Origin of the sequence: Levilactobacillus lanxiensis (assembly GCF_016861655.1) — a bacterium.
In the GTDB taxonomy this organism is placed as follows: domain Bacteria; phylum Bacillota; class Bacilli; order Lactobacillales; family Lactobacillaceae; genus Levilactobacillus; species Levilactobacillus lanxiensis.
In genome coordinates this window covers 230,686-288,356 of the sequence record NZ_BOLN01000001.1, presented here as the reverse complement: position 1 = coordinate 288,356, position 57,671 = coordinate 230,686, and the positions used below count along the sequence as shown (strand labels likewise).

Annotated in this window: 48 protein-coding genes and 1 riboswitch (2 of these 49 only partly in view); of the genes, 33 read left to right on the top strand and 15 right to left on the bottom strand. The window is 52.8% G+C overall.

The genetic code is table 11. The annotated features are described in order from the left end of the window. The 4 genes from JUF22_RS01170 to JUF22_RS01155 form a co-directional block, all read left to right on the top strand. On the top strand, positions 1-370 hold the 3' portion of the coding sequence (locus JUF22_RS01170; RefSeq protein WP_203642545.1) for a hypothetical protein. The gene continues 293 nt to the left of window position 1, outside the view; 370 of the gene's 663 nt are visible here — the last part of the coding sequence; its start codon lies beyond the left edge, outside the window; its stop codon occupies positions 368-370. A gap of 634 nt (positions 371-1,004) precedes the next feature. Next, positions 1,005-1,652 (top strand): WxL domain-containing protein, encoded by a 648-nt coding sequence (locus JUF22_RS01165; RefSeq protein ID WP_203642543.1) that lies wholly within the window; start codon positions 1,005-1,007, stop codon positions 1,650-1,652. 46 nt (positions 1,653-1,698) lie between these two features. Then, positions 1,699-2,724 (top strand): WxLIP family cell surface protein, encoded by a 1,026-nt coding sequence (locus JUF22_RS01160; RefSeq protein WP_236000676.1) that lies wholly within the window; start codon positions 1,699-1,701, stop codon positions 2,722-2,724. 12 nt (positions 2,725-2,736) lie between these two features. Beyond that, positions 2,737-4,884, top strand: a complete 2,148-nt coding sequence (locus JUF22_RS01155; RefSeq protein ID WP_203642541.1) for a WxL domain-containing protein — start codon at positions 2,737-2,739, stop codon at positions 4,882-4,884. Between the two features lie 813 nt (positions 4,885-5,697). Here the strand turns inward: JUF22_RS01155 and JUF22_RS01150 are convergent. Both JUF22_RS01150 and JUF22_RS01145 read right to left on the bottom strand, forming a co-directional pair. After that, positions 5,698-6,933, bottom strand: coding sequence for an ArgE/DapE family deacylase (locus tag JUF22_RS01150; RefSeq protein ID WP_203642540.1), 1,236 nt, complete (start codon positions 6,931-6,933; stop codon positions 5,698-5,700). A gap of 360 nt (positions 6,934-7,293) precedes the next feature. Continuing rightward, on the bottom strand, positions 7,294-7,758 hold the full coding sequence (locus JUF22_RS01145) for an Lrp/AsnC family transcriptional regulator (protein ID WP_236000675.1): 465 nt from the start codon (positions 7,756-7,758) through the stop codon (positions 7,294-7,296). 721 nt (positions 7,759-8,479) lie between these two features. On the opposite strand from JUF22_RS01145, the gene JUF22_RS01140 reads away from it, so the two are divergent. The 8 genes from JUF22_RS01140 (at position 8,480) to JUF22_RS01105 (ending at position 17,972) form a co-directional block, all read left to right on the top strand. Beyond that, on the top strand, positions 8,480-9,412 hold the full coding sequence (locus JUF22_RS01140; RefSeq protein WP_203642539.1) for an ABC transporter ATP-binding protein: 933 nt from the start codon (positions 8,480-8,482) through the stop codon (positions 9,410-9,412). After that, positions 9,413-10,933, top strand: a complete 1,521-nt coding sequence (locus JUF22_RS01135) for an ABC transporter permease/substrate-binding protein (RefSeq protein ID WP_308439778.1) — start codon at positions 9,413-9,415, stop codon at positions 10,931-10,933. It abuts the gene before it with no gap. A 469-nt stretch (positions 10,934-11,402) separates the two neighbouring features. Then, on the top strand, positions 11,403-12,533 hold the full coding sequence (locus JUF22_RS01130) for a vitamin B12 independent methionine synthase (protein WP_203642538.1): 1,131 nt from the start codon (positions 11,403-11,405) through the stop codon (positions 12,531-12,533). 498 nt (positions 12,534-13,031) lie between these two features. Then, positions 13,032-14,141: an ABC transporter ATP-binding protein gene (locus JUF22_RS01125; protein WP_203642537.1), complete on the top strand. Its 1,110-nt coding sequence runs from the start codon at positions 13,032-13,034 to the stop codon at positions 14,139-14,141. Next, the gene (locus tag JUF22_RS01120; protein WP_125764276.1) at positions 14,107-15,057 is read left to right on the top strand and encodes a carbohydrate ABC transporter permease; all 951 of its coding nucleotides are present in this window, start codon (positions 14,107-14,109) and stop codon (positions 15,055-15,057) included. Before JUF22_RS01125 ends, JUF22_RS01120 begins: the two co-directional genes overlap by 35 nt. After that, positions 15,057-15,875, top strand: a complete 819-nt coding sequence (locus tag JUF22_RS01115; RefSeq protein ID WP_203637670.1) for a carbohydrate ABC transporter permease — start codon at positions 15,057-15,059, stop codon at positions 15,873-15,875. Before JUF22_RS01120 ends, JUF22_RS01115 begins: the two co-directional genes overlap by 1 nt. Beyond that, positions 15,872-17,239, top strand: a complete 1,368-nt coding sequence (locus JUF22_RS01110) for an ABC transporter substrate-binding protein (protein WP_203642536.1) — start codon at positions 15,872-15,874, stop codon at positions 17,237-17,239. The genes JUF22_RS01115 and JUF22_RS01110 overlap by 4 nt, the downstream gene beginning before the upstream one ends. 37 nt (positions 17,240-17,276) lie before the next feature. After that, a complete protein-coding gene (locus tag JUF22_RS01105) occupies positions 17,277-17,972 on the top strand; it encodes a glycerophosphodiester phosphodiesterase (protein ID WP_203642535.1) in 696 nt (231 codons plus the stop codon). 308 nt (positions 17,973-18,280) lie between these two features. Here JUF22_RS01105 and JUF22_RS01100 read toward each other — a convergent pair whose 3' ends face one another. Further along, the gene (locus JUF22_RS01100; RefSeq protein WP_203642534.1) at positions 18,281-18,727 is read right to left on the bottom strand and encodes a MerR family transcriptional regulator; all 447 of its coding nucleotides are present in this window, start codon (positions 18,725-18,727) and stop codon (positions 18,281-18,283) included. 89 nt (positions 18,728-18,816) lie between these two features. On the opposite strand from JUF22_RS01100, the gene JUF22_RS01095 reads away from it, so the two are divergent. Then, complete coding sequence (locus JUF22_RS01095) at positions 18,817-19,836, top strand: NAD-dependent epimerase/dehydratase family protein (protein ID WP_203642532.1); 1,020 nt, start codon at positions 18,817-18,819, stop codon at positions 19,834-19,836. Between the two features lie 53 nt (positions 19,837-19,889). Here the strand turns inward: JUF22_RS01095 and JUF22_RS01090 are convergent, their stop codons facing one another. Continuing rightward, positions 19,890-20,444 (bottom strand): NADPH-dependent FMN reductase, encoded by a 555-nt coding sequence (locus JUF22_RS01090; RefSeq protein WP_203642530.1) that lies wholly within the window; start codon positions 20,442-20,444, stop codon positions 19,890-19,892. A 20-nt stretch (positions 20,445-20,464) separates the two neighbouring features. Here JUF22_RS01090 and JUF22_RS01085 point away from each other — a divergent pair, with 20 nt between their 5' ends. From JUF22_RS01085 to JUF22_RS01055, 7 genes are all read left to right on the top strand, one after another. Beyond that, positions 20,465-20,956, top strand: a complete 492-nt coding sequence (locus JUF22_RS01085; RefSeq protein ID WP_236000674.1) for a MarR family winged helix-turn-helix transcriptional regulator — start codon at positions 20,465-20,467, stop codon at positions 20,954-20,956. A gap of 22 nt (positions 20,957-20,978) precedes the next feature. Continuing rightward, complete coding sequence (locus JUF22_RS01080; RefSeq protein WP_203642528.1) at positions 20,979-21,644, top strand: hypothetical protein; 666 nt, start codon at positions 20,979-20,981, stop codon at positions 21,642-21,644. 643 nt (positions 21,645-22,287) lie between these two features. Further along, positions 22,288-23,238: a phosphate/phosphite/phosphonate ABC transporter substrate-binding protein gene (locus JUF22_RS01075; protein WP_203642526.1), complete on the top strand. Its 951-nt coding sequence runs from the start codon at positions 22,288-22,290 to the stop codon at positions 23,236-23,238. A 107-nt stretch (positions 23,239-23,345) separates the two neighbouring features. Next, positions 23,346-24,110 (top strand): phosphonate ABC transporter ATP-binding protein, encoded by a 765-nt coding sequence (gene phnC / locus JUF22_RS01070; RefSeq protein ID WP_203642524.1) that lies wholly within the window; start codon positions 23,346-23,348, stop codon positions 24,108-24,110. Next, positions 24,107-24,901: a phosphonate ABC transporter, permease protein PhnE gene (gene phnE, locus JUF22_RS01065; RefSeq protein ID WP_203642522.1), complete on the top strand. Its 795-nt coding sequence runs from the start codon at positions 24,107-24,109 to the stop codon at positions 24,899-24,901. Before phnC ends, phnE (JUF22_RS01065) begins: the two co-directional genes overlap by 4 nt. Further along, entirely contained in the window at positions 24,901-25,710 is an 810-nt protein-coding gene (gene phnE / locus JUF22_RS01060) for a phosphonate ABC transporter, permease protein PhnE (protein ID WP_203642520.1), read from the top strand. The genes phnE (JUF22_RS01065) and phnE (JUF22_RS01060) overlap by 1 nt, the downstream gene beginning before the upstream one ends. Further along, positions 25,711-27,276: a bifunctional metallophosphatase/5'-nucleotidase gene (locus JUF22_RS01055; RefSeq protein ID WP_203642519.1), complete on the top strand. Its 1,566-nt coding sequence runs from the start codon at positions 25,711-25,713 to the stop codon at positions 27,274-27,276. It begins immediately after the preceding gene. A 59-nt stretch (positions 27,277-27,335) separates the two neighbouring features. On the opposite strand, the gene JUF22_RS01050 is transcribed toward JUF22_RS01055, so the two are convergent. Next, positions 27,336-28,313 (bottom strand): zinc-binding dehydrogenase, encoded by a 978-nt coding sequence (locus JUF22_RS01050; RefSeq protein WP_203642517.1) that lies wholly within the window; start codon positions 28,311-28,313, stop codon positions 27,336-27,338. Positions 28,314-28,653: 340 nt separating this feature from the next. Between JUF22_RS01050 and JUF22_RS01045 the strand changes: the two genes are divergently transcribed. The 5 genes from JUF22_RS01045 (at position 28,654) to JUF22_RS01025 (ending at position 35,315) form a co-directional block, all read left to right on the top strand. After that, a complete protein-coding gene (locus JUF22_RS01045) occupies positions 28,654-31,404 on the top strand; it encodes an HAD-IC family P-type ATPase (RefSeq protein ID WP_203642515.1) in 2,751 nt (916 codons plus the stop codon). Positions 31,405-31,425: 21 nt separating this feature from the next. After that, positions 31,426-31,593 carry a hypothetical protein gene (locus JUF22_RS01040; RefSeq protein WP_203642513.1) on the top strand — a complete coding sequence of 56 codons (168 nt, stop codon included), beginning with the start codon at positions 31,426-31,428 and terminating at the stop codon, positions 31,591-31,593. 434 nt (positions 31,594-32,027) lie between these two features. Next, positions 32,028-33,449, top strand: a complete 1,422-nt coding sequence (locus JUF22_RS01035) for a C69 family dipeptidase (RefSeq protein ID WP_203642511.1) — start codon at positions 32,028-32,030, stop codon at positions 33,447-33,449. A 174-nt stretch (positions 33,450-33,623) separates the two neighbouring features. Further along, positions 33,624-34,625 (top strand): GW dipeptide domain-containing protein, encoded by a 1,002-nt coding sequence (locus JUF22_RS01030; protein WP_203642509.1) that lies wholly within the window; start codon positions 33,624-33,626, stop codon positions 34,623-34,625. A 132-nt stretch (positions 34,626-34,757) separates the two neighbouring features. Further along, the gene (locus JUF22_RS01025) at positions 34,758-35,315 is read left to right on the top strand and encodes a sugar O-acetyltransferase (RefSeq protein ID WP_203642507.1); all 558 of its coding nucleotides are present in this window, start codon (positions 34,758-34,760) and stop codon (positions 35,313-35,315) included. 81 nt (positions 35,316-35,396) lie between these two features. On the opposite strand, the gene JUF22_RS01020 is transcribed toward JUF22_RS01025, so the two are convergent. Genes JUF22_RS01020 through JUF22_RS01010 form a run of 3 tightly spaced genes read right to left on the bottom strand, consistent with a single transcriptional unit; the run spans position 35,397 to position 37,902 of the window. Next, positions 35,397-36,146, bottom strand: coding sequence for an ABC transporter ATP-binding protein (locus JUF22_RS01020; protein ID WP_203642505.1), 750 nt, complete (start codon positions 36,144-36,146; stop codon positions 35,397-35,399). Between the two features lie 2 nt (positions 36,147-36,148). Further along, on the bottom strand, positions 36,149-37,153 hold the full coding sequence (locus JUF22_RS01015) for an ABC transporter substrate-binding protein (protein ID WP_203642502.1): 1,005 nt from the start codon (positions 37,151-37,153) through the stop codon (positions 36,149-36,151). Further along, on the bottom strand, positions 37,150-37,902 hold the full coding sequence (locus JUF22_RS01010) for an ABC transporter permease (protein ID WP_203642501.1): 753 nt from the start codon (positions 37,900-37,902) through the stop codon (positions 37,150-37,152). Before JUF22_RS01010 ends, JUF22_RS01015 begins: the two co-directional genes overlap by 4 nt. Positions 37,903-37,961: 59 nt before the next feature. Next, positions 37,962-38,067, bottom strand: a riboswitch (TPP riboswitch). Between the two features lie 1,281 nt (positions 38,068-39,348). Here JUF22_RS01010 and JUF22_RS01005 point away from each other — a divergent pair. Next, entirely contained in the window at positions 39,349-40,284 is a 936-nt protein-coding gene (locus JUF22_RS01005) for a DMT family transporter (RefSeq protein WP_203642499.1), read from the top strand. Positions 40,285-40,773: 489 nt separating this feature from the next. On the opposite strand, the gene JUF22_RS01000 is transcribed toward JUF22_RS01005, so the two are convergent. Both JUF22_RS01000 and JUF22_RS00995 read right to left on the bottom strand, forming a co-directional pair. Further along, positions 40,774-42,795 carry a heavy metal translocating P-type ATPase gene (locus JUF22_RS01000; protein WP_236000685.1) on the bottom strand — a complete coding sequence of 674 codons (2,022 nt, stop codon included), beginning with the start codon at positions 42,793-42,795 and terminating at the stop codon, positions 40,774-40,776. A 131-nt stretch (positions 42,796-42,926) separates the two neighbouring features. Further along, positions 42,927-43,373: a CopY/TcrY family copper transport repressor gene (locus JUF22_RS00995; RefSeq protein WP_125764310.1), complete on the bottom strand. Its 447-nt coding sequence runs from the start codon at positions 43,371-43,373 to the stop codon at positions 42,927-42,929. A gap of 479 nt (positions 43,374-43,852) precedes the next feature. Between JUF22_RS00995 and JUF22_RS00990 the strand changes: the two genes are divergently transcribed. Then, positions 43,853-45,121 carry a D-alanyl-D-alanine carboxypeptidase family protein gene (locus tag JUF22_RS00990; RefSeq protein WP_203642497.1) on the top strand — a complete coding sequence of 423 codons (1,269 nt, stop codon included), beginning with the start codon at positions 43,853-43,855 and terminating at the stop codon, positions 45,119-45,121. 108 nt (positions 45,122-45,229) lie between these two features. On the opposite strand, the gene JUF22_RS00985 is transcribed toward JUF22_RS00990, so the two are convergent. The 3 genes from JUF22_RS00985 to JUF22_RS00975 form a co-directional block, all read right to left on the bottom strand. Next, entirely contained in the window at positions 45,230-47,803 is a 2,574-nt protein-coding gene (locus tag JUF22_RS00985) for an ABC transporter permease (protein WP_203642495.1), read from the bottom strand. 9 nt (positions 47,804-47,812) lie between these two features. Continuing rightward, positions 47,813-48,514 (bottom strand): ABC transporter ATP-binding protein, encoded by a 702-nt coding sequence (locus tag JUF22_RS00980; protein WP_203642494.1) that lies wholly within the window; start codon positions 48,512-48,514, stop codon positions 47,813-47,815. Positions 48,515-49,299: 785 nt separating this feature from the next. Then, positions 49,300-49,689, bottom strand: a complete 390-nt coding sequence (locus JUF22_RS00975; protein ID WP_203642493.1) for a DUF2255 family protein — start codon at positions 49,687-49,689, stop codon at positions 49,300-49,302. Between the two features lie 675 nt (positions 49,690-50,364). Here JUF22_RS00975 and JUF22_RS00970 point away from each other — a divergent pair. Further along, a complete protein-coding gene (locus JUF22_RS00970) occupies positions 50,365-51,210 on the top strand; it encodes an aldo/keto reductase (protein WP_203642492.1) in 846 nt (281 codons plus the stop codon). Positions 51,211-51,767: 557 nt separating this feature from the next. After that, positions 51,768-52,775, top strand: a complete 1,008-nt coding sequence (locus tag JUF22_RS00965) for an aldo/keto reductase (protein ID WP_203642491.1) — start codon at positions 51,768-51,770, stop codon at positions 52,773-52,775. A gap of 345 nt (positions 52,776-53,120) precedes the next feature. On the opposite strand, the gene JUF22_RS00960 is transcribed toward JUF22_RS00965, so the two are convergent. Continuing rightward, positions 53,121-54,281 (bottom strand): low temperature requirement protein A, encoded by a 1,161-nt coding sequence (locus JUF22_RS00960; protein WP_203642490.1) that lies wholly within the window; start codon positions 54,279-54,281, stop codon positions 53,121-53,123. Between the two features lie 214 nt (positions 54,282-54,495). Between JUF22_RS00960 and JUF22_RS00955 the strand changes: the two genes are divergently transcribed. Continuing rightward, the gene (locus JUF22_RS00955) at positions 54,496-55,077 is read left to right on the top strand and encodes a sugar O-acetyltransferase (protein ID WP_203642489.1); all 582 of its coding nucleotides are present in this window, start codon (positions 54,496-54,498) and stop codon (positions 55,075-55,077) included. A 422-nt stretch (positions 55,078-55,499) separates the two neighbouring features. Here the strand turns inward: JUF22_RS00955 and JUF22_RS00950 are convergent, their stop codons facing one another. Next, positions 55,500-56,381, bottom strand: a complete 882-nt coding sequence (locus tag JUF22_RS00950; RefSeq protein WP_203642488.1) for a LysR family transcriptional regulator — start codon at positions 56,379-56,381, stop codon at positions 55,500-55,502. 160 nt (positions 56,382-56,541) lie between these two features. On the opposite strand from JUF22_RS00950, the gene JUF22_RS00945 reads away from it, so the two are divergent. The 3 genes in view from JUF22_RS00945 to JUF22_RS00935 are tightly spaced (at most 48 nt apart) and all read left to right on the top strand, a layout consistent with a single transcriptional unit that may run on beyond the window. Then, on the top strand, positions 56,542-56,952 hold the full coding sequence (locus tag JUF22_RS00945; protein ID WP_203642487.1) for a DUF2255 family protein: 411 nt from the start codon (positions 56,542-56,544) through the stop codon (positions 56,950-56,952). Positions 56,953-56,972: 20 nt separating this feature from the next. Further along, positions 56,973-57,332, top strand: coding sequence for a MerR family transcriptional regulator (locus JUF22_RS00940; RefSeq protein ID WP_203642486.1), 360 nt, complete (start codon positions 56,973-56,975; stop codon positions 57,330-57,332). 48 nt (positions 57,333-57,380) lie between these two features. Continuing rightward, a protein-coding gene (locus JUF22_RS00935; RefSeq protein WP_203642485.1) for an aldo/keto reductase crosses the window boundary here: on the top strand, positions 57,381-57,671 show its beginning. It continues 657 nt past the right edge of the window; only the first 291 of its 948 coding nucleotides appear in the window; the start codon lies at positions 57,381-57,383; its stop codon lies beyond the right edge, outside the window.

Here is a 57,671-nt window from a genome sequence, read left to right as displayed (position 1 = left end):
GCCCTGGCAGTTCTACGGCGTCCTGCTGGGACAGGTCATGAATTGGCAAAAGTTTCTGTTGCGGGAGGGGCCAGCCGTACCACTGACCACGCGCCGGCAAATCGTGAAACCTCTGACGGCCACGGCATATGCGGCCTTAGTGGCCGACCAACTGGCCGTGAACTTACTAACCGTCATGGCGACACCCATCACGCCCGAGCAACGGGAGCGGTTAACGCAGAGTTTCTTCCACGATGGCCAGGTCCATTGGCCCGCGGTGGATGCCCTGTTTAGTCCGTTAGGCTATCAGATTCAGGGAACTCCAGATGACGCTACTCGTGAATGGTTAAACGGGTTGTTGGCCTTAACCGTGGCCGACTTCCATCATTAAATGACTAGGTACGAAAGGCCGGCTTAAAGCTGGTCTTTTTATTTGGAACCGGTTATCATCATTAGTGAATCAAGCAATTGGCTACTAAAGGAATTATTTAGTAAGACCGTCGGCGGACCAAGTGGCCGGCACGGAACAAGTTAGGTAATCAACTTACGGGTGGCTCAGCCATTACCGGGGCTATTCGTTTACTCTAAAACTGGTAATCATGAGACTATGATTGATGGGTAATGGGTTTAAATTCAGTTCATCAGCAGGTCCCCCTTAACGATAGCAACAGTCGGTGAGGGGCACGGCAACAGGCCTAACTGATTGACGGGATAGTAACCCACGGCAATCCAAACGAATGCGGATTACTGCTGGAAAATAACTGCAAATGTCAGTGACCAGAGGCGGGCCAAACCGCCCAGTTGTGTCGCTGGTCTTAGCTGAGGTTTTTACTCAGCTTAGAGCAGGGGACGACCTTTGAGACCGTCCCTCAGGCTCAAAGTCGAGGTGGAAGCCCGTACCACAGGCTGGAACCGGCCCCACAACAGGGCGGTTTAATCCCGCCGCCGGGAACGAACCATTTGCCATCAGTTATTTTCAAAGCAGCCCGGAGATCGTAGGACTAACTTTTAGAGGAGTGAGTATGATGACTCGCAGATTAAAGGTTTCGCTGCTGAGTAGCCTAGCCATTCTAGGCCTCGGGATTGGCTTTGCCGGTGCGCTTCCAGCTGCAGCGGCAACTACCGATACCAGCAGTAGCAGCGGCAGTAGTAGCAGTTCATCTGCCACTACCACGGAAAACACGACAACGTCTGCAGACTTTACCATGGATCCAAACGCAGCTGTTTCGCTGGATAGTGCCCCAAACATTAGCTTTGGGAGCAACCCAGCACCTAACGGCAAGGTCAACGGTAATTACTTCTCAACGACCGTTGATAATCCACTTGAGGTTTCTAACCCTGGGGTAGCTACTGGGTGGAGTGTTCAATTAAAGAACACGCCGTTCACGGATACCGCGGGCGATACCTTGAGCGGCGCCGTCCTGAGCTTAGGTGACGCGAGCGTAGATGCAGCCAACGAGGGCAACCCTTCGGCTACACCAATCGCGACGATTTCGCCGCTTGAGGGTGGCAGCATCAATCAGCTAGTCTTCGCCGCTGAAGCCAAGGGTGGCTTAGGTGTGTGGGACGCAAGCTATGCCCCAGCCAAAGTTAACTTGACGGTTCCCGCTGGGCAACTTCCTGGGGACTACACCTCAACACTGACGTGGCAGCTGAGTGAGACGCCACAATGATGATGGCTGACCGGTAGTTAATTTGGTGACTGAGGGGGAGTCAGTGATGAATCGGGGACTAAAGATTTTGTTTGCCATGGGACTGGCCATGTTGACGTTAGCCGGTCACGTACCGACGGCTGCCGCGGATTCCGTGGGGTATACCGTTAAAGCGTCGTTACCCAGTAATCAGTTGAACAAGCAAGCCGGCTACTTTGACCTGCTGACGCAACCCCGGGCGCAACAACACCTGACGATTTATATTTCAAACACCAGTAACCGCCAGCAATCATTCAATGTCAGTGTGACCCAAGCCATCACCAACGATAACGGGGTGATCGACTACAGTCAGCTCAAGCCACAGTTGGATCAATCGCTGAAGGTCGGCATCAAAGACATTTTCAGTCGGGCGTCCAACCAGAAGGTCACGGTCCCAGCTAATGCCCGGAAACAAGTGACGCTCACCTATACGATGCCCGCCAAACGGCTCCGGGGAATGATTCTCGGTGGCGTGTATGTGGAACAGATTCCCGGCAAAACCAAGAAGCCAACGGCCCACTTTACCATCAAAAATGCCTTTGCCTACGCAATCGGCATCGAGTTGCAAGAGAGTCGGCAGCCGGTAGCGCCGAACCTGTTACTACATCAGATTCAAGCGACACAGATCAACCGCCGCAATTTTGTGACGGCCAATCTGCAAAACCCTGAGCCAGGCATTATGCAAAAGCTGAAGATCAATGCGCGAGTTACCAAGGTTGGCGCGACCCAGACACTCATCCGGCAACAGCAGAGTGGGCTGGGGATGGCGCCCAACAGTAACTTTAACTTTGGGATTCCGTGGGGGACCCAGAACTTACCGGCGGGGCAGTACACCCTGCATCTAACGGCCCAAGCTGGCAAACGAGATTGGCAGTTTACCCGTAATTTCACCATTGCGAACCGCACCGTCAAGCGGATGAACAAGACCGTCTTGACGCCAACACAGCAGCCTAACTACTGGTTGTACGCTTTATTAGGCCTGTTGATTGCTTTACTGTTAGCAATCATCGGCTACCTGTGGTATCGCAATCGGCACCAAAAATCAGCGAAATAGGAGGGATTGGCGTTGTTGAAATGGTGGCTGAGCGCTAGCTTGATTCTACTAGTCGTTTGCCTTGGCAGCGTGGTCGCCCGCGCTGACGCGGACTACACTAAGGCGCTACAAAAAGTGCCTCAGGGCATTCGTCTCAATCGGCCAGATCCGTTTGTCACGACGAAAACAACCAGTAAGAGCTCGGCAGCCGTGGTTGATGGCACCAATCCACAGTCTCCCGGTACCGAAGCGGCCAAGTTGACCACGGGCCCCAACCAGTTTGGGACGTTGTGGTCAACGACCGTGGGGGCGCTGAACCTGACGCAGAACCAAACGCTTCGGATGTGGCTGTACCTGGGTGATCAGGACGCCCAAGCCGGCGAGGGTTTAGCGTTTGTCTTGCAAAATGATGAAGCTAAATTAGCCGCTATGCCCGGTGGGGTGGTTAGTGGTCAGATTCCCGGTGAAACGCTGGGGGTCTGGGCCAAAGACACCGACGCCACCGAGGCCTCGGCAGTCAACTTGGCTAAGTCTGCCATTCAGAACAGCTGGGCGCTGGAGTTCGACACGTACTTCAACGACCAACCGGACAATCGACCGGCGGGCAAGGCAAATGCCTTTGATACCAATTATCCGGCGGTACACATCGCATCCAATTATCCCGCCCAACCGACGACTTACGTGCAACACTTTTTACCGGCAACGAACTTCTTTGGGGCGCTTCTCGGACAGAAAGATTATTTTTACAGCATGACGCACAATGGTCTGATTGCCAATGTTAATGAGCCCGATTTCTTGTCGAACGGTCAATGGCACCACCTCACCTTGAAGTGGGCGGCTAAGACCGAAACCATGACGTATACCTTCGACGACCGGGATCCGCTGACCAATGAACGGCAACCAGGCGTCAGCCAATCGGCGCGTATCATGCCGTCTAAAATTGATCCGGGTAAAACCGGCACAGTCCGCTGGGGATTTACGTCTGCGAGTAGTCGGCATTTTGAAAATAACCTCGTTGTTTTGGAAAATATTCCCAGCTTGATTGATGCGACGAGCCAAGCCACGTTAACGAACTTAACGCGGCAGCGAGTGATTCAAGCGGGGGATCAAGTTCTGAGTAACGACCGGTTATCGCTGGAATACCAACTGACCTACCACGGTGGCAACCAACCATGGTCAAATGTTCGCACCGATTTAAAAATCCCCGAGAAGGTTGACGTGACGGGTGGTCAAATAATTTACGCCGACGGAACGGCCCAGCCACTAGACTTAGCGGTCATTCAGGCGGGCCGGTTACCGGTTCAACTGACGAAACAGCTGAATGCGGCAAACCCGACGGCGACAATCAGGTTGACTGGGCACGCAGCCAACGCCACCCAAACACACAAGGTTCCGGCAACGACCAGTACGTTTACCTCTCCGGATCTGGTTATTGCCGCGGACACACCGGACTTTATCATCAACCCGAGAACCGACCTTGAGTTACGCGTGACGAGCGAAAATCCCGTAGCGCTGAAGGTTGGTCAGGATACCACGGTCAGGGGACACGTGGCGATTCTGACGTCAGAAGCCCAGCAGCCTGGGGTGGTCGTCACGCCAGTGCTCAACGGGCAGACGCTCAAAGAACAAGTTGTCGGCCAAGATGGCACGTTTCAGGTACCGCTGACTGCCGCGCAACTCCAAGGCGGGACCAACCGCCTGAAGTTGGTGGCACGCACGGAACAAGGCGATGCTTCACGCCCAGTCACCCTCGTTTTAACGGTGGCGGGTAACTTAACATTTGCGAGTATCTCCCCGAGTGAGAGCTTTCAAGCCGCCCGATTAACTGGCCGAGCACAGCGGGTCAAACGCGCCGGAGAATGGCGTTTAGCGGTTCGCGATACCCGGGGGACGAGCGAACGCTGGACGCTATCAGCGCAGGCCTCAACGTTTACCGCCCAGGATGGTCGGGCCATGGCAGGTTACCCAGTGTACGTGACGCCCTACCAAACAATTCGACTTGGTCCAACGCCGACGCCCGTTCTGTCACACGTGACGGACGACAGCGTCAACGATGGACTGGTCGATGTGGCCGGCAGCTGGACGTCGCAAACGGGTGTCTTCTTAGACATCCAGAGCAGCTCCAGCCAAGGTCGCTACCAGGGAACGCTCACGTGGTCACTGGCCAATGCACCAAGCTAGAGGAACCGGATGCCACGTTAAAACCAAACAGTCAACACGGAATGTCGCGGGTACGCTTTGACACCGTAAAGGCAGCCACAGACGACTACCGGTTAACTACGCAATAAGCAGCTAACTGCTAACGTGACCGGGTGCCCGTCTGGAAGTGGCAAGTCCAATAGTTTATGTTCCAAAAGCAGTCGTCCGTAAAAGGGCGGCTGTTTTTGGTGGGGGGATAAAAAATAAGTCGGAGACGGTCATCGTGGTGATGGGCTGTCTTCGGCTTGTTTTAGGTTAAATGGTTAATTTTAAGGAATCATTTTAGTGAAAGAGTTGTTAGTACCTGGCTGGACTATCATGCCAATTGGTTCAGGCAATCAAGCTATGGCGGTTTAGTGGAATAGCCGATTGTACTAACCGAGTAATAAATGAACCACCTAGAAATAGGTTAAGTAAGCTTCAGTCGTGGGAACTACCGTTGTCCATTCACTCAGTGTTGCATAGACTGAATGCTAAATGGAGGTGGCAGAGACCCGACCCTAAATAAGTTAAACAAGTGTGAGCCGCAGGGCTGGTGAAAATGGGCTAGTCGTGGGAGTGACCAGAGGTGAGCCAAGGCGACCAGCTGTGTCGGTGGTCTTGGCTGAAGTCTTTTTTCAGCCTAGTCCACGGGACAACCTTTGCGACCGATTTCCAGGCGCAAAGTTGAGGTGGAAGCCCGTACTTTGGCTGGAACCGGCCCCACAGCAGGGCCCCTTGAGCTCACCGTCGGGAACGGACGCGACGAAGCCCATTTTCACCAGCCCGAAGGCGCGAAACAACGACCAGTTTAACCTATTTCAGCAAGGAAGTGATTAGGCGCTCGTAGATGGTGATAAACCGGTGGTACATGTCCAAATCCACGTACTCATTAACCTGGTGCGCGGTAATGTTACCAGGCCCAAAGACAATCACGTCGATGTCCGGATTGAACGCCAGGAAGGAAGAGGCGTCGGTGCCGCCGGGAACACCGATCAATGGCAGCTTCTGTTGCAGCACGTCTTCGGCAATTTGCTTGGCCGTTGAGACGAGTTCAGTGTCTTCCATGGTGTGCATTGGCCGTAAGTCACTGAGAATGTCCAAGCTAAGGTCGGCACCCTGCGCGTTGATGTCAGCAATGATCTGCTTGATAGCGGCAGTGATGTCGGCGTTTGGCAGTTCGGGGATGGTCCGAATCTTTACGGATAAGTCGGCACTAGCGGGCACCGTGTTGATCTGCTCGCCACCCTTGATGACCGTCACAACGGGCGTGATGGCACCCAGAACGGGGTTGCGGTAATCCTTGATGCTGTCAAAGTAAGCTTCTTCTTTTTGGTAGAAGGTCATCAGTGGAGTGATGGCGTTCTTGCCGATTTCAGGCATGGAGCTGTGAGCAGCGACCCCTTTAGAATGAACGGTGTAGGTCAGTGAGCCCTTGTGTGCCAGTTCAATGAAGTGTTGTTCATTAGTCTGGTTGGCGGCTAACAGCGCCTTAGCGCCGGCCTCGTCGCTTTGCAGCATGTATTGAATCTGTTTTTGCAGTAAGAGTTGTTTGTGGACCCCACTAGGTTCGCCGACAATCAACGTGTCGAGGTCATTGGCGTAACCGGCCTCGCCAAGTTGTTGGGCACCGTATTGGCCGTATTCTTCGCCAACCGTGGCCATGAAACGCAGCGTACCGTGTAGTGGGACATTTTGTTCTTTCAAATTGATCATGGCAAAGACACCGGCCATCAAGCCGGACTTCATGTCGGAGGTGCCTCGGCCAATCATGTTATTGTCTTTGATGGTAGCGGAAAGGGCTTCTACCTGCCATTTAGCAGCGTCACCGAGGGCAACGATGTCTTCGTGACCATCAAAACCAACAACAGGGCCGTTACCGTCACCGATTTCGGCGACCAGACTGACCCGGTCAGGTTCGTAGGCAATCAATTTACTGTCGATGCCGTGCTTCTTCAGCAGGTCGGCTAGGTAGTCGGCAACCAACTTTTCGTGGCCGTTGACCGTGTTTAATTTAATAACGTCGCTTAGTGCTTGGACGACTTCATCCATAATATATTCCACCTTAGATTTTGTTTTTTGAGTTAGATTGGTCAGTCATCAGACCAGCGATTGACACGAATCTAGCTCGTCGTTATTCGGTTTATTTATTGAAAACGGTTCTGTGAAAATACTTAGCAGCGTGTCTTTATTTCCCAGTTGAAAGGGTTGACCCTGATTAATTTAGGGGCAACCTGAAAACAATAGTTGGCAGCTAATTGGAGATAGCATCCCGGTTGAAGTGGCCATATTTTCAGGTGCAACCAAATTGACCACCCCAAGCATCAGATACTATGACTCATTAAGGAAAAGAACTATTGTACTCAACTTGATTACAGCACTTTTTGAAGGAGGGGTCAAGAATGTCCGCAATTAAATATCGTCGATGACGTCAATGACCTCGTACGTGGCGAATTTTCCAAGCTCGAGGAGAAAATCGGTGAGGACGTGGCGGGTAGGAAACGCACCTTCCAGGAGGTAGTCAAACTTGCCCGTTGTGCGGTAGTGGTGGCGAAAAGTGTTGTGGTGCCGTTTAACAAACGCCAAATAAGCCGCTTGTTGGCGGGCTTGCACGGCCACCTGAATGAAGACCTGCCGCGGCAACCCTAGTTTATCCAAATCGACTTCAATCGTATATTTAGAAATGATCTTGGCGTCTTCCAACCGTTGAATCCGCGCGGCAACGGCGGGAGCGGTGAGGTGGACGATTTGCGCCAGATGGCTGACCTTGACGCGGCTGTCCTGGTTGAGTGCTTTAATAATGGCAATATCAATTTCGTCTGGCATGGTGAACACCTTGTTTTCTAAGTTTTTCGGGCTAAAAGCCTTTCGTTTCAATATTAACAGTCACCGCTTTGACGTGTAAAGTAGACGTTATCGCATTTGGAAATTTGTAAGCCGTTTGCTTCGGTAATCCCCGAAACATTAGTATAATTGGATTTACGTTAGTCCGCCTTACCGGGCAATGAAAATGGATTGGAACGCGGTGGGGAGGACGCCAAAAGCCTGAGGGGCGGTCTTCTGACTTGCTTTGAGCCGAAGGGCGCGTCTCAAAGACACCATTTACTGCGCTGCGCTTCGTAAATCCCACGGCTGAATCCATTTTCATTGCCCTCACGGCTACACAGCAATTCCCATTAAACTAATTATGGAACTGGTTGCTAGTTGGCATTTAACTGCGGGTAATCGCGACAGTTTGTTAGGTAAGATTTTAAAAGCGAGCCGTGTTTAATTAGGCTAAGTAGCAGTGCTATTAGGTGGCTAAACTGCTTAAACAGGAATGAATGAAACAATCGCTGGTGAGAGTGAGTGATCAATGTCAGTGACCAGAGGCGGGCCAAAGTGACCAGCTGTGTCGGTGGTCTTGGCTGGAGTATTTGCCCAGCCTAGTCCACGGGACGACCTTTGTGACCGCTTCTGAGGCACAAAGTCGAGGTGGAAGCCCGTTTCTCAGGCTGGAACCGGCCCCACAGCAGGGCGCTTTGAGCCCGCCGCCGGGAACGACAAATTGATCAGTTTCACCAGCATGAGATGAGTAGAAGAGGTTGGAGGGGTACTATTGATTGAATTTAAGAACGTTACCAAGCGTTACGCCAAGAACCAAGCCCTGGACGACTTGAACTTGACGATACCGACGGGCGATTTTTTTGTGCTCGTTGGCCCCAGCGGGAGTGGAAAGACCACGACGCTGAAAATGTTGAACCGGTTGATCGAACCGACTGGTGGCGACATTTACTTTAATGATAAACGGATTATTGATTACGACATCAAACAATTACGTCAACAAATGGGCTACGTGCTACAAAATATTGCGCTCTTTCCCAATTTAAATATTCAAGAAAACATTGCGATTCAGGCGGAGTCGTTGGGCTGGCCACGGAAGGAACGAATTGAACGGGCGCGGGCACTACTGAAACAGGTCGACCTGGACCCCGACAAGTACGCCACGCGGATGCCCAGCGAGCTTTCCGGTGGGGAACAACAACGGGTCGGCATCATCCGGGCGTTGGCCATCAAACCCAAGGTCGTCTTGATGGACGAACCGTTTAGTGCGCTCGACCCCATTTCCCGCAAACAGTTGCAGGACCTGGTCTTACAGCTACATCAGGAACTCAACATGACCTTCGTTTTCGTCACCCACGACATGCACGAGGCCCTCAGATTGGGCCAACACATTGCGGTGATGCGACTGGGGCACATTCAGCAGATTGGGACGGGCGAAGCTATCATGCAGCATCCGGCCAATGATTTTGTGCGCGGCTTTTTTGAAAATGAACACACGCCGCGTCCAGCTACCATCCAGGATTTAGTCATCAAGGGTTATGGTCAAACAACCACGGCACCGGCCACGCTAAAGAGCACGGCGACGGTGAGTGAATTGGCGGCGGCTTTACAGACGGCGGCCACGGTGGTCGTGGCAACGGACCAGGGTGCCCGTCAGCTGACGACCGCTGATGTCATTGACTATTTAGCAACGAAGGAGGCGGACTAGTTGGCTCAAATTATGCATATTTTGCAAACGCAGGGTGGCGACATCCTCCACGCGATTGGCCAACACATTGGTCTGTCACTGATCTCACTGCTGATTGCGGCCTTGATTGCGATTCCGCTGGCCATCGTCTTGATGCACCACGAACGGTGGGCCAAGGTGATGCTCCAGATTACCAGTGTGCTCCAGACGATTCCCAGCCTGGCGCTGTTGGGAATTCTGATTCCTATCGTGGGGATTGGGACGGTGCCGTCCATCATTGCCTTAGTGATTTACGCGGTGATGCCGATCTTTCAAAACACCTATTCCGGTCTGACCACCATCGACCCCAACTTGGAAGAGGCGGCGACGGCGTTTGGCTTGTCGCGGCGGATGAAACTCTTTCGGATTGAGTTGCCCTTAGCGTTGCCGATGATTATTTCCGGGATTCGCATTGCCACGGTCATGATCATTGGGACCGCCACGCTGGCCGCTTTGATTGGTGCCGGTGGGTTGGGGACCTACATTCTGTTGGGAATCGAAACCAACAACAACGCGCTCCTGATTATCGGGGCCGTGCTGTCGGCGGCGTTGGCACTGATTTTTGGTGCCGGCATCGACTGGCTGGGCAAGCTATCCTTTAAGAAGGCCGGCATTGTCCTGCTGACACTGGTCGTGCTGATTGGCGGCTTTGCGGGCTACCGAAAGCTGGCCAATCCCCAAACGCAGATCACGATTGCTGGGAAGATGGGCAGCGAGCCGGAAATTTTAATCAATATGTATAAGGATTTAATTGAACACGACCATCCCAACATGCAAGTAGCTACCAAGGCGAACTTTGGCGGGACCTCGTTCCTGTTTAAGGCATTGAAGTCGGGATCTATCGACATTTACCCCGAATTCACTGGGACCGTGTTGGAGTCACTGATCAAGGGCGACAAGCTGGCGAGTCATAATCCAGCAAAGACCTATCAGGTGGCGAAGAACGGCTTGAAGTCGCAGTACCAAATGGCTTACCTCAAGCCGATGAGCTATCAAAATGGCTACGACTTGGCCGTGACGAAGCAATTTGCCAAGAAATACAACCTGAAGACGGTGTCGGATTTGGTCGCTGTTGAGGGCAAGATTCACGCGGGCTTTGACCCCGATTTCTATCAACTCAAGGATGGCTATCCGGGCTTGCGCAAGGCCTATGGGTTGAACTTTGCTAGCGCCAAGACCATGGAGCCCTCGATTCGCTACAAGGCCATCGCCAACGGCAAGGTCAACTTGGTCGACGGCTATACCACCGACCCCGAGATTCGCGAATATCATCTGGTCGTACTAAAGGATAACAAGCACTTCTTCCCACCGTACCAGGGCGCGCCGTTGATGACGGAAAAATTATTGACGGCCCATCCCGAGCTACGGACCACGCTGAATAAATTAGCGGGGAAGGTTTCCACGACGGACATGCAGCAGATGAACTACAAGGTGACGGTCAAGCACGAAAAGGCCGCCACGGTGGCGCGAGATTACTTGCGGAGCCACGGGCTGTTGGACTAGTAGGGGGAGACTGAAAGCGATTCTCCCTTGACAGAAATGACCGCTAGCCGTAAGATTATCATTAATTTCTAATAAGTCTGTCATAAATAAAGCTAGGAGAAGAGTAGTGGCGTTGCCGTTGCGCAGTGAGCCCGAGTCAGTGCAAACGGGTCTGCGACAAACCATGAACATGAGCTCCCAATAGCTATCAAGCGGTTCACGCTGCTTGGTCGGTAGGAACCGTTAACTTTCCGGGTATCAATCGGTACCGGTGAGGCAAAGTCTGTGAGGGCTTTGTGAATTAGGGTGGTAAAACGACGCGGTCGTCCCTTGAACTAAGCAATTAGTTCGGGGGATGAGCGCGTTTTTTGTTACCGTGATGGACGTTAGAAAATTGGTGAGGACTAACTTGCTGGACTGGCAATGGGCGTCAAGTCACGGGGCCAGTCGAACGCGTTAGTCGGTGGTTAAATTTAGGAGGAAAAAAGTTATGACAACAACGACTAAAACGAACTTTCCGTACCGCTACGATGTTGTAGGCAGCCTGTTACGGCCAGCCAAGTTGAAACAAGCGCGCGCTGAATTTGCCCAGGGGGCCATTGATGCAGCACAATTACAGACGATTCGACACGCGGAGACCAAGCGGGTCGTGCAAAAGCAGATTGATCTGGGGTTGAAGGCCGTGACCGATGGCGAATTTAACCGTAGTTGGTGGCACCTGGACTTTCTCTGGGGACTGACGGGGGTCGGTCACTACGATTACAAGCAAAGTTATAAATTCCATGGCAGCAAGACCCGGACCGACAACGCCGATTTGGTCGGCAAGATTGCCTTTAATCCGGACCACCCCTTCTTTGAAAGCTTCCAGTACCTGCAAAGTTTAGTGCCAGATGATGTGCTGGTTAAGCAGACCATCCCATCCCCAACCATGTTGTTCCGGGATAACCGCAGTGACAACTGGCATGAATTTTATGAAACCTGGGATGCCTACCTGGATGACCTCGCCAAGGCGTACCATGAAACGATTTTGCATTTCTATGAACTCGGTTGCCGGTACATTCAACTCGACGACACAACTTGGGCATTTTTAATTAGCAAGCTCAACGCGACGACCGACGACGTGACGGCGCACCAGACCTACGTGAACCTGGCCCAGGATGCCGTTCACGTCATCAACACGTTGTTGGAAGGCTTACCAGCTGACCTGACGGTGACGACCCACATTTGCCGGGGGAATTTCAAATCAACGTATCTCTTCTCTGGCAGTTACGACGACGTGGCCGATTACTTGGCGCAGTTGCACTACGACGGCTTGTTCCTGGAATACGACAGCGAACGGGCAGGGAGCTTTACGCCGCTAGCGAAGATCTGGAATCACGACGCTAACAAGCGCCTGGTCCTTGGCCTGATCACGTCCAAGTTCCCCGAACTAGAGGATAAAGCGGCGGTCAAGGCCCGTATCGCAGACGCTGCCAAACAGGTACCACTAGACAATTTGGCCATCTCCACGCAGTGTGGGTTTGCCTCCACGGAAGAGGGCAATGCGTTAACGGAAGACCAACAATGGGCCAAGTTAAACTTGGTTAAGGAAATCGCCGAAGACGTCTGGCCGGAAGCCTAAATTCGATAGGTTAATTGATTAAGTGAGCGAAGAAATTACTGATTTCTCGCTCCTTTTTTATGCGGAAAATTATGGAAACGGGAGGATTAAGTCGTTGTGGTTGGAAAGTAAGGAGGTCAATAGAAAACTAGCAAATCTGAGTAAAGTCGGCCCACGGCATGATTGCCATAACGCCCAATTAGAGCCGGAGGAAGCCAGGACGGAGCCAGCTGTGTCGAGGGTGTTGGCCGGCGTCCTTGGCCGGCTTACAGCCTGGGACGACTTTGAAAACTCGCGAACTTCAGCGAGGTTTCAAAGCGAGGTGGAGGACCGCTCCTCAGGCCGGAACCGGGCCCCACAGCAGGCGCAGTCCTGGAAGCCGCAGGCGGCAAATCACATCTAGTATAACTATTTTAATGGCAAACCTTGGGGGACTTTACACAGGATTTACAGGGTCAACATCTTACCGTTACACAGGCCGCGTACACTGAATCCAGACTCACAAAGGGGAGTGGCAAAATGTCAATTGAGTTAAAAGCATTAGGGAAAGAGTATACGGCCGGCAATTGGGTACTAGAGGATGTGAGTGCCCACATTGAAAGCGGCGAGTTCTTTGCCATCGTCGGGCCTTCGGGCTGTGGCAAAAGTACGTTACTACGGATGATTGCGGGTTTGATTCCGATTTCTGCTGGTGAATTACAAATTGACGACCAGGTCGCAACGAACCTGCCGCCCAAGGACCGCAAGCTCACCATGGTTTTTCAAAGCTATGCGTTGTTCCCATTTTTATCGGTCACTGACAACGTGGCCTTTGGGCTGAAGGCGCGGAAGTTTCCAGCCGATGAGATCAAAAAACGGGTCGACAAGGCCATTGATCTGGTCAACTTAAATGAGTTTAAGGACCGCAAGCCACGTGATTTGTCTGGTGGGCAACGCCAACGAGTCGCCTTGGCCCGGGCGATTGCCAGTGACGTCAAGATTTGTTTAATGGACGAACCCTTATCTAACTTGGACGCTCAACTGCGAATTAAGATGCGAACGGAACTGCGGAACCTTCAGCGGGAGTTGGGGCTGACCGTCATCTACGTCACCCATGATCAGGTGGAGGCGATGACCATGGCCGACCACATCATGGTGTTGCACAACCATGAGATTCAACAGATCGGCACGCCCCTCGACATTTACAATCGGCCTGCTAACACCTTTGTGGCCAGTTTCTTTGGCACGCCGCGGATGAACTTATTACCCGCCCGCGTCGAAGCTGACAAGGAACTTTTGTTAGCGAATACGTTGAAATTAAGTGTCCCCGAACCGTTACCCGTGGCGGATTACGTGGTCGGTATCCGGCCCAACGCCTTGCGCCTTTTACCACAAGGTGCCGGTGAACCCAACGCGCAGGTGAAGACCGTGGAGTATCTGGGATCTGAAATCATTTTGGAGGCCGAACTCGCAGACGGCACGCCACTGGAACTGGTCGCTGCGGCCAAGGACCAGTACAACGTTGGCGATTGGCTAAGCGTGGCGATTGATGGGCAGGCCTACGTGTTCGACCATGACGGTCAGGCTCAATTCATGGTGGAAGGGGGAACGCGTCATGCAACAGGAAATCACGCCAGCGTCCAAGCCTAGTCTAAAGCCGAAAACGCTGAATCAAGCGAACGCGAAGGGCTTTAACCTTCACGTCAACGATAAATGGTATGCGCTAGCCTTTCTAGGACCGTCCGTCTTGATCCTGGGCGTCTTCGTCTTTTACCCGATGTTACGAACGCTTTATCTTAGCCTCTTCCTGACCAATAACGTTGGACGGCCGACCGTGTTTATCGGTCTGAAAAATTACGTGAACTTATTGACCTCAAGCGCCTACCAGGCCAGCCTACAAGCCACTGCTGTCTATGTGATTGGCGTCGTGGCCTTCACCCTGATCCTCGGGTTATTGCTGGCCCAAATGGCCGTCCGCAAATTAGCCGGCATTCAGTGGTTCCGGACGATTTTCTCCGCCACCATGGGGGTTTCCGTCTCCGTCGCCGCTATCTTCTGGTTGTTTATTTTCAGCCCGTCGATTGGCCTATTTGACCAGATTGGGACCCTGTTACATTTGCCACTGGTGCAATGGTTGACGACGCCCGGTCCAGCCATGATTGCCGTCATCATTTCAACCGTCTGGATGAACCTGGGCTTCACCTTTCTGATTCTCTTCGGGGCCCTGCAAATGGTGCCACAACCGCTGTATGAGGCGGCGGCCATCGAAGGCGCATCGCCAAGTTATCAGTTTTTCCACGTGACCTTGCCCATGATTTCACCCACGCTCTTCTTTACGTCCACGGTCACGCTGATCGGCGCGTTCAAGAGCTTCGGGTTGATCGACCTGATGACGGCTGGGGGCCCCAACAACGCAACCAACCTGATGGTCTATCAAGTCTACCGCGATGCCTTTTTAAACGGCAACTACGGTCTCGCCAGTGCTGAATCGGTTATCTTAGCCGTCATCATTGCGTTGTTTACGTTGCTGCAATTCAAATTCTTAGAGAAACGGGTGACCTACTAATGATTCAGACGAAAACCCGTAAACCATTACGTTATTTGGTGTTGATTCTCTTGGCCGTCATCATTCTGGGGCCCTTTATCCTCGGCTTCTGGACCAGTTTATTACCAACGGCGGATATTGCCAAAGGGGCGTTGTGGAGTACCCATATTTCCTTTGCCAACTACGCCGAGGCGGTTAAGCAAACGGCCATCTTACGCTATTTACTCAACAGTTTTGTCATTTCCACGTTGACTATGGCGGCGCAACTCTTGTTCTGTTCGCTGGGCGCCTATGCCTTCGTTTTTCTGAAATTTAAGGGTCGCGACCTGTTGTTCTACCTGATTTTAGCAACGATGATGTTGCCATTTGAAGCGGAGGTCATTCCCAACTTCGCCACGGTCCGGCAGCTGAACCTGCTGAACCATTACGCCGTCATGGTCATTCCATTTCTGACCTCAGCGTTTGGGATCTTCATGTTACGGCAAGCCTTCCGACAGATTCCACCAGAATTGAAGGAAGCCGCGGACGTCGAGGGCCTGAACCACTGGCAATTTTACTGGCGGGTCACCCTACCTTACGCGCGCATCAGCCTGTTTACACTGGCCGCTTACAGCTTCTTGGAGAGCTGGAACCAATACCTCTGGCCAATGTTGACCACGTTTAGCGATAAATTCCGACCCGTGCAAGACGGCTTGCGGCAACTGCAGTCGCAGGAAACGTTTAACAACTGGGGCATGATTCAAGCCAGTGCCGTAATCGTTGTTGTGCCCACGCTGATTGTGCTGTTCGTGGGCCAACACTACTTCAAGAATGGGCTCAATGAGGGGGCCACGAAATGACAACCAAAAATGGATCACATCAACGTTTGTTGATTCTGGGAGCTATCTTGGTCGCCGTGATTGCCGCCTTTGCTGGGTGGTCGGTCATGAGTAAACCTGCCGCGCAGGCACAGGGCGCTAAACGCACCAAGGTGGTCTTCTGGAACGAAATGACCGGGCCCGCCCAACAACAGCTGAACACCTTTGTGAAGGATTTCAACCAGTCGCAGAGCAAGTACGAGGTGGTGTCGGAGTTTGAAGGAAACTACAACGAGGCCGTGCAGAAGATTATCAACACGCATGGCACCGATGCCTCTCCAGCAGTCTTTCAGTCAATGGACATCTCGACCAGTCAGATTCACCACACGGGCTACACCACGCCCGTCCAGAAGTTCATTGACGAAGACCATTACGACGTGAACCAGATTGCCGCCGGGGCGCGGGCATTTTACGCCAACAAAGGGACCCAACTTTCCATGCCGTTCAACACCTCACAACCGGTGCTGTACTATAACGCGACGTTGCTTAAGAAATATAAGATCACGCCACCGCCAGTTAATCCGTCATACAGTGACATTACGCGGGTGGCTAAGCAATTGACGGACCGGTCTCACAAGAAGGTTCAAGGCATGACGGTTGAAATTTACGGCTGGCTATTTGAACAGTTCATGGCTAATGCCGGCGTCTCTTTGGCCAACCAGGAGGATGGTCACGCGGGGACACCAACGGCCGTTAACTTCACGAACGCTGCCACCGTCAAGACCATGAAATGGATTCAAGATAACCTGAAGGCCGGTGACTTTGTGAACTACGGCGCGGGTGCCAACGCGCAGAACAACGAAACGGCCAGCTTCCTGTCCGGTCGTTTGGGCATGTTCATGCAAAGTTCCGCTTCAATCGGGCAATTGACCACCGGCAACCAGGATCAGCTGGGCATTACCTACTACCCACATCCGGATGGTCAGAAGAGTAACGGGGTCGCCATTGGGGGCGCGTCACTCTGGATTTCAAACGACAAGCCTAGCGACGTGCAACGGGGCGCCTGGGAGTTCATCAAGTACCTGATGACGGCGAAGAGCCAAGCCCAGTGGCAGGTTGCGACCGGTTACCTGGCTTTGAACAAAGACTCACAGAAGGAAGCCGTTCTGCAGAATCTGTACAAGAAGTTGCCAGCGACGAAGGTTCCTGGCGAGCAATTACGGGCCGCCACGCCTAATGCCACCAATTCTGGGATTTTCTTGCAGGGGCTGATTCAAGAACGAAACTTAACCCAAACGGCGATGGAACAGATTTATAATGGGAGTGATATTCAGAAATCACTGGCCACAGCTCAGAAGTCGATGAATGCGTACATTCAAGGTAATAACCGCGCGAACGGCTACTGAGATAAGCGAAAATAAAACGGCAATAGGGAGCGGTAAAATGACAGTTAAAACGTTAGTATTTGGGCACCGGGGCTACCCGGCCAAGTTTCCAGAAAACAGTTTGGCGGGATTCGCCTACGGACTGGACCATGGTATTGAGGGATTGGAATTCGATGTGCATCTGACCAAGGATCAAGTACCCGTGATCATGCACGACGAACGCCTCGACCGGACCAGCGATGGGACCGGGTACATCCACGACTACACGTTAGCGGAGCTCCGCCAGTTCCATTTAGCTGAAAATGAACCGATTCCCACGTTGGCGGAATTTTTAACGCTGGTCGGGACCCACGATGTTCAGTTGAACCTGGAGTTTAAGACCGACAAGATTCAGTACCCCAACATTGAAAAAATCGTGATGGGGATGGTCCATGCGACGCCGTTAAAGCACCCCGTGATTTATTCCTCGTTTCATTTGCCCACGTTGAAGGCTTGTCAGAAATTGGCCCCCAACGAAGCTTACTGTTGGTTGACGGGCAAGCCGGTCGTGAATGCCGGGGCCTTCGTGGCGAACGAGCATTTGGCCGGGTTACACTTGAGCCATTACCAAGACGACGTGCCCGGGGATGAACGGATTTGGACCGTGGATGATCCAAAGGAGGCTGCGGCACTGTTTCGGAAGGGCGTGGCGGGCATCTTCACCGACGACTTCGTCACCATGACCGCCCTTCGCGATGAGCTTACGGTGGACTGACGTTTCTTTCGCTTCACCTGCGGCTGACAGACACGGCCCCACTGTGGGGACCGCTGGAAGCCTGTGGGGCGGTCTTCCAGCTCGACTTTGAGCCTCGAAGTACACGAGTCTCCAAGCTCGTCCTGTGGTGTAAGGCCGAGAATGCTCGGTCTAACACCACCGACACAGTGGGGCCATGTCTGTCCTCCTCCGGCTCCGCTGATGTGGCGTTAGTTCACCGGTGCTGGTGGCGGGGTGGTTGTGGTTTGACGACCAAGTGTGAGGTAAGCAACTAAAATTCATGCCAAACGAAAACGCGTAGGGCGTTCCTACGCGTTTTTTACTTGGAATGGATTTGAGAGATCATTGGCGATCTTTTCTGCTTGGGCGACGGCTAGTTCTTGATTGACCAGCGTTTCTGCCTCTGGGGAGGTGTAGATATTGAGCTTGAATTCAATTTCCTGGAGGTTCTTTTCAATGGCGGCTTGCTTGGCTAGAATTGCTTGTTGGTGTGCCTGCAAAAGTGTCCGGCGTTCAGGAATGGAGCTGGGTCCCTGCATGACGTAGGTGATGTATTGACGAATGTCACTAATTTTCATATCCGTATTTTTCAAACAACAAATGGTTTTGAGTAACTGAAGGTCGCCCGTGGTGAATGCGCGGTAGCCAGACGAATTGCGGCTCACGAAGGGGAGGAGCCCCTGTTTGTCGTAGAATCTGAGGGTGTAAATGGAGAGCCCAGTTTTTTCGGCCACTTCTTTGATGGTGTAGGTCAACTTTTTTCCTCCAATCAGTTGCCCTAGAGTATGGTCTAGGGTTTAGACTCATTGTAAATCATGTAGAACTGACAAGCGAGGAGAAAAGTATGCGCAAACAAATTTTAGTGACCGGGGGCAACGGCTTCCTGGCCTTACACATCATTCAAAAATTATTGGCGGCCGGTTATCAGGTGCGCGCCACACTCCGGTCGTTGACGAAGGCCGCCGGTGTCCAGCAGACGTTGCTTGCGGCCGGCACCGAACACGTGGAACGCTTGGAATTTGTTGTGGCTGACTTGACACAGGATGCAGGCTGGGACGAGGCCATGCAAGGTATCGATGCCGTGATGAGTGTCGCCGCCCCGGTTTTTGTGAACGATAAACGGGTTACCGAGACTGTGACAACGGCCGCAACGGTGGGAACACAGCGTATTTTACAGGCAGCATTGACGGCGGGGGTTCAACGGGTCGTGATGACGGCGAACTTGGGGGCCGTGGGCTTTAGCAGTTTCGATCCGCAACACGTGATTACCGAGACCGATTGGACCGCTGAGAACCAGCACGGGCTGTCTGCCTACGAAAAATCGAAACTGATTGCCGAGCACACGGCTTGGGACTTTGTCGCTGCTCATCCGGCGCTCGAACTAGTGACGGTCAATGCCGGCGCCATGTTGGGACCAGCGTTAGGCCAGCATGTGACCAGCAGTTTTGGCCTGGTTGAGCGCCTGCTGACGGGACAACCAACGCCAAATTTAACAGTTAACGTGGTGGACGTCCGCGACGTGGCAGACATTCATGTGCGGGCACTGACCACACCGGCGGCAGCCAATTACCGCGTGTTGGCAGTCGAGGACGGGGCCATTTCAATGCAGGGGATGGTCACATTGATTCGCCGGGAGCGGCCCGAGTTAGCGGCCAAGTTGCCCAAACATTTACTGCCAAACGGCCTAGTAAAGGCACTAGCACCGGTCAGTCAGCCCGTGCGTGAGGCAGCGCTGACCCTGAAATTGGGCCATCGGGTCAGCAATCAACGAGCGCGTGACCTATTGGGGTGGACGCCCGTGAGTGACAATCAGACGGCCGTTCTAGCAGCAGTCGACAGCTTGCACCGAATTGGAAAAGTCTAAAAAACAGCGGACCCGGAATTTCTCGAGTTCGCTGCTTTCGTATGATTATTAGATTAGTCGGCAAGGATGTGCGCAAATTCTGCGCCTAACTGTTGGGCAGAGAAGGCGTAGGGGGCTAAGGCGTCGTCCGTATTTTTGAACTGACCGTTTTCGTCCAAGGCGTCCTTTTTCAAATCGATGCGGAGGTTGTTGGTCATGATGGGCATCTTCAATCCCCGGACCACCAGTTGCATACCTAGGGCCGCTTGAAAGCCACCGTGACCGCCGTAAGAAACCAGGCTGACTGGCTTGCCACGCCATTCCCAGTAGAGGGTATCGAGGGCGTTTTTCAGGGGTGCCGGATAACCCCAATTGTATTGCGGGAACAGCAGAATAAAGGCATCATAACCTTGAATCAACGCGCTCCATTGCTTGGTGTGCGCCAGTTCGTACTGGTTGTCGGAAGGCATGGCGGCCTCATCCAGGAAGGGCAGATTGATGGTTGCCAGGTCAATGAGGTCAATGGTTAGGCCGTCGTGGGCCACGTTTTGTTGGAGCCAAGTCGCGATGCTGGGACTGATCCGACTGGGACGGGTGGAGCCAATGATTAAGCCAATTTTTTTCGTCATAATGGGCCTCCTTAAAGTTAATGGTGCAATATGCACACATCTTAGCATGGTTCTGGTATAATGGCAACATGGATAATGAAATTTTTGAAGCACTCTTTGAAATCGTGACGTTTTTCAATCAGCCCCAGCAAGACCGGCGCCTGCTAAAACAGGCCAACATCTCGCTGGAACCGGCCGCCCTGCCGATTATTGTGCGGGTCGGTCGTCAACCGGGAATCAGCATTGGCGAGCTGGCCAACCAGATTGGACGGAATCACTCGTCCATCAGTCGCCAGGTCGATAAGCTAGTCACAGCGGGATGGCTCGTGGAGGTCGAGCGGCGTGACCAGCGGATTCGGCAAGTCACGCTGAGCCCCCAAGGTCAACGGGCGCTGTTACAAATCAAAATTGCCAGAGAAGCCGCTTTACGCGATAAACTACAGGACTATTCAAACGCCGACAAGGTTGCGCTACTGCAGGTCTTGCAGCAACTGGCAACGACTTTGACGGGTCCCGGCGAGTATCGCGAATAAATGTAGATGAGATGAGTCGATCATGAGACAAAAAATATTGTGGCAACGGGGCACCATCATGCTTGGATTTTACGGTCTGTGGTGGCTACGAACCGTGGGCTGGGTCGCCGTTAACGGAAACAATTGTGAGTCAGGCTGGGCAATCGTGATTTTGGCTGGCGAGGTCTTGTTGCTTTTAGCCCCCTGGGTCCTGATTCTGGGATCATTCGCCTTTTTCTCGGGCGGGTACAGACTGATCACGGCAACCCTATTACCCCTGACGGTTCTTTCCAGTCAATGGGTGAGTGGCTACGCGGCGGTCGTTCTCCCTGGACTCACGCTGTTGACGGGCTGGGTGTTGGCAACCGCTAAGCTGAAATTGGCCTTCGGGCGGTCGACGAAATGGGTCGGCGGTATCGTGCTTGTCCTAACGTGTCTGTGCCTTTTGTCACCGCAGGCCAGTGCGCGGCTATTCGTGGCGGGGTACCACTCGCCGTATCCGGCGATCGTCGGGACGTACAGTGCTGACCACAGTTCGTTGCGCGCTGATCACTACCTGGATTATGCACCCGAACATCCGGCAGTAGCGGAACCGGGCCTGTTGGGGATGATGGGCTACCCTGTGTCTGATCAAAACAGTTTGGCAATCAAGGTTTATCAGCTAGGATTTGTGCATTGGCCAGTGGAGGACCGCTGGTGGGTTATGTAAGCAAGTAAACGAAAAAGGGCGATCCAGTCAGGATCGTCCTTTTTAATGCAAAAAAATTAACCTCATTGAATCGAACTGGGATTTAGTCTGATTCAATAAGGTTAATTATTCAATTGGGGACAGACAGAGTTAAGGCATTTTCCGGGTACCTTAATCGCTGTTACCAAAAAAGCTTTAGTTTGTCGTTAGTTTGTTAAGCAATTGTTTACGACATATTTACTATAACAGAGAAATCAAGGCTTGCGGGCGAATTTGACGATTTGTAATATTACAATTTCAGTGGCACTATTTTGTGATAGGTTATATTATGAACGAAAAGACTGGATCGACGCCGTTAGTCTCGATTGCTGGAAAAAGGTGTGAATACATATTCAGAAAAAGCGGCCATCAAAAAGTTTTCAAATTTATTTTGCGAGTGGATTGTTTCTAAATCCGGTCTTTTTTGACGAAATGTCGAAATGAGTTCGGGGAAAGGCGACTTAATGTTCATTGGTTGCAGAATATTCCGACTATTAATCGGAAATAGCTGAATATAAAATAACTAATAACGAACTATAAATAACATAATCATTGATTCGTTCGTGTTTTATGCTACACTGGAACTTGCTAAAGAAAAACAATACATATTTGAGGAGTGAATGCGATGCATTTGAAGAGTAAGGGGAAATTGCTCTTAATTATGGCAACGCTATTGATTTTGCCAGCGACATTAGCCGCTTGTGGGAAGGCATCCAGTAGCGCAGGTTCCAAGTCAGAAGCTTACGCGCCAAAGAAGTTAACGGTTGAATTTGTGCCGTCATCTAATGCGGGGACCATCGAAGCTAAGGCCAAGCCACTGGAAGGGTTATTAAAGAAGCAACTGGGGATTCCTGTCACGGTGAGCGTTTCAACCGACTACAACACGATCGTTGAAGCCATGGGTTCTAAGAAGGTTGATATTGGTTTCTTGCCGCCTGATGCTTACGTCTTAGCGCACAAGCAATATGGCGATAAGGTTCTACTGCAAGCACAACGTTACGGCGTCAGTGAGCCTAATGACAAGGCCACTAAGGAACTGGTGAACTTCTACCGGTCACAAATCTTGGTTCGTAAGGATAGTGGCATCAAGTCCATCAAGGATTTGAAGGGCAAGAAGATTGCCGTTCAAGATACGACGTCAACTGCCGGCTGGATCTATCCTGCCGTTGAAATGCTGGACCACGGGGTCAACATCAACAAGGATGGCATTCAGACCGTCACCGTTAAGGGTCATGACCAAGGGGTACTGTCTGTTTACAACAAAAACACCGATGCCGCCTTTGTCTTCCAAGGTGCCCGCAACATTGTGATGAAGGATGAGAAGGACATCATGAGTAAGGTTGTCCCAATCTACACCACGGGTAAGATTCCAAACGATACGATCACGGCGCGTGGCGACATGAGCGAGAAGTGGCAAAAGAAGATTGCGACTGCCTTTAAGGAAATTGCCAAGACCAAGCAAGGCCATGACATTATTTTCAGCGTGTACTCACACCAAGGCTACGCCGATTCTAAGGACAGTAACTTTGATATTATTCGGCAATACGATAAAAAGGCTAAGGGCTTAGATAAATAGGCGGCTTCCAGCAGCTGAATCTAAACGTCTAGTCGTCAAGGATGGTAAAAAGTAGTGGGGTAGCGCGTTTCTGGCACCTTGCTACTTTTTTACGGGGGAACGAATAAATGGAAGAAGCACCAATTATTTCTTTTAAACATGTGAATAAGATTTACAGCAATGGGACTGTTGGCTTGAAGGATATTAATTTTGAGATTCCACAAGGCCAGTTTTTGGTGGTCGTCGGGCTATCTGGTGCGGGGAAGAGTACCTTATTACGAACGATTAACCGGATGCATGAGATTACTTCTGGAGAAATTAAGATTGACGGGGAACCCATTCAAACGTATAAGGGTCAAGCTTTGCGCCTGTTACGACGTAAAATTGGGATGATCTTCCAAGGGTTTAATCTGGTTAATCGTTCGAGTGTCGAACGCAATGTCCTATCCGGCCGCGTAAGCTATTACCCGACCTGGAAGACGCTCTGTGGGTTGTTTACTCAGGCAGACCGCGAAATGGCTGTCCGGTCCTTACAACGGGTAAATTTAGCCGATAAACTTTACACGCGGGCAGATGAACTGTCCGGTGGGCAACAGCAGCGCGTCGCCATTGCCCGCACGTTGATGCAGGAGCCGAAGATTATTTTGGCGGATGAGCCGGTGGCGTCACTTGATCCCTTAACGACCAAGGCCGTGATGGACACTCTCCAACGATTGAACCGGGAGGACAATATCACCGTCATTGTCAATTTGCATTCGGTTCCGTTGGCGCGGCAATATGCGGACCGCATTATCGGGTTGCAAGCCGGTCAGCTGGTTTATGACCGGCCAATCAGCGAGGTCACTGAGGCGGACCTGAATGATATTTATGTGACGGAGGCGGTCCAGGCATGAGTATTCCAGAAGTTCCACGGCGTTCGTGGATTCAGCGTTGGCATGTTAAGGGCATCGCTGTGACGGGTTTGCTATTGGTTTTGTTGGTGGCGTCTTCGCGGATGACTGGGGTCGACGTGGGGATGTTCTTCAGTAATTTCGGACAGTTTCTGAATCTGTTAGTGCGGATGTCACATCCGGCCTGGGAGTATACTAATGTGATTGTTCAGCCGCTGTTGGAAACTATTCAAATGGCCATTCTGGGAACCACGATTGGGGCGGCATTGGCCGTGCCATTCGCCATCTTAAGCGCCAGTAACTTGATTCACAATCGGTTCTTACGAGGACTGACCCGGTTATTTTTGGATTTGGTTCGGACGTTACCCGATCTTTTATTGGCGGCTATTTTTGTGGCGGTTTTTGGAATTGGCTCAACGGCGGGGGTCGTGACCTTAGCTATCTTCTCGTTTGGGATGGTTTCCAAGCTTTTCTATGAAGTGATTGAAACGATTGATATGGGGTCCCTTGAGGCCTTGACCTCCGTGGGTGCCAGCAAGGTCACCATCATTTGGTATGCGGTGTTACCGCAAATTCTCAATCAGTTTGTGAGCTATTTTCTCTATACGTTAGAAATCAACGTGCGGGCGTCGACCGTCTTGGGGTACTTGGGTGCTGGTGGGATTGGGGTCTTTCTCCAGCGTTCACTCAACGAGTTTAATTATAGCCAAACGGCCGTCATTATTCTGGCTACTCTGGCAGTGGTGTTAGTCATTGACGGCATCAGTAATCACCTAAGGAGGGTCTTGCTCTAATGATAACCACGTTGATTGAAAAACCGTCACGGAGCATCTGGCAACGGTGGCGCTGGCTTCTGTGGGTCGTCGTGATTGGCGCTCTATATGATTGGACGATTAGTGGATTGAAGTTTACCGGTCTCCAGGAATCAGCCGGCGTCGTCTCACGGTCCATTATGGCCGGTTTAGTCCATCCGCAGTGGTCGTACGTGTACGATGGGAGCGGTGAGGACCTGGTTTCTTTGATCCTGCAGACGTTAGCCATCGCCTTTCTGGGGACGATTGTGTCGGCAGTTATCAGTGTACCCTTTGCTTTCTGGGCGGCTCGTGGTGACCATGAACGGTTCTTCGTGCGTTCTGGTAGTGGGAAAGTCGTCTTGACGTTGATTCGGACCTTTCCCGAAATTGTGTTGGCCATCATGTTTATCAAGGCCGTGGGGCCAGGCTCATACGCGGGGGTCTTGGCCGTTAGTATCCATTCGATTGGGATGCTGGGCAAGCTCTTTAGCGAAGCGATTGAGAACATGAATCGGGGACCAGAGGAGGCCATCGTGAGTGCAGGCGGTCGTTCCGGACAGGTATTTGGCCTAGCAACGCTGCCAACCATTATGCCAGAATTTTTTTCCTATACGTTGTATCGTTTTGAAATCGCTGTTCGATCCGCCTCCATCTTGGGGATGGTGGGCGCTGGAGGAATCGGGACGCCCATGATTTTTGCCATTCAAACGCGGAACTGGCCTAAGGTCGGTATTATCTTGTTGGGCATCGTCATCATGGTGCTCTTGATTGACTCGCTGTCCGAACAGTTACGAAAGCGGCTGATTTAAATGAAAGTCAAAATATTATCAACGAGTGACGTTCACGGTTATGTGTTGCCAACGAACTATAGCCGGCGGGATGACCACCAGGACTATGGTTGGTTGAAGGCGGCGACTGTCATTCAAGAGGTCCAGCAACGGGCGACGTCAGATGAAATTGTGATTACCATTGAGAATGGGGATTGGATTCAAGGGTCCGCATTTGCCAGCTATTTGGCCCAACAGCCGGCTGACCAGCAAGCGTTATTTACCCAATTGACGCGGTCAATTCACTATGATGCCGGGGTTCTTGGCAATCATGAATTCAATTATGGCTTAGATTACCTAAGGAACTGTGAACGTCGGCGGAACTATCCGTTGCTGGGCGCCAATATTCAAGGTGGCGTTGCGCAAGGGATTTTAGATGCCCCGTACACGATTGTTGAAGAACAGGGTATTAAGATTGCCATCCTGGGATTGACGACCGCGTACGTCCCCGTTTGGGAGCGGGCAGACCATCTGACCGGATTGAGTTTCACCTCCGCATTGACGACAGCCAAGCGTTTTGTCCCGCAACTACGGGCACTAGCTGATGTTGTCATCGTGGCCTACCACGGGGGATTTGAGGCGGACCTGGAGACCGGTCAGCCAACGGAACGACTGACCGGGGAGAACGAAGGATCTCAGCTATTAGCAGACGTGCCGGGGATTGATGCGTTAGTGACGGGTCACCAGCACCGACAACTGGCAGGCGTTTACCAGGGCATTCCGACGACACAGCCCGGTGAAAAAGGCGGCGCGGTAGGCGAAATTACGCTAACACTGAATCAGGAAAAGAAGGTAGTCGACCGGTCGGCAACCCTACTGACGACGGCGACAGCCCAACCGGATAGCGCCCTAGCCGCGTTAGTGGCACCTATTCAAGAGCAAGTTGAAACCTGGTTAGATCAACCGGTCGGCCAACTCACCGGCGAATCGCTGGCAGTCACGGATCCAATGGCGGCACGATTGTGTGGTCATCCGTATCTCCGGTTTATCAATACGGTCGAGATGGCCGCTGGTCAGACAGACATTGCGGCGACCGCGTTGTTTAACGATGAGGTCCGGGGCCTGGGGGAACAGGTTTCGTTGCGTCAACTCCTCAATAGCTATCCGTATGCCAATACACTGGTTGTTGAACGAGTGACGGGGGCCGAATTGCGAGCCGCGTTGGAGCGGTGTGCCAGTTTCTTTACGGTCACAGATGATGGTCAAGTTGGCGTATCACCAGCGTTTACGACCCCTAAACTGGCACTATACAATTACGATATTTACAGCGGCATTGAGTATCACTTTGATTTGACTCAGCCAGTCGGTCGGCGCGTGACGCAGCTGATGTACCACGGGCAACCAGTCGAAGCGACGCAGACATTAGCCATTGCGATGAATCAGTACCGCGGCAATGGTGGCGGGGATTACCCGATGTTTTCGCCGGACAAGGTCTGTCGCGAGGTCAATGTCGACATGGCGGAGCTGATCCGTCAGTACTTTGTGGCACAGCCAGTCGTTATTGGTCGACCCCAGACGAACTTTACGATTAACCTTACCGCTGAATAACACCTTACGAAAAGAGCTCACACCAGCAGCCGGTGTGAGCTCTTTTTAATTGTCGTAAATTAGGCGATGCGGACGACGAGCTTACCCAGGTTATCGCCGCGCTGGAGTAATTTCAAGCCCTCGGCCGCATCGTCAAAGGCCAAGACACGGTCAATAACAGGGTCAAATTCGCCGGTCGCCAATTTCTGACCAACGACGCCCGCCATGAAGCCGAGGTCGGCAATCTCCTGAGGATTATTTGAGCGGTAGACGCCACCAAGCGCGGACCGCGTGAGGCCTAATGCCTTGTCGTCTAAATTCAAGTGTGCCGGAATCCCGTCGCCGATGGCAATGATTTGGCCATTGTAGGCCATGCGGTCGACATCGGCTGCGAGCTCGTCGCCACCAATAGTGTTGAGACTCAGGCCCACCCCGAGGCCATTCGTTGCCTGCAGAACAGCCGTGGTCACATCCGTTTCGTGGTAGTCGATGATGACATCCGCGCCAACGCGCTCGACTAAGGACCGTTTTCTCGCAGAGGTGGTGGCAATTGTTTTTAAGTGTAAGTCATGGGCGAACTGCAGGGCAGCTAAGCCCACGGCGCCGCCACCGGCATGGACTAAGACGGTCGGTAATTCGGAGAGGTTGGCCTTACGGTAGAGGGCCTGGTAGGCGGTCAGGGTGCCACAAAGACTGGCCGCTGCCTGTTCAAAGCTGACGTTGCTGGGAATCGGCGCCAGACTCAAAGGCGTTGTCACGGTAAACTCGGCCAAACTGCCAGATCGGCATAAATCCCCGTGATACATCACACGGTCACCCACGGACCAGTCCGTGACGTTGCCACCGACCGTGACGATTTCGCCGGCACAATCCATGCCAACCACGCGAGAATCAGTGGTGGAACTCCCCTCGATGACCTTGTAGTCGGCCGGGTTGAGGCCCACGGCACGCACGTAAACCTTGACCTCATCGTCTTGCGGCGTTGGTTCGGGAACTTCCGTGAATTTTAAATCGTCTAATGTATGGGGTGCGGGCCCCGTAATAGTCCAAGCTTTCATAGTGGTCATCCTTTTTAAATGTTTGCAAATTTCAGACGCTAATTGTTGCTAACAACAATTTCAGTAGGTCTCAGTAGTCAGTATACTACACCGATTAGGGTAGCTGATTTTTGTGCCTGAGAAAAGCCACTTGTTTGATTGTGACCGTTATCAATTCAGCCTATTATTAAAAGTATGTTGCAATCGACTCTAATGGGATGCATTTTTCATGAAAACTTGGTAAAATTAATTAACTAAAAATGAGATTTGGAGGTGGACGCCTTGCACCAACCGTACGCTGCATTCCCGATTCCCGACCGCTAAACTGAATTTTCAAGAATAGAAAGGAAGACCCATTTACATGTCGAAAGACCCTAAAGAAACAGTCACCACACCAACTGAAGCAGAAACCACTGACCCTGGACCCAGCCAGCAGTCGCCTCTATGGCAACGCTCGACTGAGTCCTTACTCGTCGACTTTGCCACCAATGAAGATGAGGGACTGACCACTGCCGAAGCCGAAAAGCGGCTCAAGCAAAATGGCCCCAACGAGTTAACTGCCAAGAAGCAATCCAACTTATTACGCTTCTTGAAGCAATTTAACAACTCCATCATCTACATTTTAGCGGCGGCTGCCCTGATGACGTTCTTTATGCACCATTACTCCGATTCCATTGTTATCGGGCTAGTGATCGTTGCGAACGCCTTTATTGGTTATTTCCAGGAACGCTCAGCGGATAATGCTTTGGACCGTATCAAGGCCCTACTGGTCTCCGAGGCTGTCGTGATTCGTGACGGTCAGAAAATTACGTTGCCGGCGCGCGAGCTGGTGACGGGAGACATCGTTCAACTGGAAGCCGGGGATACTGTCCCCGCTGACTTGCGGTTGATCGACGCGGATAACTTAAAAATCCAAGAGTCGGCCTTGACCGGTGAAACGGACTCCGTGGAAAAGGGGGAAGACCCCTTAGACGTGGCGGAACTTGCGTTAGCCGAACGAAGCAACCAAGCCTTTGCCTCAACCGCCGTGACCAACGGTTCTGGGCGAGGAATCGTGACCGTGACCGGGGCACAAACCGAAATTGGTCATATCCAACAAAATGTTGCCGAAGTTAAGCAACAGACTACGCCATTGATGAAAAACTTAAACAGTTTAGGTTTAGGCTTATCCATCGCCATTTTAATTGCGGCTGTCCTGCTGTTCGTCCTGGGGATGATTACCCACGTCTACAGTTTGCCAACGTTATTAATTGCCGTGATTACGATGGTCGTGGGGTCCATGCCTGAAGGCTTACCGGCCAGTACGTCGGTGGTTCTTGCCATGGGGACCCAGGCCATGACCAAGCAAAACGTCATCGTGAAGACGTTGCCCGCCGTGGAAACGTTGGGGGCCGTCGACATCGTTAACACCGATAAGACCGGGACGTTGACCAAAAACGAAATGACCGTGACCGATATTTTAACGCCGCAGGATACCTATACCGTCTCCGGGGTGGGCTACGATGCCACTGGTCAGATTCAAAACGACGAGGGTCAAGACGTCGACTGGCAAGCCGATACTGACCTAGAGTGGTTGGTTCAAATTGCCGGGCAGACCTCCGACGCCGAATTTCATGAGGAAGACGGCCAATGGGTGCTGACCGGGGAACCAACCGATGGGGCCTTAACCGCGCTCTACCACAAGATGGTCGGCGCCGACCCAGACCCAGCTGAAATTGATTCCTTGCCATTCGACTCCGCCATCCGGTACTCCGCGCGGCTGGTCGACCACCGCGGCCAACGTTACCTGTTGGTCAAGGGGGCCCCACAAACGTTGATCCGGTTAATGCAGGAACAGGGTGGGACTGTCGATGAAAATGCTTGGCAAAAACGTTTATCCCAGTTAACGCAACAGGGTAAACGAGTGGTGGCCTTAGGGTATCAACCGGTTGCCGCCGATGCCGACGAGGTCGATGACCTGCCAGTTGGGCAGAACTTCCATTTGGCCGGAATGGCCGGCATCATTGATCCCCCACGTCCTGGGGTTGCCGACGCCGTGCGGCAATTACGTTACGCCGGCATCAAAGTTAAGATGATCACCGGGGATGACCCAGAAACGGCCGCTGCCATTGCCGAACAGTTAAACCTGTCCGAACAGGCACGCGCCATTACCGGGCCAGAACTGGCCCAGATGAGCGATGCCGAATTGGCTTCGCAAATTGATAAATACACCGTGTTTGCCCGGACGACGCCAGCTGATAAGTTGCGAATCGTGAAGGCCCAACAATCTCGTGGTCACGTGGTCTCCATGACCGGTGACGGGGTCAACGATGCGCCTGCCTTGAAGCAGGCTGACATCGGGGTCGCCATGGGGATTCGGGGAACCGACGTTGCCAAGGACTCCGCCGACATGGTGCTGGCCGATGACGACTTCACCTCGATTCTGGGCGCGGTTCGGGAAGGGCGGCACGTCTTCGATAACATTCGCAAGACGATTCGTTTCCTGCTCCCAACCAGTTTCGCCGAAGGACTGATCGTGGTCCTGAGTATCCTGATGGACCAGGAGTTACCGCTATTCCCAACGCAACTGTTGTGGATCAACATGGTGTCAGCCCTGACGATTCAGTTTGCCTTCATCTTCGAACCGGCCGAGAGCGGCATTATGAAACGGGGGCCACGTGACGTGACGCGAGGGATTCTTTCCAAGCTGGACGTCTTCGAGGTCACCTACGTGTCGTTACTGATTTCGGGGCTGGGGATGTTTGCCTACGACCTCTTAACGGGCCAAGGTCTCTCCGCCGTAATCGGCAGTACCATGACGCTGAACGTGATTATTTTCGGGAAGATTTTCTACCTGTTCAACCTGCAAAATGACCATCCCGTTCTGTCGAAGTACTTCTTCAGAAATAAGATGAGTTTCGTGATTGTTGGCATCCTGCTGTTGCTGCAAGCCATGATTATTTACTGGCCAGCAATGCAGGGCGTCTTCCACACCACGTCCGTCAACTTCTTCTACGGTTGGGGGATTCCAATCATGGCCGGGGTCGTCGTCCTGGTGGTCACGGAAATTGCCAAGGCCATTCGCCATCGCCTTGACGCCAACACGGTCACCCGCGAACAACGGAATTTCTAATCCGTAAAAATAGGTGATCAAATGAAACGAAAAATTAGATGGGTGCCCATCGGCATCATGGTACTGGCGGCGGGGGTCGTTGACCTCAGCCGTCACAGCCTACCAGACTGGCTAGTGACGGGATTCACGGTCGTGTGGCTGCTGATTGTCGTCATCGGTCTGTACCGAATGATTACCATTAAACGTTAATATGGAGGGAGCTCAGTCGTTGTGGCTGGGCTCCTTTTTCTGTTGAGGTGGAGGCGACAATGGCAATTTCGTTATTACTGAAATATTGATTGGAATATAACAATTCGTGACTAAGGGCAGAGAACCGAATGTGTGTCTGGGGCTAAACAAGTGTAGCCGCAGGGATGGTGAAAATAGGCTCAGCCGTAGGAATTGCCTTAGTGGTGGGCTGGGCCGCTTAGGCAATTGGTATCTTTGAGACGCGATTCTTAGCGGCTCAAAGTAAGGCGGAAGACCGCCCTTTGGCTTCCGCCGTCCGCCTACAGTTTGCACCATCCCGGAGGCGGGGGCAATGCATTTAGCCCCAAGCACACAATCTAGGAATATTTTGGGAAACCTCTGGCTCTAATCAAAACTTAATCCTATACTGGTAAGAAAGGGGGCGGAACAACAAAATGTTGAAGAAGAGTTCCGATTGTACCGAGATTTTAGTGGGTAAGGCCGCCAGTATTGACGGTTCTACCATTGTGGCGCGTAACGAGGATGGTTACGGCCCGATTAATCCAATTAAATTTGTGGTCCACCCAGCGACGGACCAACCGGGCGCATCGTTTACGTCAATTACCACTGGCGTTAACGTTCCCTTACCCGATCACGCTTTCCGCTACACAGGCACGCCACAAGCTGACCAGAGTGATGGCCAGTACGAAGAATCTGGGATCAACGAGTTTAACGTTGGGATGAGTGCCACCGAAACCACGGCCACGAACGCCCGCGTCTTGGGCTACGACCCACTGGTTGACGATGGTATCAACGAAGAAGCCATGGTCACGTTGGTTTTGCCGTACATCAAGAGTGCCAAAGAAGGGGCCCAACGCTTGGGTGCCCTGCTCGAAAAGTACGGGACTGGCGAAAGCAACAGTATCGCCTTTAACGATAACGATGAAATTTGGTATCTTGAAACGGCCGGTGGTCACCACTGGGCCGCGATGCGGTTGCCAGAAGACAGCTACGCCATCGCGCCTAACCAGACGTTGATGCAAGAGGTCGACCTGAATGATACCGACAACTTCTTGGTGGCGACGGACCTGGTCGACTTCGTGGAAAAGAATCACTTGAACCCGACACCGGGGAACTTTAATTTCCGCGAGATCTTTGGAACCCACGGCGAAGACGATGCTTACTACAACACGCCACGGACCTGGTACGGCCAAAAGTTGTTTAATCCAGAAATTACGGACCAACAACCTACCGACCAAGACATGCCATTTACCCGGGTACCCGCTAAGAAGTTAGCGATTGAAGACGTCCAGTTCTTCTTGAGTTCCCACTACAACGGCACGCCTTACGATCCATTTGGCACCTACGCTTCCGGCTCGGCTGACGACCAGAAGAAGTACCGGCCAATCGCCATGGATCGGAACCAATGTTCATCCATTTTACAAATTAGAAATGATGTTCCTGCCGATCACGCGGCGATTCAATGGATTGCTATGGGCTTCTTCGCCTATGCACCCTATGTACCATTCTTTACCAACATCAAAGATACGCCGGTGGACTACCAAAACACCACTACTGACGTCGATGTTGAGAATGTTTACTGGCTAAATAAGACGTTATCTGTTATCATTGAACCACATTTCCACGAATATGTGGAAGCCGTCAATGCCTTCCGTGAAGGTTGCCAGTCCTACGCCCGTTCCCGGGTGGCAGCGACCGATGCAGCTATCAACGGCGACGCGACGGACTTCTTGACACAGAGTAACGCTGAAACGGCCGGTGAAATTTCTAAACGGACGCACCAATTGTTCGATGACCTGGTCAAGCACGGCTTGTTATTATCCAAGACGGCTTGGGAAAAGGGTCAGAACCTGTAATTTCTGTTTAGCTTCACTAGTCTATCCTCTGACTAAGGAAAATTTGGCGTTACTCGTGCGTAATAGTTAGCTCCAGCAATGGATTTGACGTAAAAAGGGTGTTGGGTGAATTATCATCCGCGCTCGACGGAGTAGGGACTTAAAAGTTGAGGATAGATATAGGAGGAGACAACCATGAAATGGGCGAAGTTAATTCTGGCTAGTGTGGCGGGGCTAAGTTTATGGGGCGGCGTGACGACTGCAAATGCGGCCAAAAAGGTCACGTTACCCGCGTACCCGAAGCAACGCGTGTTTACGTTTAAGGCAAAGGGGACCAAGGTCTACAGTTATCCTCGCGCGGCGTATAAGCACAGTAGCGTTTTGGGTACGGATCAAAGCACCACGAAGCAGTGGACGGTCGACAAGGTGATTACCGTCAAGGGTCAGCGCTACGTGCGGCTGGCACGGGTGAGTGCCAAGTCCCTGCCTCACGGGACGATTGTGCCGAACGCCTCTAAGGCCAATGTTAAATTGGTCGGGGGTTACGTCGCCTTGAATAAGCTGAAATTCCACCAGCAGATTGCTAGCATGAAGTCGGTGAAGAAGACCGCCTATTGGACGCCAACCACCAAGCACGATTTCTGGAACATGCCCGCTCATTCCTTAGGGAAGACGGCGGCTAGCCACTACGGTCACACGTATGGCTACCGGACGTTGTATGCGGTTGAATCGTTGACGACCACCAGCAAGAAGTCCTACTTGTACTTCGAAACGACGGATGGCAAGGCGATTGGCTGGTTACCCAAGAGTGCCGTGATCAAGGGGCAATACCCTGATTTACTGAAACGGGAACTGGACCGGAACCTCTCCGCGGATTCGACGGCGTTAACCACCGTTGATAAGGCGGGTCACGTGAAGGTCGGCGTTGCTCTGAAGGCTGGTCAAGTCCAACGGGTTGCCCTCCTGAAGCAAAACAGTGAAACGGCGGTCTACGATTTTACTGCCGGCAAAGCCGTTAAGCTCACAACGCGGACGTCAACGGGCAAGGTCAAGCAGACCACAGCCGTGACGCAAACCACGAAGAACCTGAAGTTCAAGGCCCAATCGGACTTTGATATTCAGGGGTACACCTACAGCGTAAAAGTCACGCCAGCCGGTAAGGTCAGCGTGATGAGCGTCGGCGGGTGGATGGCTTAAAGGCGAATTAACTGAAATTAAAAAGTGGTCAGAGTGTTTGAGATGAAATTCTCAAATACCCTGACCTTTTTCGTTGGGGCCTTTGACTGAGACCCGGCTCTAAGTGGTAAGCTAATCTTGAGGTGATGGACAATGTCAAAAACAGAGTTACAGAAGCTCGAAGCGGGGGAGCCATACCATTTTCTTGATTCTGAGGTCGCTGCGCGTAAGGCTCGAGCCGCACAGCTGTGTCAGGAGTTCAATGCCATTCCAGCGACTGATCCGGATGCACAAACTGCTAAAATCAAGGAAATCTTAGGGAGCCATGGCGAGCGGGTCTCAGTCCAAGCAACATTCAACTGTGACAACGGTCAGAACATTCACGTGGGTGAGGATTTCTTGAGTAATTATAACTTAACCATTCTAGATATTGCACCGGTAACGATTGGGTCACATGTCATGATTGGACCTAACGTCGATATCTACACGGTCAATCACCCGTTGACGTCAGTGGGTCGGCGGGAATATCTGGCCCAGGCTTCGCCGGTTATAATTGGCAACGACGTTTGGATTGGCGGAAAGGTAGCCATTATGCCCGGAGTCACGATTGGCAATAATGTAGTGGTCGCGGCGGGGGCTGTCGTGACGGCTAATGTTGCTGACAACACACTAGTTGGTGGGGTGCCTGCTAAGCCGATTCGTTCACTCTAAGACGGTTATTTTTGTACCACGTAAAAACGACCAACTTGTCAGAATCTTCGGACAAGTTGGTCGTCTTTTGACTTAGTAGGTCTACAGTTGCTCCCCCGCTGCCAAACAATCCGCACGCAACAGCTCGAAAATCTCTGCCTTCAGTGGTGCCTGTGTCGCCAGCCAGGCGCGGTCGCGGGTGATCGGCGTCAGGGCGATGTCTTGGACCACGTGGGCCGGTCGCGCCGACAACACGAGAATCCGGTCGGACAGGTAGATGGCCTCCTCGATATCGTGGGTGACCAACAAGGTTGTCCGTTTCAATTCGGCCGGCAGTCCCAGCAACCAGTCCTGCATCAAGCCCCGCGTCATCGCGTCCAGGGCCCCGAACGGCTCATCTAGCAAACGGTAGTCGGCCGGGTTGAGCATGGTGCCCAACAGGGCGACTCGTTGCCGCATGCCACCGGACAGCTGGTGGGGCAGAAACTTGCGGTAGGGCAGCAGGCCACAGAGCGTGAGCAATTCGGTGACCCGTTCCTGGTCCACGGGTTGATGGTTGATCCGTTGATACAACGTGATATTTTGGTCGATGGTGTACCAGGGAAACAACATGTCCTCCTGGGGTAAGTAACTGAACGTGGTATTGAGCCCCGTAATCGGCTGACCCTCGACCGCTAGACTACCAGTGGAGGGCGTCAGTAGCCCGGTCAACAATTTCAAAATGGTGGATTTGCCCGCACCACTGGGGGCAATCAACGACACGAAGCTACCGTCCGCAATCGTTGCGGTCACGTCATTTAAAATATCCAACTTATCCAGCGTGAGACTGACATTTTGCAAGGTAATCGGCATGGCTAGTCCCCGACGTACTGATTGGTATAGAGGGTATCGGCCGGGATGGTCTTTTTGATCAGGCCATAGTCCTTCATGAAGCCGGTGTAGTTGTCCCAGACCTTCGCGTCCATCTGGCCCCATTTGGCCGCGTCATCCGTGTAGTTAGCTGAGAGGAAGGCTTGCGATTCTTCCAGGAAACTCAGGTCGGAATCCTTGGCGTACTTGTGTAAAATCTTGGCGTCGGCCTTGGGATGGGCCATGGCGTCTTGGTAACCCTTCTTGGTGGCGCTCATAAAGGCCTTGACCAGCTTGGGGTCCTTCTTTAATTGGGTATTGTTGGTGATAATCACGGGCGTATAATAGTCCAGCCGCTTATCCAATTTGCGGAGGGGCATGTAGTTCACCTTGATGCCATCATCCTTGGCACGAATCACGTCCCAGCCTTGGAACCACCACTGCAGGTCGTTCTTCTTGCCCAAACTCTTGGGGCCATCACCGGTCGCGCCGACAATCTTCAGGGATTTCGGATCGACCTTGGCCTTGCTCATGACGGCCTTCAACACGGCCTCTTCACTAGGTGTTTGCCAACCGGCGTAGGTCTTGCCCGCGAAATCCTTGGGTGAGGTGATGCCACTGGACTTGAGCGAGACGAACCCGGACGTGTTGTGCTTGATGACGGTCCCAATCGCCTTGACGGGGATGTTCTTGCCGTCGGCGTGGGCGAACGTCACGTCTTCTTGGTAGCTGACCCCGAATTGGGCCTTGTTGGCGCCGACCATGCCGATACTGGTAGCGTTGTCGCCGGGTTCGATGATTTTGACGTTTAGGCCGGCCTTCTTGAAGTAGCCCTTGTCCTTTGCCACGTACAGCCCCGTGTGATTGGTATTGGGCACGTAGTCGAGGACGATTGACACATCGGTCAATTTCTTAGCAGATTTAGAATCAGACGATTGATTTTTAGCGTTGCCACAGGCTGTCAGTGAAAGTAAGAGTGGCACCAGGAACCAAAGCTTCGTTAATTTCATGATAATCTCCCTTGGATAAACGTTTTATAATATAATTTTTGAAAAATGCGCGTCACGATGTTTAACCCTAAACTCAGAACAATCACGCAGAGAATAGCGGCGAAGACCTTATCGATTTGGTAGCCGTTCTTCACGCGGATCATGTAGTAGCCCAGTCCCGCCTCGGCGCTCAGCCATTCCCCGATGATGGCACCGCTGACGCAGTAGGTGGCGGCGATTCGCAGACCGGCGAAGAATCCCTGCATACCTTGTGGAATCTTCAGGAGCCGGTAGACCTGCCAGCTTTTGGCACCCATGGTCTGGAGAAAGCGAATCTGCTCACCGGACACCTTTCCCAGCGCTTCCGAGAAGGCCACGATGATGGGAAAGTAACTCATGAGAACGACCAGAATAATCTTGGGCGCCATGCCGAAGCCAAACCACAGGCTCAATAAAGGTCCCAACACCATGACGGGCAGGGTTTGTGAGATGACCAGCAGCGGGTAAAATGACTGGTACAGGAGCTGCCAGCGGTCCATGATCAACGCCGTACAGAAGGCTAACAGGCAGGCGATACCCAAGCCAATCAGGGATTCATATAAAGTCACCCACGAATTTTGCAGGAGACCAGGCCCGTCCACCACCAGTGCCTGAATCACGGCCACCGGACTGGGTAAAATGAACGCCGGTGTGTGCAGGAGGGTGACCGCGAGTTGCCAAGCGGCCAACAGCAGGACCAGGCTGCCCAGCGGGTATAACTTACGTTTCATGTAAAACCACCTTTCTTCACTAAAAAAGCCCCATCCGGGGGAGTAAGTCCGCCTGGATAGAGCATCCGCGCGTTTCTCCCTGCGCCAGTGTTAGCTGACAGGTTCAATGGGTCAAAGTTCACAACTTACTCTCGTGCCGTTTAACGGTATCCCCAGAAACTTTTTAAGTTGGATTTAGTATAGCATGGCAATTCTACCGGAACAACTCAATTTACTTGTCCCAAAGTGAATCCTACGAAATTTGATTGTGGCAATTTTTAGGCGCCAATCCCTTGGGAAACAAGGATTTATCCCGGGACTAGAAATCAAAAATAGTCAATTTGGGGGGCAGCGCGGGCCGAATCTTTCGTAGCGATGGGGCAAAATGTCCGAGTCCAAAATCGTTTGGCGCTTAACCAGTCGTTCCCCTTAATTTGCTGGCCAAGCTAACCGAATGACTCTACGGGAGTGCTGGCGGCGAGTATCGTAAAATGAATCCAAAGTCATGGTTAAAGTTATGACGTGACTTGGTTACTCAGCTTTATCAGAGAAATTGTGGACCGTGTCTAGTGACTACCATCAACGTGACTGGCGGGTTCTGAGCTGAGATTGGGGGGCTTCGCGCATGCGAGGTTCCTTTTTGGTTTTGGGGGTAAATTGGTCGTTGTTAGCGCCTCCGGGCTGGGGAAAATGAGCCGTGACGCTGTGGGCGCCGTCTGGAGCCGAAGGGCGGTCTCCAGACTTACTTTGAGCCGCTGAGAAGCGCGTCTCAAAGATAGCAGTTACCTAAGCGGGAAACCCGCAAAGGTAACTCCCACGGCTGAGCTCATTTTCCCCAGCCCTGCGGCTAAGACTGGTTTAGCTCCAAACCAGCCGGACTCTTTGGTTTTTCTGTTGGTTGAGGGGGTTACTGGTGCGCGCCCAAGGTGCCCTGCTGTGGGGCCGGTTCCAGCCTGAGAGGCAGGCTTCCACCTCAACTTTGAGCCTGAGGGGCGGTCTCAAAGGTTGTCCCATGCTCTAAGCTGAGGAAAACCGCTCAGCTAAGACCATCGACACAGCTAGTCACCTTGGCTCACCTCTGGTCACTTCCACGACTGGCTCATTTTCCCCAGCTCTGCGGCTAAGACTGGTTTAGCCCCCAAACCAGCCGGATTCTTTAGCTACGTCGTCATTGACTATGATTGTGTGGGCTAAGAATAAGTTTGTTTTGGACGAGGCTAACTGTCAAAGGTGGCCTCGTTTTTATTTCCCAAAAAAGAAAACGCTTAAGACTAAGAATCTCGTGAAAATTCCCTGAAATGGGCGGGACTTTTCGTCATTTTTGTTATACTGGTCAGTGCTCGTTAATTTTAGAATGCAAGAACGGCGATGGTTGGCATAGCCTTGCCGTTTATAAAATAATGCATAAATCGGCACAAAGAGAGGGAGACTGATTATGAAATTTGGACTGACACGGGTGGGGCAGCTATGACTCCACAACATCATTTACGCGGCGTGTTACTGGCAAGTGTGGCCTGCATCTTGTGGGGCATCTCAGGGGTTGCGGCAAGCACGCTGTTTACGATGAACCCCGAAGTGACGGCACTGTGGCTGACCCAGGTCCGCATGATCAGTGCCGGGATTATTCTACTGGTCTTTGGCCAAGTGATTGGCATCAAGCCATTTGAAATTTGGTGCCAGCGGGGCACGGCCCTGCGCGTCGTCAGCTACGGCCTATTGGGATTGGTGCCGGTTCAGCTGTGCTATTTCGAAGCCGTTAAATTCGGCAATGCACCGGTTGCCACAATTATTCAGTTCCTCGGACCGTTCATCATTAGTATCTATTTCTTAGTATTCAAGCACGTGACGCCAACGCGGCCCGAGGCCATGGGGATGGCGATTGCCTTCATCGGGACGCTATTGATTGTGACGCACGGGCACCTCAACAGCCTGGCCATTTCACCGGTCGTCCTGTTCTGGGGTGGACTGTCAGCCATCGGAGTTGCGACGAACACGCTGATTCCGCGGCCACTGTTGCCCAAGTTTGGCGCCGTTTCCGTGACCGGCTGGGGCCTGCTAGTGGCCGGCATCTGTTTAAATGTTTTCGGACCCGTTTGGCAGGAACACGTGACGTTGTCCTGGGCCGGCTGGAGCATGATTGGGATTATTATTGTCTTCGGAACAGTTATTCCATTCCTGATGTTTGCGCACGCGCTGGGCTACATCTTGCCAACCACGGCCAGCTTGCTGGACGCGTTTGAACCCCTGTCCGCCACGGCATTTTCCGTGATGTTCCTCAACGTTCAGCTGACCAAGTTCGACTTGATTGGCGGCGCACTGGTGATCTTAGCGGTGATGGTGCTGTCGTTAAATGGGCGCCAGATGATTCGTCTAATCCGCCGCTTCCGCACCAATCCGGACTAAACGGGTCTGGGTCGCCTTGCCGGGCGGTGAAAATAGGCCGGAACGCGGTGGTGAGGACGCCCAGAGCCGAAGAGCGGTCTCTGGGCTTGTTTTGAGCCTCTAAGAAGCGAGTCTCAAAATCACCATTTACGTCGCTATGCGCCGTAAATCCCACGACTGAGCTCATTTTTTATGCCCTCACGGCTTAGACTGGTTTAGTGCAGGTGGTGAGTCCACTTGGTTCCTGCATTTTGTGTTTTCTGAATCATTAAGCAAATTCAATTATGTTGTACAAAAATAGCGTAAGACTTGTCGAGTGAGTGACAGGTCTTACGCTATTTTTAGTTGCGTTAGTAGAATTTAAAGCTGGCGCTGAAGTTAAAGGCTAGGGGTTCAACCGAATGATTGGTTAGCCGGAGGATTTCAAGGCGAGGGCGAAGACCGTTTCTCAGGCTTCGCGCGGGCCCCACCGGGTGGCGTCCCTGACAATCCGTAGGCGGTAAAGCCAATCTATTCCGTTGGGACCGCTTTGATCTTTAACGTCATGGCGTTGATGGCGACGATGATGGTGCTCAATGACATCACCACCGCCCCTAACATGGGGTTCAACATGAACCCAATCGGTGCCAGCACACCGGCGGCCAGTGGAATAGCAATCAGGTTGTAACCAGCGCCCCACCAGAGGTTTTCGGTCATCTTGCGGTGGGTGGCTCTTGCTAAATCAAGGAACTGGATGACGTCGCCGGGGTCACTCGAAACCAGGATGATGTCGGCGGATTCAATCGCCACATCGGTCCCGGATCCAATGGCCATCCCGATGTCTGCCCGGGCCAGACTTGGCGCATCATTTACGCCATCCCCAATGAAGAGGACCTTACCCTTTTGTTGGTATTCTTGGACCAAACGTTCCTTGTCTTCCGGCAGGAGGCGCGCTTGGACCTCGGTGATACCCACGCTGGCAGCGACCTTGTTGGCCGTTTCCTGGTTGTCACCGGTCAACATAACCGGCGTGATGCCTTGGCGTTTCAATGACGTGACCAGCGTCTTGGCAGCTGGCTTGATCTGATCACCCTGTGCGACGAGGCCGAGGACTTGGTCGCCGGCAAGCAGGTAGCTGATGGAGTTTCCTTCGGCAGCGAACTGTGTGAATTGGTCGTGGTCGTAGGTCAGGTGTTTCTGGTCCAAATAGTTGACGGAAACGACGCCGTACGTGGTGCCGTCGATGGTGCCGAATTGGCCGAGACCCGTTTCTTGATGGGTATCGCTGGCGGCGGTGACCGTCAGACCTTTTGCCTTGGCGGCCGTTAAGATCCCGGTTGCCAGGGGATGGCTGGAGCCACTTTCGAGGTTGGCTAAGTGTTGTAAGACGGCTTGTTCATCTAAATCAGCGGTTAAACTGACCAGGTGATTGACCTTGAATTCACCCATGGTTAACGTGCCAGTTTTGTCCATCAGAGCGAACTTTAATTGGTTAACCTGTTCCATGGCGTTCCGGTTACGAATCAGTAAACCGTTCTGAGCGGCCAGCGCGGTACTCCGGGAAACAACCAAAGGAACGGCCAGGCCCAGTGCGTGGGGGCAGGCGATAACGAAGACAGCCACGGCCACGGGCAAAGCGACGGCTAAATTAGCCACGGTCAACCAAACGATGAAGGCCAGGATGCCGGCAAAGAGGGCGGCGTAGAACAGCCAGCCCGCAACCCGGTCGGCCAGGTTTTCTGACTTGGACTTGGCATTCTTGGCGTCACTGATCAATTTCATGACTTGGGCCAAGTAGCCGGAGTCCCCGGTGCCCGTGACGGTAGCGGTTAGGGTCCCCGTTCCGTTGACGGCCCCACCAATCAGGGTGTCGTCTGTGGTCTTCTTAACGGCCTTGGACTCACCGGTAACTAAGGATTCGTTCACGTCGGAGGTCCCACTGAGAATCTTGGCGTCGGCGGGAATTTGTTCACCGGCCCGAATAACCACAGTTTCACCGATTTGTAGGTCACTTAACTTAACGTCGGTAATGTTGCCCTGGGCGTCCTGAACGTGGGCTTCTTGGGGAAGCAATTTTCCCAGTGCTTCCACGGCAGACCCGGCGTTCATGACGGTGTTCATTTCAATCCAGTGACCCAATAGCATGATGACAATCAGGGTCGAGAGTTCCCAGAAAAAGTTGTTCACGGTCGGTGTGACGTGGAAGAGGTTGTTGGCGATAACGGCGTAGATGCTGTAAACGTAGGCCACGCCAATTCCCATGGCAATCAGGGTCATCATGGCAGGACGCTTCATTTCCAGCTCGGCCTTGGCACCACTGAAGAAGGCACCACCGCCGTAGAAGAAGAGAATCGTGCCTAAGACGGCGACGACCCAGTCACTGCCGGGGAAAATCAGCTGGAAGGGGAGCGTCATGCCCATCATGGGGGACATCAGAATGACGGGAATCGTCAGGATGAGGGAGACCCAGAACTTGCGTTTCAGATTGCCCATGTGCATCATGTGGCCATCGCCCATGTCCATATCCATGTGGGCCATGTCCATGTTGCTCATGTCCTGGTGTTCGCCATTCGCGGGACCATCGCCCATGTCCATGTGATCCATTTTCATATTTCCCATGTCGTGGCCGTCCTTCATATCTTGTTGCATGTTCATGTGAGACATGCCTAAGTCGCGTTCATTTTTCATTCTGCACAACTCCCTTCGCAGCCGTCGGGGAGGCAGTCGCAGTGGACTGACTCGGGGGCGGTTGGTAATTTCTTAGCGAGCACGTCGATTAAATTTTGGACGTCGGCGCGGCTCATTTCGGTGTCTTCTAACACGTGAGCAATCGCGGTCCCACGGTGCATCGCGCACATTTGACTGATTTCATTGGTCAGCGCGGTATCCATGGCAGCTTGTTCCGGAATCAATGGGGTGTAAATGAACTGGCGGCCCTGCTTGGTCGTGGCCAGCGCGCCCTTCTTGACCAGCCGGCCAATCAAGGTTTTGATGGTGGCGGGCTTCCAATCGTGTTGTTGTTCGAGCAAATCAATGATGGTGCGGCTGTCGGTCTCTTTTAACGTCCAGACGATTCGCATGACGCGCCATTCTGCGTCGGAAATGGTGACGGCTAATTCTGCTGTGGCCATGGTGAACACTCCTTTTTTAGTGGAACGGTTATTGGTTAGGGGAAGTGGTGCGGGTCAGCCGCGGTGATAGTGAGCGACTGAGGGGAAATCAAGGTGGTGGTTTGAGCCAACCTAACCTTGATTGGTGACTTGAGTTTACAACTGTAAACATAGCCTGTCAAGGGGGAAGTCTCGGGTGGAAAATTGGGAGTGGTGGCTGGTCGACACGAAGATGAGCGCCGAGGGACCGGTAGTCTTTCTTAGGGTAGCACTTCCGCATGGTACCCGATGGGTGGTGGACTCTTTCTGTTGGGGTGGGTGCGGGGACTTAACAATCGGGTTAACTAGGTCAGTACGCCCCGAAAAATAACACTATGGTAATAATATGACAAATAGATTTGTAAGAAGTTAAAATTTTAGCAAGTTTGGATTTTAGCGCGCCATCAGCCCCTGGGTTTTGTATAATAGAACGTACGAAATTGAAAGGAGCGTTGACGCTCGTGGTTCTATTTAAACATTGGCTTCGGCGGGGCGTGATCCTGGGCCTCATCGCGGTCATTTTAGGTGGCGGGTCCACAACGACCGCGGCCGCTAAAACCGTCACGAAGGTTGCGGCGCGGTCCGCTTACGTGATGGATGCGCAGAGTGGGCAGGTGCTGTACCAGCAAAACGCAGACAAGCGCTACCCCATCGCATCATTATCAAAATTGTTGACCGTCTATTTAACGGTCAGTGCCATTAATCAAGGAAAAATTAATTGGGATGATCAGGTACCCATGAGTCACGACCTGTTGAAACTCAGTCACAGCTACGCGTACTCTTCCCTCCGCATGAAAAAGGGCGAGACGTTCACGGTCCGGCAATTAGTGGCAGCGGCAATGATTGCTTCCTCCAATAGTGCGGCGACCGCATTGGGCGAGTACGTTGCTGGCAACAACGCTAAGTTTATTCAACTCATGAATCAACAGAGCGCTGACTGGGGCATTGAGGCCCACTTTATCAGTTCATCCGGCCTCGACAACACCGACCTGAAGGACTACAACCTCGTCTTGCCAGGCACCGGGAAGAAGGAAGAAAACCTGGTTTCGGCTAAGGCCATTACAATTGTGGCCCAACATCTGATTCAGGCCGATCCCAGCATCGTCCAGGTTTCTGGGAAAAAGGAAGCCAGCGTCAACGGCACCAAAATTTATAACGAAAACTCCTGCTTGAAGGGCCAATCGCATTACGACAAGAACGCAAACATTGACGGGTTGAAGACCGGGTACACGGAAAACGCCAAGCTGTGTTTTACCGCGACTTACACGGTCAACGGCCAGCGGATGATCGCCACAATTCTGGGTGGGGATACCACGTTCACTGCAATGAATAAGCTCATTAAGCAATTGAAAAAACAGTACCAATTGGAAACGACCGCGTTGACGGATCGGCGGATCTCCCTGGCAACGGGGCTAGCCACGACCGTCACGGCGGCACCGACCAATAATCAAGCGGGTGTGTGGTACCAGGACAAGAGGGCTGGGTTGACCACCACGGTCGCCACCAAGCTGACGCCCGCCCAGATGAGTTCCGGGACCGTCAATGCTGGCGAACCCGTTGCCCAGGCCACGGTGACGGATACGCAGACCGGCGCCAAGCAACAGGTCACGTACCATTCGCAACAATCGGCCACGCTCTTTGCGGAGCGGGTCGTGTTCAAGACCCAGCCCCAGGTGGACCAGCTGTTACAGACGTTGGTTAAGCCGATGGGCTCGGCGTTTGAAGGTTAAATTGAAAGCAGTTCGATGTAAATCAAACAGGCTTCACCCCGTAACTTTGAGGTGAAACCTGTTTTTTGTGGTCGATATAAAATTTGTCAAATTAGAATTTTTTCATTTCTAATCCACCGAAGCCAACGCATCCAACATATTAATGTGCTTCAACTTGCGGTGCATGATGGTCATGACCAACAGGCTGAATGCCAGCGTTAACAGGGCCGCGTAGACGTAGCTGACCCAGTGAATGCCGGGCGAGAACATGAGACTGTCGGTCTCGGCGGTATTTAAAATGTAGCTGTGCAGCCAGTTTCCCAGGAAACAGCCGAAGAAGATGCCCAGTCCAGTTAGGATTAGATTCTCGCGGAAGATGTACATCGTGACCTCGCCGTCGTAGAAACCCAGCACCTTGATGGTCGACAACTCACGAATCCGTTCGGAAACGTTGATGTTGGTCAGGTTGTAGAGCACGACCAGGGCCAGCGCGCCGGCCGCGACCACGAAGATGACGACGACCAGGTCCATGGTGTCGAGCATCTGGAAGTTGTTTTTCTTCTCGGTGCTCAGCAGGGTCACGTTCAGCATGCCCGGCGTCTTCAAGAGGTCGTTGGCAAAGGCGTTCTGCCGTTTCTGACTGTGATGGGTGAACTGAACCAGGTTGCCGTTATAAACGGGCGTCGCCGCAAACAGTTGGTGGTAATAGCTAGGCGAGACATAAATGAAGTGATTGACGTAGTTTTCCGCAATGGCGGCCACCCGCACCCGCTTCACTTGGCGGTTGCCGAGCTTCACGGGGAGGGTGTCGCCTACCTGAACGTCATAAAGCTTGGCCAGTTTTTCATCGATGATGGCGCCGCGATTGTTCAGGTGGTAGGCCGCGTGGGTTTGTCGATTGCGCAGGACGACAAATTGCGTGAGGTTCTGGGGATGCTGCGGCACGCTCAACGTGGCCGTTTGGTTGGCGACGTCCGACCGTTCCACGGTGACCTGCGCCTGTTTCACAACAAAATCATTTTTCACCAGAGACTGGCGATGAAGTGCTCGGCGTTGTTGCGCGGTCTGTGAGCCGTTTCGTACGACAATGGCGTCGTAGTGCCAGAGCTGGTCAAATTGTTTCACGCTGATATCGCCGATGGAATCCTTCAGGCCAAAGCCCGTGATCATCATGGCCATACAGCCGGCGATGCCCAGCACCGTCATGAGGAGGCGCTGTTTGTAACGAAAGAGGTTACGCAGCGTGACCTTGTGATTGAAATTCAGGCGGTTCCAGAGGCCATGCCAGTGTTCCAGCCACAGCGTTTTCCCAGCCTTGGGCGCTTTCGGTTGCATTAACGTCGCCGGCAGACTGGTGAGGTCGACCCGCAAGACGAGCAGGGCGCTGCCAATCGTGCAGGCCAACGCAATCACAAGTGCGATTAAGATGTCGGCCCAGATGACCTGCACGTTGATGGCCGGTAGATTGTACATGCTGCCGTACGCTTGGGCAATGAAGCGAGGGAAGAAGTTGACGCCAAAGCCCACGCCCAGCACCGTTCCCAGTAGACTGGCAAGTCCGCCGTACAACAGAAATTCACTGCCAATGGCGGCATTGCTATAGCCCAGGGCCTTGAGTGTGCCCATTTGGACCCGGAGTTCAGCCACCATCCGCGTCATGGTCGTCAGACAGATCAGCGCCGCAATCGCAATGAAAAATAGCGGAAAGACCGTCGACAGGGCGACGACTCGCTGTGTGTTCTCGTGGTATTCGCTGTAGCCGGGATTGGCGGCGCGGCCAGTGACTAAGTAAGTCGGGCGACCAATCGCGGCGATTTTAGCCTGGGCCTGCTTAATCTGGGCTTGGGCCTTCGTCAAAATTGGCGCGTTGGCCGGGAGTTGTTGGGCCAACGCCTGGACCTTGGCAACCTGGGGCGCCAGTTGGGCGCGAGCCTGTCGCTGCAATTGGGCCTGGCGTTTAGCCGCCTGCGGTTTTAGCCAGTGCTTGAGTTTGGCCGTGTTGGCGCGATTCAACCGCTTATATTTGGCCGTGTAAGGCGTCACACCCCGCAGGTTCTTGAACCCCACATCGATGCGGCTAGCGACGGTCTGTGTCAGCGTCCCCGGCTTGACCAGCGCAAAGTAATCCAGCGTGCCCTTGCCGACGGTCGTCACGCCGCGGGTGGCCTTCTCGATGTAGCGCGGTGAGTTGACGAAGCCCACGATTTTAAACGTCCGCCGATTGAACTGGCGGTTCAGCGCGCTGGTTGTGGCAATCCGGTAGGTCGACCCCAGCTTGAGCTTCGGCTGAAGCGTCCGCGCCTGTTGGTCCAAGACGATTTCGTTGGCCCGGCGCGGCAGATGGCCACTCACGACGGTCACCCGATTGAGGGACCCGCTGGGCATCTCCGCGACCCGCACGACCTGATTATTGTTTAGTTGATTGATGTCTAAGTATTTTACGGCTTGATAGCTTAATTGATCCCGATGCTGGTGTAAAATGGCCAAGTCCTTTTTCGTCAAACCCGCCGTAGATTGCACGCTGTTGGTCGCCAAATTCTGGTCGGCATAGTAATCCGTTGCAGCCTGGAGCATGTCCGGACCGGTCGCCCGAATCCCGGTATAGAAGGCCACGCCAAGAAAAATAATCAGCATAATCGAGATGAAACGGGCCTTGGAGTGGCCAATTTCACGCCATAAAACGCGCCAATAACTCTTTGTCATGGTCATCACCTACCATTCAATGTCGGCAATCGGTGTCGGCTGGGAATTCTGCTGGATCGACTGGACCTGGGCGTCGTTGATGTGAATAGTCTGGTCGCCCATCTTGGCAATCGCGCCGTTGTGGGTCACGATGATGACGGTCATGTTGGTCTGACGGGCGCCGTCTTGAATGACCTGCAGCACCTGTTTGCCCGTTTGGTAGTCTAGGGCGCCGGTGGGTTCGTCACACAGGAGGAGCTTGGGGTTCTTGGCGATGGCCCGGGCAATGGCGACCCGTTGCTGTTCACCGCCGGACAATTGCGCCGGGAAGTTCTTGGCGCGGTCGGTCAGGCCGACCAGTCCCAGCGTCTCATCCACGTCGCGGGCATCGCTCGTAATCTGGGAGGCCAGCTCGACGTTTTCCTTGGCGGTCAGGTTGGGGACCAGGTTATAAAATTGAAAAACAAATCCCACGTCCTGGCGGCGATAGGTGGTCAACTGTTTGGCGGTAAATTGGGCGATGTCGGTGCCATCAATCAGGACTTGCCCATCCGTGGGGCTGTCCATGCCACCGAGAATGTTGAGCAGGGTGGACTTGCCGGCACCACTGGGGCCGAGAATCGTGACGACCTGGCCACGCTCCACGCTAAAGGAGATATCTTGGTTGGCGGTGGTAGTCTGGTCGCCTTGGGTGAATTGTCTGGTTTCGTGTTTAACTTCTATGTAGGCCATAATCAGGTCTCTCTTTCTAAATTGATTTTGGGCTAAACTAGTCTTTGTCTGCGCCTCCGGTCCGGTGAAAATGAGCCGTGACGCTGTGGCCTGTGGCATTCGTTCCCGACGGCGGATTCAAAGCGCCCTGCTGTGGGGTCGGTTCCAGCCAAAGAGCGGGCTTCCACCTCAACTTTGAGCCTGAGAAGCGGTCTCAAAGGTTGCCCCATGGGCTAAGCTGAGTGAGAAACCTCAGCTAAGACCATCGACACAGCTGGTCACTTTGATCCGCCTCTGGTCACTAATACTGACGGGGTGGCTAATTTTCACCAGCCCTGCGGCCGGAACTGGTTTAGCCCGAATGTAGGTTGTTGCCTGGTAGTGTTGAACTGGATGGTATGGGGGACAGATTTTTGTGTTGAAATTAGGTTTAGCAATAAGTTAATTGTAGGCTGAAACCGGGACTAGCACAACGGAAAACGGTTACAAAAGATGACAAAAACAAGCAATCCCCAGTTATGAAGGATTGCTTGTTTTGCGTGAATCTATTTAGAGTGTTACACATATCAAAGTTGATTAGTTGCCTCGTTGGGCTAAGTGGCCGTTAGCCGGAGGGCGGGTGAAAATGTGGCCAGCCGTGGGAATTGCCTTAGTGGCGGTCTTGGCCGCTTAGGCAATTGGTATCTTTGAGACACGACTCTCAGTGACTCAAAGTAAGTTCGAAGACCGTTCTTTGGCTTCGGGCGTCCGCCCACCGCGTTCCGCTCTCATTTTCACCCGCCCGGAGGCGCTGAACGTCACTTGTCCTAACGAGGAAGAACGTGGAGGGTGGCGTAGGTGGGGCCTGCCGAGATCATCTTGGGCAGTGAGTTTTGCTCGTCATACTTGGCCTTGTAGGCCGCGGTGATCTTAGCGTCCAGCTCGGCGGAGTGGTCAGCCATTTCAAATTGGGCCGCAAAGTCGTGGTCGCCGACACAGATTTCGCCTGCGTTTTGGGCAGTGGCGGCCATGAACCACTTGGTCTGGTCGCCGTTCCAGCCGCGGGAGTAGACGTTGCCATCAACAACGACTTCCCAAACGGGAGATTCTTCTTCGAAGGTGGCCATGTCGGGGTTAAAAGGCTTCATGGTTAATGTTTTGTTGTTTAAAAAGATGTCTAATTGTTCAGTAGTCCATTGCATAGTAGTTGTATCCATAATTAAATTCCTCCATTTAAAAAACGAGTTCGAGTCAGCGGTTGATTATCCGCGTCTGCGAGAACACGGAGAACTTTTAACTTTTCACTTACAATTAGTGAGTATATGCCATTTGAATATAATTGCAAATATCCATAGCGATTAAAATGACAAACACGAATGGAATATTGAGGGTGATTCAACGGTGAAGTGTGCGTAAGAATCCCGCTATTAAAGGTGTTTTAGCGATTTAGCATGTGATTAGTGAACAGATAGAAAAATTATTTAAATAAATTAACTGATTGCGTGATAAATCAAGAAAAAAGTTGCCGATTTCTCTTGCCTTAGACCAACACGAAGGTACTATACTCAGAAATATAAGCGATAGGCTTGGTAACCAATTAAGTTTAGATTGTAGCAGATTGGCTAGTGAAAATGAGTGATCCATGTGAGTGACCAGAGGCGGGCCAAGATGGCCAGCTGTGTCGGTGTTGTTGGCTGGGGTTCTTTCCCAGCCTAGAACACGGGACGACCTTTGAGACCGCCTTTCAGGCTCAAAGTCGAGGTGGAAGACCGCCCCACAGTCTGGAACCGACCCCACAGCAGGCCGTCTTGAGCCCGCCGCCGGGAACGGCAACATACCACTCTTTATTTTCACGAAAACCAAGCTTATTAGCGTTGAAGGAGGAACTAAATATGCCAACAATTACAGATACGTTTGACTTAAACAATGGCTTAAAGATGCCTAAGGTTGGATTCGGAACCTGGCAAACCAAGCCTGGCAAGGAAACGGTCGATGCCGTCAGCAATGCGTTGCAGGCTGGCTACCGGTTTATTGATACCGCTAAGGCTTACCAAAATGAACAGAGTGTCGGCGAGGCCATTGCCGCTAGCGACGTGGCGCGTGAGGCTATTTTCGTTCAAACTAAGTTGCCCGCTGAATCCAAGACTTACGATGAAGCTATGGCTGATTTTGACAGTAGCTTGGCCGCACTGAACCTGGACTACGTGGATTCTTACATTATCCATGCGCCATGGCCATGGGCCCAAATGGGTTCCAACCATGATGCCGAGAACCGCGACGTCTGGCGGGCCATGCAAGACATTTACAACAGTGGCCGGGCCAAGTCGGTTGGGGTGTCCAACTTTAATTCACATGACCTGGAAAACCTGTTGACTTGGGATGGTCTGACAGTCAAGCCAGCCGTTGATCAGATTCAATACTTCGTCGGCCACACGCAGGACAGCATTGTTAAGACCGCTGAAGCCAATAACATCGTGGTTCAAGCCTACTCACCATTAGCTACTGGTGGCTTGGTCGACAGCCCAGAACTGGAACGGGTCGCTGGCAACTACGGCGTCTCAATCCCACAACTGGCCTTACGTTTCGTTATCCAAAATGGTGTTGCACCACTTCCAAAGGCCCGGGCAATGGCCCACGTCGAAGCCAACGCCCAACTCGATTTCGAAATCAACGACAAGGACATGGCATTCTTGAACCGCTTGACGGACGAGAATAGCTGGCACCCGGTTGGTGATTAGAGTGCGGAGAGAGGCGGTTAACTGGCGAGCATTAATGGCGTTAAGTGAATAACCCCGGTCTTTGGGGTTGTTTGCTTAACGGTATTAAGCGGAACCAGTTGCCTCTCGTAGCACGTTTCGGAGGCTGCCAGGACCAGGATAGTTCTGTGAAGAACCAGTCAAATGCCCTAAAGCAAGGTAGAATTTAAGGCCTACCCTGAATCGGGGTTAAGCGCAGGAACCTGCCCCGCGTAGCACGTTTCAGAGGCTGCCAGGACCAGGATAGTTCCGCGAAGAACCAGTCAAATGCCCTAAAGCAAGGTAGAATTAAAGGTCTACCCTGAATCGGGGTTAAGCGCAGGAGTCTGGCTCGCGTAGCACGTTTCAGAGGCTGCCAGACTTGGGATACAAAAGGTGATAGCAAGATTAATGCCCCAAACCAGAGTCATGGTTAAGCGCAAGGAGTTCAAATCACTTAACGTTATTAAGTGAAACAACCTCCTAAATGCACAGCCAGTCCCATCCCGCCAGCCCCAAAAATCACCAAAGCCACAAACAAAAGGAAGCTATCAACAATCATGCAATACACCAAACTAGGACACACGGGTCTGGACGTTTCCAGGCTCTGTCTAGGCACCATGGGTTTTGGCAACGCGTCCACGGGAATGTTTCCCTGGGCCGTTGACGAGGACCAGAGTGAAGCGGTCATTCGCCAAGCCCTTGACCTAGGCATTAACTTTTTTGACACGGCCAACATCTATTCCCACGGGGATAGCGAGCGGTTCGTGGGTCACGCCTTAAACAAACTGGCTGACCGCGATAAAATCGTGTTGGCGACGAAGGTCTTCTTCACGCCCGAAGCCGGGCCAAACCTGGCTGGACTTTCCCGCAAGGCCATTCTGTCACAGATCGACCAGAGCCTCGAACGCCTGCAAACGGACTACGTGGACCTCTACATCATTCACCGGTGGGATTACAACACGCCCATCGAGGAGACGATGGAAGCCCTGAACGACGTGGTGAAGTCCGGCAAGGCCCGCTACATTGGCGCCTCCGCGATGTTTGCTTGGCAGTTTGAAAAGGCCCAAGCCATTGCCGAAGCTCACGGTTGGACCAAGTTCGTGTCCATGCAGAACCATTTGAATTTGTTATACCGCGAAGAAGAACGGGAAATGCTGCCACTGTGTGCCGACCAAGGTATCGCGGTGACCCCATACAGTCCGTTAGCTTCCGGCCGTTTGACCCGTGACTGGGCCGGCGACTCCAAGCGCTACAAAACGGACAAGGTTGCCCGGTCGAAGTATGATGACAGCAAGCAATTAGATCTGCCAATCATCAAGCGCGTCGGTGAAATTGCCGACAAGTACGGTGTCGAACGGGTCCAGGTCGCTTTGGCCTGGCTGTTACAGAAGCCAACCGTCACGGCACCCATCATCGGGGCCACGAAGAGCAGCCATTTAACGGGCGCGGTCAAGGCACTGGACTTAACGCTCAGTCCCGAGGACGTCCAGTACCTGGAGGAACCCTATGTGCCCCACGAATTAGTCGGGCCCTTAGCTTCCGATGACATTAATTATCAACGTTAATTTTTAAAGAACGAACGCAACAGGTTTCCCATCAAGAAACCAGCAATAACGACTAACATAACAACCACAGCAGCCGTCCCGACACTCCCCCGTGTTGGAACGGTTTTTGTGTGCAGAGTGGGACAAAAGGCGGTTAGCCGGCGAGCATTAAGGCTACTAACCGAATAATCCTGGTCTTGGATTGTTTGGTTAGTAGTTTTAAGCGGAACCGGCTGCCTTTTTGTCGCACGTTTCGGCCATGTAAATGGGTACACAAAAATGAGCCTGGGGGTTGCCCCAGACTCGTTTTCGATTGCAGTCAAAGAATAGCTTGGTTGCGACTATTGCTGCCAACCGACGTAATTTTTATTTAATAAGTTCGGCGCGAATCCAGGTCCAGCCGCCCAGCGTCAACAGAATCAAATCGATGACGACGGAACCAATAGTCGCTGGGACTCCCATCATGAGTACAGTCCCGGCGATGCCCACACAGAGCCACGTGACCTGTCTAGGCGCGATGGGCGTGACGTTGTACAGCTTAGGTGCGGTCAGTGCCAACAACGCGCAGAGAATCAGAGCGGTCACAATGAGTAGTCCGCGGTAGTAAACTGGATCGTTGGACTCCACCGTTTGGGCAATAAAGAAGGACTGTAGCGTCAGGCAGGCAATCAGAAAGCGATGCACGCCCCGGAACAGAGAAATCGGCCAGTAGCGGTGGGCGGTGATTTCCCGTTCGTCCATCAGCGTGTAGTAGAGCAGCCAGGTGCCGATGATACAGACCATGGCGATGACAAAGTGGGTGTAGTCGGTCAGGTGGGTGTGCTCCTCGGACATGTGCTCGATGATGCCGGCAAGAGATTCGCCCAGCACAATCATGGTGAACAACCCGTAGCGTTCCAGCACGGCCGAGTTGAGTTCAAACGGAATGTCTCGCAGTTTAAATTCACGGTCAAAATTACCGCTCTCGGCCATTACCGTGCTGATGAAGATAAGCAGACTCAGGATGACGACTCCTTGCTGGACGGCCAGGCTAGGTGCCCAGATACTGCCGATGAACAGCGCTTCGCCGACCACGTAGGCAATCAGGAAAGGTCGCGTCGTCGTGGCGTGGAGCGGGTCGGCAATCATGGTTTTTAAGTAGAGGTACATATAGATGAGCTGGTTAAACGAGTACGCCAGGATAAACCCGGTGTAATGCCCCGCGAAGACGTCTGGCGTGAAGGTGGCGGTGACGGCTACGGCCACGATTTGTAGCAGGGCGAAGCAGACGTTTCGTAGGTTGTTTTCCCCGTGCAGGTCGAAGTACAACACCATGTTGGTCCAGGTGTTGAAGAAGAACAGGAACAGCACCCAGAACGTCACGAAGCCGTAGAGGTTGAAATGGGCGGAGAGGTTCTCCACGAAACTGTGAATGATGACGACGTAGACCAGGTCCGAAAAGAGTTCGAGCCAGGAGATTTTTCGATTTTCAATGGTATTGGTGATGGTCCGAGGTGCACCCCACCAGGATCGATGATTGGCTGTCAAATGAAGGCCCCCAAAAGTTTTTAGAATATACCAGATATTATACACGTTCCCGCTGGAGAGGCGACAAGGGAAGACTGACCAATTTTAGCCGTTCCCGGTGTCATCGGAAATATATGCAATTTAGGCATAGGATAGGATTTAATTTAAGTATTGGATATAGTTGGTGCGGACTTCTATACTGAAGAACATTCAAAACAAATGGAGGAATCGTGACATGCCAGAACCCGCAATTTTTCAGCAAGCCCTAGCCGGCGAGCCCTTAGACTTTAACGGTGAGGACTTTCAAAACATCAACCAGACTGTGCAGCGGACACAGGAACTGTTAAAAAAGTTCAACCACATTGACCAAACGCCGGAACAACGCCGCGCAACGCTAAGTCAGGTCGTGGGCTACTCTGTGCCGGAGTCGGCGGAAATCAATGCGCCAGTCCACAGTGACTTCGGTCCGCATATCTTCATCAAGGATAACGTCTACGTGAATCAAGGCGTGATGTTCGTGGACCTCGGGGGCATTTACCTGGACGAGGGGGCCTTGATTGGACCCGGTGCCATGCTGATCACGGTCAACCACCTGGAGGACCCGGCAAAGCGCCGCAACGTCCAGGCCAAGGCCGTTCACATCAAGCGTAACGCCTGGATTGGCGCAGGCGCCATGATTCTGCCAGGCGTCACGGTCGGCGAAAATGCCATCGTGGGCGCGGGGTCCGTCGTCACCAAGGATGTCCCAGCAAACATGGTGGTCGTCGGTTCCCCGGCCAGGGTATTGCGCCGGGTGAAGGGCGCAACACAGGAATAGGGTTATGTTAGCAGAATAGAATGAATAAAGGTTATTAGAATAAAAGCAAATGTAGTTATAACTGACGGCAAATTGAAAGAAGTCAGCATAGGAGACCAGAATCACCCACACTGAAAATTAAAGGAGTGTCAGCCGCAGGGGTGGTGAAAATGGGCCACGCGTGGCAAACGTTAGTGACCAGAGGCGGGCCAAAGTGCCCAGCTGTGTCGATGGTCTTAGTAGCGTGGTTTTCCGCTACTTAGAGCATGGGACGACCTTTGAGACCGCACTTTGGCTCAAAGTCGAGGTGGAAGCCCGTTCTCCAGGCTGGAACCGGCCCCACAGCAGGGCACTTTGAGCCCGCCGCCGGGAACGGCAGACGGGCGCCCACAGCGTCACGGCCCATTTACACCGCCCCGGAGGCGTACTCCCACACGCCAAGCTTAATTTTCAGTGGGCGTTAGTTCGGCGCGAATCTGCGTCAGCAGCGCCTGTGCCGCCAACGACAGCCGCGCCCCCTTCAGCCAAACCAAGCTAGTCCCAGAAGACGTCCGTGGCGCCAACGGCACGAAGGTCAAATCAGACTGGTTGGTATTGACGATGCCGTCGAGTCCCAGCGCGTTTCCAACGCCGGCGGAAACCAGCAGGGAGGCGTTGTACAAGAGATTGTAGGTGGCGGCGACGTCGAGATCATCTTGGTCGAGACCGAAGACAGCGTGAATGCGGCGACTCCCCCCCTGTTGCGGCAAGATGAGTTTGGTATGGTCGATATCGTCGAGGCTGACGGTGGCCTGTTGGGCCAGGGGTGAGCTATTTTGGACCAGCAGGCCCCAGCGGCTCTCACCGGGTAGCCGGAGAAAATCGTAATCGGATTTGTCGAGGGGTTCCATCACCACGCCAAAGTCAAAAACGCCGGAGGTCAAGTGCTGGTGAATCTCGGCGGCATCGGTGCTGACGACATTGATTTGAATGTGGGGGTACTGGCGGTTCAACCGGCGAATGGCCTGGGCCACCGTCAACATGCTGCGGGCCTCGGCGCTGCCGATGAAGACGGCGCCGCGGATATCGCTTTCCTGATGAATATTGGCCACCGTCTTGTCTGTCAGGGAGAGAATCTGGCGGGCCTGGTTAGCAAAGTATTCGCCATCGGAGGTGAGTTGGATGGTCCGACTGCCCCGTTCAAAGAGGGTCGTGCCCAGTTCATCTTCGAGATCCTTAATCTGGCGTGACACGGTCGGCTGTGAGACGTGTAGCCGTTCCGAGGCTTTGGAAATGTTTTTTTCCTGAACGACCATTAAAAAGTAGCGTAGAACACGTAATTCCATGAGACACAACTCCTTAGTTTGGTGGGGTGACGAGGGAAGTTTTCTATTGTGATTAGTATACCTCAAAAGCATGGAACTTGATTTAAATTAAGCATTAGTCATAGCACAGAACAAGTCTTATGATAGTCCCTGTAAAGAACAGCGAAAGGCGGTCAGCGACATGCAACAACAGAATAAACAGGAATCACCGGCTTGCCACTGGACGCAACAGCGGGCCCAAGCATTTGCGGTCGCCGATGATCTGCGGGTGTCCCCCTTTTACAGTGACGGCCGGACGTACGGCACGCCGACCTGGATCTGGTCCGTGGTGGTCGCAGGACGGTTATACGCCCGGGCCTGGCACGGTCAACAGTCGTCCTGGTACCAAGCGGCCGTTCAACAACGCGGCGGACGGATTCATTTAAGCGGTCACAATTTCAAAGTGGCCTTCGCCGCGGTTACTGGCGACGCCCAACTACTGGCTCGAATCGATGCGGCTTACCGCGAAAAATATGCGGCTAGCGCCTACTTGTTACCAATGCTACAGGCCCGGCCGCGGTCAGCGACGGTCGAAATTTTACCAACGAACTAGGACGAAAGGGAGGACTTCACGTGAAAATCAACGAAGCGGCAAAGGCGTTGCACACGAGTGCGTGGACGCTGCGGTACTACGAACAGATTGGCGTGGTTGCGCCGGTGGCCCGCGTCAGTGGGATGCGCGACTACAGTGCGGCTGATTTGAACCAGTTGCGAGACATTTTAGACTTGCGAGACTGTGGCGTCACGCTGGCCGAAATCAAACGGCTGATTGCGTTACGGGATAGTGAAGACGACTTGACGGCGCAACGGGAAATCCTAACGACCCAGGCCGACGTCCTCCACGACCAAATCGACCAGCTACAGGAAACGTTGGGGCGGCTGGAAAATAAGCTAGCCACATTGCCGGTCGCGATGGTGGCGGGCAACCATTAATGATTGTAAAATGAACACGAAGTTTACTCAAAAAGGAGCGCTTAAAATATGTTAACTGAAAATCAACCGAAAATTGCTTTAGGAACCTGGGCTTGGGGCGACACGCCGGATGGGCAAGTCTTTGGGAATCATTTGACGGCTACGGACCTGAAGCCGGTCGTCACGGCGGCGATGGACGCGGGTTTAACCCTGTGGGACACGGCCTACGCATACGGTTCCGGGGCCTCTGAGGATAAATTGGGCGAACTGCTCCAGGACTATCCGCGCGAGAGCTACCAACTGTCCACCAAGTTCACGCCCCAGATGGCTGCGGGCGACAGCGATCACGAAGTCGCTGAC

Excerpts from the sequence above, each read along its gene's own strand:
- JUF22_RS00955 (WP_203642489.1), top strand. The coding sequence starts at position 54,496 with ATGCCAGAACCCGCAATTTTTCAGCAAGCCCTAGCCGGCGAGCCCTTA.
- JUF22_RS01085 (WP_236000674.1), top strand. The coding sequence starts at position 20,465 with ATGGTGCAATATGCACACATCTTAGCATGGTTCTGGTATAATGGCAAC.
- JUF22_RS01040 (WP_203642513.1), top strand. The coding sequence starts at position 31,426 with ATGAAACGAAAAATTAGATGGGTGCCCATCGGCATCATGGTACTGGCG.
- JUF22_RS01165 (WP_203642543.1), top strand. The coding sequence starts at position 1,005 with ATGACTCGCAGATTAAAGGTTTCGCTGCTGAGTAGCCTAGCCATTCTA.
- JUF22_RS01115 (WP_203637670.1), top strand. The coding sequence starts at position 15,057 with ATGATTCAGACGAAAACCCGTAAACCATTACGTTATTTGGTGTTGATT.
- JUF22_RS01030 (WP_203642509.1), top strand. The coding sequence starts at position 33,624 with ATGAAATGGGCGAAGTTAATTCTGGCTAGTGTGGCGGGGCTAAGTTTA.
- JUF22_RS01105 (WP_203642535.1), top strand. The coding sequence starts at position 17,277 with ATGACAGTTAAAACGTTAGTATTTGGGCACCGGGGCTACCCGGCCAAG.
- JUF22_RS00950 (WP_203642488.1), bottom strand. The coding sequence starts at position 56,381 with ATGGAATTACGTGTTCTACGCTACTTTTTAATGGTCGTTCAGGAAAAA.
- JUF22_RS01005 (WP_203642499.1), top strand. The coding sequence starts at position 39,349 with ATGACTCCACAACATCATTTACGCGGCGTGTTACTGGCAAGTGTGGCC.
- JUF22_RS01000 (WP_236000685.1), bottom strand. The coding sequence starts at position 42,795 with ATGAGCAACATGGACATGGCCCACATGGATATGGACATGGGCGATGGC.
- JUF22_RS00995 (WP_125764310.1), bottom strand. The coding sequence starts at position 43,373 with ATGGCCACAGCAGAATTAGCCGTCACCATTTCCGACGCAGAATGGCGC.
- JUF22_RS01110 (WP_203642536.1), top strand. The coding sequence starts at position 15,872 with ATGACAACCAAAAATGGATCACATCAACGTTTGTTGATTCTGGGAGCT.
- phnC (WP_203642524.1), top strand. The coding sequence starts at position 23,346 with ATGGAAGAAGCACCAATTATTTCTTTTAAACATGTGAATAAGATTTAC.
- JUF22_RS01150 (WP_203642540.1), bottom strand. The coding sequence starts at position 6,933 with ATGGATGAAGTCGTCCAAGCACTAAGCGACGTTATTAAATTAAACACG.
- JUF22_RS00980 (WP_203642494.1), bottom strand. The coding sequence starts at position 48,514 with ATGGCCTACATAGAAGTTAAACACGAAACCAGACAATTCACCCAAGGC.
- JUF22_RS01020 (WP_203642505.1), bottom strand. The coding sequence starts at position 36,146 with ATGCCGATTACCTTGCAAAATGTCAGTCTCACGCTGGATAAGTTGGAT.
- JUF22_RS01025 (WP_203642507.1), top strand. The coding sequence starts at position 34,758 with ATGTCAAAAACAGAGTTACAGAAGCTCGAAGCGGGGGAGCCATACCAT.
- phnE (WP_203642522.1), top strand. The coding sequence starts at position 24,107 with ATGAGTATTCCAGAAGTTCCACGGCGTTCGTGGATTCAGCGTTGGCAT.
- JUF22_RS01075 (WP_203642526.1), top strand. The coding sequence starts at position 22,288 with ATGCATTTGAAGAGTAAGGGGAAATTGCTCTTAATTATGGCAACGCTA.
- JUF22_RS01120 (WP_125764276.1), top strand. The coding sequence starts at position 14,107 with ATGCAACAGGAAATCACGCCAGCGTCCAAGCCTAGTCTAAAGCCGAAA.
- JUF22_RS01125 (WP_203642537.1), top strand. The coding sequence starts at position 13,032 with ATGTCAATTGAGTTAAAAGCATTAGGGAAAGAGTATACGGCCGGCAAT.
- JUF22_RS01090 (WP_203642530.1), bottom strand. The coding sequence starts at position 20,444 with ATGACGAAAAAAATTGGCTTAATCATTGGCTCCACCCGTCCCAGTCGG.
- JUF22_RS00975 (WP_203642493.1), bottom strand. The coding sequence starts at position 49,689 with ATGGATACAACTACTATGCAATGGACTACTGAACAATTAGACATCTTT.
- JUF22_RS01035 (WP_203642511.1), top strand. The coding sequence starts at position 32,028 with ATGTTGAAGAAGAGTTCCGATTGTACCGAGATTTTAGTGGGTAAGGCC.
- JUF22_RS01015 (WP_203642502.1), bottom strand. The coding sequence starts at position 37,153 with ATGAAATTAACGAAGCTTTGGTTCCTGGTGCCACTCTTACTTTCACTG.
- JUF22_RS00965 (WP_203642491.1), top strand. The coding sequence starts at position 51,768 with ATGCAATACACCAAACTAGGACACACGGGTCTGGACGTTTCCAGGCTC.
- JUF22_RS00970 (WP_203642492.1), top strand. The coding sequence starts at position 50,365 with ATGCCAACAATTACAGATACGTTTGACTTAAACAATGGCTTAAAGATG.
- JUF22_RS00985 (WP_203642495.1), bottom strand. The coding sequence starts at position 47,803 with ATGACAAAGAGTTATTGGCGCGTTTTATGGCGTGAAATTGGCCACTCC.
- JUF22_RS01160 (WP_236000676.1), top strand. The coding sequence starts at position 1,699 with ATGAATCGGGGACTAAAGATTTTGTTTGCCATGGGACTGGCCATGTTG.
- JUF22_RS00945 (WP_203642487.1), top strand. The coding sequence starts at position 56,542 with ATGCAACAACAGAATAAACAGGAATCACCGGCTTGCCACTGGACGCAA.
- JUF22_RS01055 (WP_203642519.1), top strand. The coding sequence starts at position 25,711 with ATGAAAGTCAAAATATTATCAACGAGTGACGTTCACGGTTATGTGTTG.
- JUF22_RS01050 (WP_203642517.1), bottom strand. The coding sequence starts at position 28,313 with ATGAAAGCTTGGACTATTACGGGGCCCGCACCCCATACATTAGACGAT.
- JUF22_RS01010 (WP_203642501.1), bottom strand. The coding sequence starts at position 37,902 with ATGAAACGTAAGTTATACCCGCTGGGCAGCCTGGTCCTGCTGTTGGCC.
- JUF22_RS01095 (WP_203642532.1), top strand. The coding sequence starts at position 18,817 with ATGCGCAAACAAATTTTAGTGACCGGGGGCAACGGCTTCCTGGCCTTA.
- JUF22_RS01130 (WP_203642538.1), top strand. The coding sequence starts at position 11,403 with ATGACAACAACGACTAAAACGAACTTTCCGTACCGCTACGATGTTGTA.
- phnE (WP_203642520.1), top strand. The coding sequence starts at position 24,901 with ATGATAACCACGTTGATTGAAAAACCGTCACGGAGCATCTGGCAACGG.
- JUF22_RS01080 (WP_203642528.1), top strand. The coding sequence starts at position 20,979 with ATGAGACAAAAAATATTGTGGCAACGGGGCACCATCATGCTTGGATTT.
- JUF22_RS01045 (WP_203642515.1), top strand. The coding sequence starts at position 28,654 with ATGTCGAAAGACCCTAAAGAAACAGTCACCACACCAACTGAAGCAGAA.